Annotated in this window: 55 protein-coding genes and 4 pseudogenes; 43 read left to right on the forward strand and 16 right to left on the reverse strand. The window is 35.6% G+C overall.

Annotation, left to right across the window (positions count from 1 at the left end; all coding sequences use genetic code 11):
- Window positions 1-138 precede the first annotated feature (138 nt).
- Window positions 139-450: pseudogene (locus tag KHA94_RS10025) on the forward strand (MATE family efflux transporter); the annotation flags it as partial.
- Window positions 451-612: 162 nt separating this feature from the next.
- Here the strand turns inward: KHA94_RS10025 and KHA94_RS10030 are convergent.
- Together KHA94_RS10030 and KHA94_RS10035 are read right to left on the reverse strand one after the other, a co-directional pair.
- The gene (locus tag KHA94_RS10030) at window positions 613-1788 is read right to left on the reverse strand and encodes an MFS transporter (protein ID WP_213101965.1); all 1176 of its coding nucleotides are present in this window, start codon (window positions 1786-1788) and stop codon (window positions 613-615) included.
- A 333-nt stretch (window positions 1789-2121) separates the two neighbouring features.
- Window positions 2122-2433: an ArsR/SmtB family transcription factor gene (locus tag KHA94_RS10035; protein ID WP_213102274.1), complete on the reverse strand. Its 312-nt coding sequence runs from the start codon at window positions 2431-2433 to the stop codon at window positions 2122-2124.
- 251 nt (window positions 2434-2684) lie between these two features.
- On the opposite strand from KHA94_RS10035, the gene KHA94_RS10040 reads away from it, so the two are divergent.
- Window positions 2685-3089: a CatB-related O-acetyltransferase gene (locus tag KHA94_RS10040; protein WP_275950878.1), complete on the forward strand. Its 405-nt coding sequence runs from the start codon at window positions 2685-2687 to the stop codon at window positions 3087-3089.
- Between the two features lie 229 nt (window positions 3090-3318).
- Here KHA94_RS10040 and KHA94_RS10045 read toward each other — a convergent pair whose 3' ends face one another.
- On the reverse strand, window positions 3319-4182 hold the full coding sequence (locus KHA94_RS10045; protein WP_213101966.1) for a DMT family transporter: 864 nt from the start codon (window positions 4180-4182) through the stop codon (window positions 3319-3321).
- Window positions 4182-5090: a DMT family transporter gene (locus KHA94_RS10050; protein WP_213101967.1), complete on the reverse strand. Its 909-nt coding sequence runs from the start codon at window positions 5088-5090 to the stop codon at window positions 4182-4184. Before KHA94_RS10050 ends, KHA94_RS10045 begins: the two co-directional genes overlap by 1 nt.
- A gap of 116 nt (window positions 5091-5206) precedes the next feature.
- Here KHA94_RS10050 and KHA94_RS10055 point away from each other — a divergent pair, with 116 nt between their 5' ends.
- Together KHA94_RS10055 and KHA94_RS10060 are read left to right on the forward strand one after the other, a co-directional pair.
- The gene (locus KHA94_RS10055) at window positions 5207-6544 is read left to right on the forward strand and encodes an aminotransferase-like domain-containing protein (RefSeq protein ID WP_213101968.1); all 1338 of its coding nucleotides are present in this window, start codon (window positions 5207-5209) and stop codon (window positions 6542-6544) included.
- Between the two features lie 105 nt (window positions 6545-6649).
- Window positions 6650-7529, forward strand: a pseudogene (locus KHA94_RS10060) (IS4 family transposase); the annotation flags it as partial.
- Window positions 7530-7642: 113 nt separating this feature from the next.
- Here the strand turns inward: KHA94_RS10060 and KHA94_RS10065 are convergent.
- Window positions 7643-8802 (reverse strand): IS3 family transposase gene (locus KHA94_RS10065; RefSeq protein ID WP_249365325.1). Its coding sequence is split into 2 segments (ribosomal slippage): window positions 7643-8541 and window positions 8541-8802, totalling 1161 coding nucleotides; the frame shifts between segments, so codons are not numbered across the junction.
- Window positions 8803-8868: 66 nt separating this feature from the next.
- On the opposite strand from KHA94_RS10065, the pseudogene KHA94_RS10070 reads away from it, so the two are divergent.
- From KHA94_RS10070 to KHA94_RS10095, 7 genes and pseudogenes are all read left to right on the forward strand, one after another.
- Window positions 8869-9360 (forward strand): annotated as a pseudogene (locus tag KHA94_RS10070) (transposase); the annotation flags it as partial.
- A gap of 241 nt (window positions 9361-9601) precedes the next feature.
- Window positions 9602-9736, forward strand: a complete 135-nt coding sequence (locus KHA94_RS26265; protein WP_275950879.1) for an RAxF-45 family protein — start codon at window positions 9602-9604, stop codon at window positions 9734-9736.
- Between the two features lie 230 nt (window positions 9737-9966).
- Window positions 9967-11853 (forward strand): ribosomal protection-like ABC-F family protein, encoded by a 1887-nt coding sequence (gene abc-f, locus KHA94_RS10075; RefSeq protein ID WP_213101969.1) that lies wholly within the window; start codon window positions 9967-9969, stop codon window positions 11851-11853.
- A 671-nt stretch (window positions 11854-12524) separates the two neighbouring features.
- On the forward strand, window positions 12525-13673 hold the full coding sequence (locus tag KHA94_RS10080) for a DUF418 domain-containing protein (protein ID WP_213101970.1): 1149 nt from the start codon (window positions 12525-12527) through the stop codon (window positions 13671-13673).
- 67 nt (window positions 13674-13740) lie between these two features.
- Complete coding sequence (locus KHA94_RS10085) at window positions 13741-14910, forward strand: sensor histidine kinase (RefSeq protein WP_213101971.1); 1170 nt, start codon at window positions 13741-13743, stop codon at window positions 14908-14910.
- On the forward strand, window positions 14903-15511 hold the full coding sequence (locus KHA94_RS10090) for a response regulator (protein WP_213101972.1): 609 nt from the start codon (window positions 14903-14905) through the stop codon (window positions 15509-15511). Before KHA94_RS10085 ends, KHA94_RS10090 begins: the two co-directional genes overlap by 8 nt.
- A 303-nt stretch (window positions 15512-15814) precedes the next feature.
- Window positions 15815-16868, forward strand: a pseudogene (locus KHA94_RS10095) (radical SAM protein).
- A 117-nt stretch (window positions 16869-16985) separates the two neighbouring features.
- Here KHA94_RS10095 and KHA94_RS10100 read toward each other — a convergent pair.
- On the reverse strand, window positions 16986-17420 hold the full coding sequence (locus KHA94_RS10100) for an ImmA/IrrE family metallo-endopeptidase (RefSeq protein WP_213101973.1): 435 nt from the start codon (window positions 17418-17420) through the stop codon (window positions 16986-16988).
- An 18-nt stretch (window positions 17421-17438) separates the two neighbouring features.
- Window positions 17439-17882: a helix-turn-helix domain-containing protein gene (locus tag KHA94_RS10105; RefSeq protein ID WP_249365421.1), complete on the reverse strand. Its 444-nt coding sequence runs from the start codon at window positions 17880-17882 to the stop codon at window positions 17439-17441.
- A gap of 249 nt (window positions 17883-18131) precedes the next feature.
- Here KHA94_RS10105 and KHA94_RS10110 point away from each other — a divergent pair, with 249 nt between their 5' ends.
- The 4 genes from KHA94_RS10110 (at window position 18132) to KHA94_RS10125 (ending at window position 20099) form a co-directional block, all read left to right on the forward strand.
- A complete protein-coding gene (locus KHA94_RS10110) occupies window positions 18132-18590 on the forward strand; it encodes a helix-turn-helix domain-containing protein (protein WP_213101974.1) in 459 nt (152 codons plus the stop codon).
- A 327-nt stretch (window positions 18591-18917) separates the two neighbouring features.
- Window positions 18918-19172, forward strand: coding sequence for a hemolysin XhlA family protein (locus KHA94_RS10115; protein WP_213101975.1), 255 nt, complete (start codon window positions 18918-18920; stop codon window positions 19170-19172).
- Between the two features lie 14 nt (window positions 19173-19186).
- A complete protein-coding gene (locus KHA94_RS10120) occupies window positions 19187-19396 on the forward strand; it encodes a phage holin (protein WP_213101976.1) in 210 nt (69 codons plus the stop codon).
- Between the two features lie 13 nt (window positions 19397-19409).
- On the forward strand, window positions 19410-20099 hold the full coding sequence (locus KHA94_RS10125) for an N-acetylmuramoyl-L-alanine amidase (protein ID WP_213101977.1): 690 nt from the start codon (window positions 19410-19412) through the stop codon (window positions 20097-20099).
- 262 nt (window positions 20100-20361) lie between these two features.
- Here KHA94_RS10125 and KHA94_RS10130 read toward each other — a convergent pair whose 3' ends face one another.
- Window positions 20362-20598 carry a hypothetical protein gene (locus KHA94_RS10130; RefSeq protein WP_213101978.1) on the reverse strand — a complete coding sequence of 79 codons (237 nt, stop codon included), beginning with the start codon at window positions 20596-20598 and terminating at the stop codon, window positions 20362-20364.
- A 232-nt stretch (window positions 20599-20830) separates the two neighbouring features.
- Here KHA94_RS10130 and KHA94_RS10135 point away from each other — a divergent pair, with 232 nt between their 5' ends.
- Window positions 20831-21364: a YitT family protein gene (locus KHA94_RS10135; protein WP_249365422.1), complete on the forward strand. Its 534-nt coding sequence runs from the start codon at window positions 20831-20833 to the stop codon at window positions 21362-21364.
- Between the two features lie 225 nt (window positions 21365-21589).
- On the opposite strand, the gene KHA94_RS10140 is transcribed toward KHA94_RS10135, so the two are convergent.
- Window positions 21590-22141, reverse strand: coding sequence for a hypothetical protein (locus KHA94_RS10140; protein WP_213101979.1), 552 nt, complete (start codon window positions 22139-22141; stop codon window positions 21590-21592).
- 132 nt (window positions 22142-22273) lie between these two features.
- Complete coding sequence (locus tag KHA94_RS10145; protein ID WP_213101980.1) at window positions 22274-24019, reverse strand: methyl-accepting chemotaxis protein; 1746 nt, start codon at window positions 24017-24019, stop codon at window positions 22274-22276.
- A 116-nt stretch (window positions 24020-24135) separates the two neighbouring features.
- Between KHA94_RS10145 and KHA94_RS10150 the strand changes: the two genes are divergently transcribed.
- Both KHA94_RS10150 and KHA94_RS10155 read left to right on the forward strand, forming a co-directional pair.
- On the forward strand, window positions 24136-27198 hold the full coding sequence (locus tag KHA94_RS10150; protein WP_213101981.1) for a non-ribosomal peptide synthetase: 3063 nt from the start codon (window positions 24136-24138) through the stop codon (window positions 27196-27198).
- Window positions 27199-27286: 88 nt separating this feature from the next.
- The gene (locus KHA94_RS10155) at window positions 27287-27895 is read left to right on the forward strand and encodes a 4'-phosphopantetheinyl transferase family protein (protein WP_249365463.1); all 609 of its coding nucleotides are present in this window, start codon (window positions 27287-27289) and stop codon (window positions 27893-27895) included.
- Between the two features lie 165 nt (window positions 27896-28060).
- Here the strand turns inward: KHA94_RS10155 and KHA94_RS10160 are convergent, their stop codons facing one another.
- Window positions 28061-28942 (reverse strand): LysR family transcriptional regulator, encoded by an 882-nt coding sequence (locus KHA94_RS10160; protein ID WP_213101983.1) that lies wholly within the window; start codon window positions 28940-28942, stop codon window positions 28061-28063.
- Window positions 28943-29109: 167 nt separating this feature from the next.
- Between KHA94_RS10160 and KHA94_RS10165 the strand changes: the two genes are divergently transcribed.
- Window positions 29110-30156, forward strand: a complete 1047-nt coding sequence (locus tag KHA94_RS10165; protein ID WP_213101984.1) for a YeiH family protein — start codon at window positions 29110-29112, stop codon at window positions 30154-30156.
- 149 nt (window positions 30157-30305) lie between these two features.
- Here the strand turns inward: KHA94_RS10165 and KHA94_RS10170 are convergent, their stop codons facing one another.
- The gene (locus KHA94_RS10170) at window positions 30306-31019 is read right to left on the reverse strand and encodes a cytochrome c biogenesis CcdA family protein (RefSeq protein ID WP_213101985.1); all 714 of its coding nucleotides are present in this window, start codon (window positions 31017-31019) and stop codon (window positions 30306-30308) included.
- Between the two features lie 402 nt (window positions 31020-31421).
- Here KHA94_RS10170 and KHA94_RS10175 point away from each other — a divergent pair, with 402 nt between their 5' ends.
- Together KHA94_RS10175 and KHA94_RS10180 are read left to right on the forward strand one after the other, a co-directional pair.
- Window positions 31422-32123 carry a response regulator transcription factor gene (locus tag KHA94_RS10175; protein WP_213101986.1) on the forward strand — a complete coding sequence of 234 codons (702 nt, stop codon included), beginning with the start codon at window positions 31422-31424 and terminating at the stop codon, window positions 32121-32123.
- A 1-nt stretch (window position 32124) separates the two neighbouring features.
- Window positions 32125-33060 carry a sensor histidine kinase gene (locus KHA94_RS10180; protein ID WP_213101987.1) on the forward strand — a complete coding sequence of 312 codons (936 nt, stop codon included), beginning with the start codon at window positions 32125-32127 and terminating at the stop codon, window positions 33058-33060.
- 311 nt (window positions 33061-33371) lie between these two features.
- Here the strand turns inward: KHA94_RS10180 and KHA94_RS10185 are convergent, their stop codons facing one another.
- On the reverse strand, window positions 33372-34268 hold the full coding sequence (locus KHA94_RS10185) for an IS3 family transposase (RefSeq protein ID WP_338030763.1): 897 nt from the start codon (window positions 34266-34268) through the stop codon (window positions 33372-33374).
- 11 nt (window positions 34269-34279) lie between these two features.
- Window positions 34280-34588 (reverse strand): transposase, encoded by a 309-nt coding sequence (locus KHA94_RS10190; RefSeq protein WP_213101988.1) that lies wholly within the window; start codon window positions 34586-34588, stop codon window positions 34280-34282.
- A gap of 289 nt (window positions 34589-34877) precedes the next feature.
- Here KHA94_RS10190 and KHA94_RS10195 point away from each other — a divergent pair, with 289 nt between their 5' ends.
- From KHA94_RS10195 to KHA94_RS10255, 14 genes are all read left to right on the forward strand, one after another.
- Window positions 34878-35801 (forward strand): ABC transporter ATP-binding protein, encoded by a 924-nt coding sequence (locus KHA94_RS10195; protein ID WP_213101989.1) that lies wholly within the window; start codon window positions 34878-34880, stop codon window positions 35799-35801.
- On the forward strand, window positions 35794-36489 hold the full coding sequence (locus KHA94_RS10200; RefSeq protein WP_213101990.1) for an ABC transporter permease: 696 nt from the start codon (window positions 35794-35796) through the stop codon (window positions 36487-36489). Before KHA94_RS10195 ends, KHA94_RS10200 begins: the two co-directional genes overlap by 8 nt.
- A gap of 175 nt (window positions 36490-36664) precedes the next feature.
- Entirely contained in the window at window positions 36665-37345 is a 681-nt protein-coding gene (locus KHA94_RS10205) for an ABC transporter ATP-binding protein (protein WP_213101991.1), read from the forward strand.
- A 15-nt stretch (window positions 37346-37360) separates the two neighbouring features.
- Window positions 37361-39352: an ABC transporter permease gene (locus KHA94_RS10210; protein WP_213101992.1), complete on the forward strand. Its 1992-nt coding sequence runs from the start codon at window positions 37361-37363 to the stop codon at window positions 39350-39352.
- A 17-nt stretch (window positions 39353-39369) separates the two neighbouring features.
- The gene (locus KHA94_RS10215; protein WP_213101993.1) at window positions 39370-40062 is read left to right on the forward strand and encodes a response regulator transcription factor; all 693 of its coding nucleotides are present in this window, start codon (window positions 39370-39372) and stop codon (window positions 40060-40062) included.
- Window positions 40035-41309 carry a HAMP domain-containing sensor histidine kinase gene (locus KHA94_RS10220; RefSeq protein WP_213101994.1) on the forward strand — a complete coding sequence of 425 codons (1275 nt, stop codon included), beginning with the start codon at window positions 40035-40037 and terminating at the stop codon, window positions 41307-41309. The genes KHA94_RS10215 and KHA94_RS10220 overlap by 28 nt, the downstream gene beginning before the upstream one ends.
- A 172-nt stretch (window positions 41310-41481) precedes the next feature.
- Window positions 41482-43470, forward strand: a complete 1989-nt coding sequence (locus KHA94_RS10225) for a sigma-70 family RNA polymerase sigma factor (RefSeq protein WP_213101995.1) — start codon at window positions 41482-41484, stop codon at window positions 43468-43470.
- A gap of 194 nt (window positions 43471-43664) precedes the next feature.
- Window positions 43665-44192 carry a GNAT family N-acetyltransferase gene (locus KHA94_RS10230; protein ID WP_213101996.1) on the forward strand — a complete coding sequence of 176 codons (528 nt, stop codon included), beginning with the start codon at window positions 43665-43667 and terminating at the stop codon, window positions 44190-44192.
- A gap of 293 nt (window positions 44193-44485) precedes the next feature.
- Window positions 44486-45046, forward strand: coding sequence for a hypothetical protein (locus tag KHA94_RS10235; protein WP_213101997.1), 561 nt, complete (start codon window positions 44486-44488; stop codon window positions 45044-45046).
- 173 nt (window positions 45047-45219) lie between these two features.
- Window positions 45220-46545, forward strand: a complete 1326-nt coding sequence (locus KHA94_RS10240) for an MFS transporter (protein ID WP_213101998.1) — start codon at window positions 45220-45222, stop codon at window positions 46543-46545.
- Between the two features lie 207 nt (window positions 46546-46752).
- The gene (locus KHA94_RS10245; RefSeq protein ID WP_249365423.1) at window positions 46753-47286 is read left to right on the forward strand and encodes a DUF2785 domain-containing protein; all 534 of its coding nucleotides are present in this window, start codon (window positions 46753-46755) and stop codon (window positions 47284-47286) included.
- Window positions 47287-47303: 17 nt separating this feature from the next.
- A complete protein-coding gene (locus KHA94_RS10250) occupies window positions 47304-47777 on the forward strand; it encodes a GNAT family N-acetyltransferase (RefSeq protein WP_213101999.1) in 474 nt (157 codons plus the stop codon).
- Window positions 47774-47995, forward strand: a complete 222-nt coding sequence (locus KHA94_RS25915; RefSeq protein WP_249365480.1) for a hypothetical protein — start codon at window positions 47774-47776, stop codon at window positions 47993-47995. The genes KHA94_RS10250 and KHA94_RS25915 overlap by 4 nt, the downstream gene beginning before the upstream one ends.
- A complete protein-coding gene (locus KHA94_RS10255) occupies window positions 47938-48246 on the forward strand; it encodes a DinB family protein (protein WP_249365424.1) in 309 nt (102 codons plus the stop codon). The genes KHA94_RS25915 and KHA94_RS10255 overlap by 58 nt, the downstream gene beginning before the upstream one ends.
- 186 nt (window positions 48247-48432) lie before the next feature.
- Here KHA94_RS10255 and KHA94_RS10260 read toward each other — a convergent pair whose 3' ends face one another.
- Window positions 48433-48855: an exosporium protein C gene (locus tag KHA94_RS10260; RefSeq protein ID WP_213102000.1), complete on the reverse strand. Its 423-nt coding sequence runs from the start codon at window positions 48853-48855 to the stop codon at window positions 48433-48435.
- A 750-nt stretch (window positions 48856-49605) separates the two neighbouring features.
- On the opposite strand from KHA94_RS10260, the gene KHA94_RS10265 reads away from it, so the two are divergent.
- The 7 genes from KHA94_RS10265 (at window position 49606) to KHA94_RS10295 (ending at window position 55825) form a co-directional block, all read left to right on the forward strand.
- Window positions 49606-51576: a DNA/RNA non-specific endonuclease gene (locus KHA94_RS10265; protein WP_213102001.1), complete on the forward strand. Its 1971-nt coding sequence runs from the start codon at window positions 49606-49608 to the stop codon at window positions 51574-51576.
- Window positions 51577-51649: 73 nt separating this feature from the next.
- Window positions 51650-52348: a zinc ribbon domain-containing protein gene (locus KHA94_RS10270; protein ID WP_213102002.1), complete on the forward strand. Its 699-nt coding sequence runs from the start codon at window positions 51650-51652 to the stop codon at window positions 52346-52348.
- 51 nt (window positions 52349-52399) lie between these two features.
- Window positions 52400-53131 carry a helix-turn-helix transcriptional regulator gene (locus KHA94_RS10275; protein ID WP_213102003.1) on the forward strand — a complete coding sequence of 244 codons (732 nt, stop codon included), beginning with the start codon at window positions 52400-52402 and terminating at the stop codon, window positions 53129-53131.
- Between the two features lie 323 nt (window positions 53132-53454).
- Window positions 53455-54351: a DMT family transporter gene (locus KHA94_RS10280; protein WP_213102004.1), complete on the forward strand. Its 897-nt coding sequence runs from the start codon at window positions 53455-53457 to the stop codon at window positions 54349-54351.
- A 180-nt stretch (window positions 54352-54531) separates the two neighbouring features.
- Window positions 54532-54861, forward strand: coding sequence for a chaperone CsaA (gene csaA / locus KHA94_RS10285; RefSeq protein WP_213102005.1), 330 nt, complete (start codon window positions 54532-54534; stop codon window positions 54859-54861).
- 3 nt (window positions 54862-54864) lie between these two features.
- Complete coding sequence (locus KHA94_RS10290) at window positions 54865-55344, forward strand: GNAT family N-acetyltransferase (RefSeq protein ID WP_338030764.1); 480 nt, start codon at window positions 54865-54867, stop codon at window positions 55342-55344.
- 130 nt (window positions 55345-55474) lie between these two features.
- Window positions 55475-55825 carry a VOC family protein gene (locus KHA94_RS10295; protein WP_213102006.1) on the forward strand — a complete coding sequence of 117 codons (351 nt, stop codon included), beginning with the start codon at window positions 55475-55477 and terminating at the stop codon, window positions 55823-55825.
- Window positions 55826-56538: 713 nt separating this feature from the next.
- Here KHA94_RS10295 and KHA94_RS10300 read toward each other — a convergent pair.
- On the reverse strand, window positions 56539-57261 hold the full coding sequence (locus KHA94_RS10300; protein WP_213102007.1) for a toast rack family protein: 723 nt from the start codon (window positions 57259-57261) through the stop codon (window positions 56539-56541).
- Window positions 57262-57457: 196 nt separating this feature from the next.
- Between KHA94_RS10300 and KHA94_RS10305 the strand changes: the two genes are divergently transcribed.
- Entirely contained in the window at window positions 57458-57655 is a 198-nt protein-coding gene (locus tag KHA94_RS10305) for a hypothetical protein (protein ID WP_213102008.1), read from the forward strand.
- Window positions 57656-57671: the final 16 nt, after the last annotated feature.

Consider the following 57671-nt stretch of genomic DNA (forward strand, 5'->3'; position numbering starts at 1 on the left):
TTGGCTGTAGAAGTCTTGAGCAAACGCTTTGTAGTGTCTGTATGTTGTACCCTATTTGTATATTAAAGTAGGGGAGAGTATAGAAGAAACAAGCTAGTCGCTCAAGAACCCCATTGCTTTAGCTATGGGAGTTTCAGAAGCAAGGATACGATTGATATTGCCCAAAGCTTATTAAAGATTACGCTTTGGAGCTACTTAATTATTGGGCATTCGTATATCCTAACATCTACTATGCGTGCAAGCGGGACAGTCCTATGGCCAACTGTGTTAAGCATTATACCAATTTGGCTTGTTGAAGTACCTGTGGCATACTTGCTTTCAACCTACACTACACTTGGAATAAAAGGGATATGGATCGGCTATCCTGCTGCATTCATCGTAACCCTTGCTTTACAATACTCGTATTATCGATGGTCATGGAAGAAGAAGCGGATTGTAAGTCTTATTTAATAATAAGGTTGTGTTAAAGCTCAGTGTTGATAATGCAAATTTGTTGTGATCGGATCGGAAAGCAAGTGCCTGCAGCGGAAATCAACCAGGAAGTTTAACATATTCAATAATAAAAAAATCCTCCCTTTACTTTGAGAGATTTGAAGAGGGAGGGTTTTTTATTTATTGGGGTAGCACCACTTGGTTACTAGAGTTGAAAAATTTTAATTTTATGATGATCAATAAAAATGAAAGCAGTGTAAATATGAATCCGCTCCAGATAAGCTGGTGAATGCCTAATTGGGAAATGAACCAGCCGCCAATAGAGGTTCCTAAAGTAATTCCAAGGTTAGAGAATGAAACGAATAAGCTATTACCAAATTCAGGAGCTTCGTTCGCTTCACTGATTAACCATGCTTGACCGACGATTAGACCTCCGGAATGTACGATTCCCCAAATGAATACCATAAAAATCATCGGGATCAGATAAGGGCCTACATAATAAACCAATACATAAACGACAGAATATAAAATCGGGAACCATATGACGGTATGTACGATACTTTTTTGCAGAAGCGTTCCAAATATATGATTCCCTACAATCATAATGACACCAAATATAAATAGCATGATACTGATGAGAGCGCCATTCATGTTCGTTACTTTTGCAAGGTACTCAGCGAAGTAACTATATACCGAAAACATGGCTGCAAAAAGAAATGTAACGGTTGCGATATTTAACCATAATGTTGGTTTACGCAATATACGAACTTGCTTGCCGAAAGACATTTTTTCTTCGACGGGCATAGAAGGGAGCAAAATCAATATTCCAATAAAGGCAAGAGCATTTACAACCGCTCCAAATAGGAATGCAACTTCTAATGAAAACTGTTCTGCAAGGTAAGAAGTCAGTGGTACACCTAAGGCAAATCCAACAGTAATTCCCGTAAAAACTTTTGTAACTGCTTGGCCGCTTTTCTCTGGGGGGACAAGTTTCGCAGCGGTTACAAGAGCGATTGAAAAGAAGAGTGGGTGAAGTGCTGCTGGTAGAATACGGAAAATGAGCATAACATCAAATTGTGTTGTATAAGCGTAAACTATATTAGAGATTACAAAGATAGAGATGGATGTTAATAAAACTATTTTACGATTTATCCCCGATACGAGCAGGATTAAAAATGGTCCGGAAATTGCAACAGTGAGAGCAAATATACTCACTAATAATCCGGCTTGAGCAGTTGAAATTCCAAATTTTTGAGTGATTTGGGGTAATACACCAACAATGCTCATCTCAGTTGTAATAATTCCAAATACACCTACTGCTAGCATAATAATAAGTAGAGGGCTTACTTTTTTCATTTGTAAAAGTCTCCATTTCTATATTGATTTTGAAAGTGATAGGTTCTAATTCATTAACGTAAAAAATAGTTGCGTATTGCTTTGAGGAGAGCTCGTTAAAAATGTCATCATCATTTTGTTTATGTACAGATAATTAAAATATACAATAACAGATATCTATATAAATAGATATGAAATTCCGAAAAAAATCCTCCTTTCCATTTGTCTTGCATGAACGGGCAGTCAGTTCCACGTAAAAAATGGTGCGGTGGAGAGCAGACTGCCTGTAAAAGCAGAATTCGTGAAAGTAAATAATCAGGGGAGGTGAAAAAAACCGCTAATTCAAGTTTCACTTTATAATTTGTTTTGGACGTAATCGGAAAATTCTTGTATTATTTTTTCATTTCGACGATAATACGTCCATTTCCCAATTCGTTCGGATTCTAATAATCCGGCTTTTTTCATCGTTAATAAATAACTAGAAATAACTGATTGAGCTAATCCAGTTTTGAGCTGGATATCTCCTACACATACGCCAACTTGAAAACTAATGCCTTGTTCTAAATAAGGCTTTTCGTCAAAAAACTCTTCTGGATTCTTTAGCCATAATAAGATTTGACTCCTAGTATCATTTGATAATGCTTTATAGATTAATGAAGGTTCCATACCAACAATTATATCTACTTTTATAGATTTGTAAATAGGAGATGTTGAAAATGTAATTTCTATTAGGGGTTCGTTCACATAGCCGTCAAGCTAAGAAAAACAATTACCCCAAAACGATAAATAAGCTTTTTCGTTACAAGAAAGCCAAAAAATTTCGTTCTGGGGGTGTAATAAAACCCTAGCTTGATAGCGATGGGGATAAACTAAAAACCGGAAAGTTTTGTGCTATTGCATCCAACGTCAAATTTATTATGAATGGTGCAAATCATAATACAAATGCTTTTACAACCTATCTCTTTGGTGCATTTGGTGGAGATTGGAAAGTCGGTTTAGAGAATTTAAGTGGTAAATTCAAAGGTAATACAGTTATAGGTAATGACGTGTGGATAGGCTATAATGCTACAATTATGCCTGGGGTTAATATAGGTGATGGTGCTATAATCGCAACAAATGCTGTTGTGACCAAAGATGTTCCATCCTTTTCAATTGTAGGAGGGAATCCCGCTAAGTTAATACGTTATAGATTTGAAGAGAAAACGATCGATGTTCTCAATACTTTTAAGTGGTGGGACTGGGATATAGAAAAAATAACTGAATTAATTCCCGTTTTGACAAGCAATAATACAAATGCTTTAAACGAACTAATAAAGTTATAAAATTACCAAAAACCATTATTTTAGGATCTAATTTTTTAAGTATTTCTTCAGGGATTTTCCCACTATTTCTTCCATGATGAGGGGCATTTCCCCCTTTAGATATGATTATCTAAAGGTTACTGTATTTTTAGGAACAGAATTCAGTAACTTCTACAAATATTAACAACTTATCTCTTAAATGCTTAACATTTAAGAGATAAGTTGTTTTTGAGGTCTGACTAGCATCTGTCTAATCACTTTTGAAAGCCTGTTTATTCGACAACAAAAGCGCACAAAGAATTATACAAATTCCTATTAAATGTTGAAATGATAATGGTTCGTTTAAAATAAAATAACCTAACAATACACCTACTACAGGAACAATATAATTACTAAATGATGCAAATAAAGCACCCTCCTCTTTAATTAAAAGATTATATAGCATATAAACAATTCCTGCGTGGAAAATACCTAATGTAATAATCGAAGTTATTTGTAGAATGCTCACATCTACTTGTAAAGGGCGTTCAAAGATAAAGGCCAATGGTAGTAATAGAATAGTAGCGATCCATAAAACGTTTCGCATATGAATTACTGGTGAACCATCACCTAATTTTTCCATTAAAATTAATGATAGTGCAAAGCTAATGGCAGCCAATAGAATGAGCACATTCCCTAATACTGTTCCTGAACCATTCATTGCTTGTGTCGGCCATGATAGAATGACCATCCCTAAAAAGCCCAATAAAATGCCAACAAATTGAAACTGACTTACTTTCTTTTTAAAGAAAATAACGAAAAGAGCTAAAGTGATGATTGGTACCGTTGCGATGAGCATGGATGCAATACTGCTTGATACATACTTTTGACCTTGAGCAATAAGGATAAAGGGTAACACTACTTCAAAAAAAGCAATTGTAACATACAATTTTATATGGGTATGGCCAGTCTCCTTTTTTAAAAATAAGCTAATGAAGGATAAACAAATGGCACCGATAAGAGCTTTTAACAATGATAAGGTAATTGCTCCAACATCATCCGTTACTAAGGCTACGAAGAAAAATTGGGAGCCCCAAATAAAACTGATTAAAAGCAAGAGGCTATACTTTTTCATTATGATTCCCTCCGATATCCGAAATAGTTTGTCCCTATGACACCGATAATTATGATTATTCCTCCAATAAAGTGGTAAAAGTGAAAGGCTTCCTGTAAAAAGATTATGCCTGCAAGTATTGTGATGAGCGTGGAAAAGTTACTAAAAACACTCATTTTGGAAGCTTCTATTTTAGATAAAGCATAATTTGACAAGTAAGACGTACCGAGTGATGATAATATACCTAAATATAAAATTGATATGATAAAATCAACATTCATAAATGGCTTGAAAAATTGATTTAGTGTGCCATTTATTACGTGGTTTCCAATAGCTATTCCATTAAAAATTAAAAATCCACATACTGTCATAGCACATGTTAATGTCATTAATGGATATTGTTTGGTAAGCTTTCTTGCAAAAACATTATATAGTGATGCAGCAAGGGCTGAAAGTACAATAAACCCACAACCAATTAGATTTCCTGTATTGGCATTTTCCCCATTCATAAATAGCATATATATGACCCCAATTACCGATAAACTAATAAAAACAAGCTGTCCACGTGACACTTTTTCCTTTAAAAACATAATCGCAAGAACTAATGTAAAAATAGGGATTGTTGCTTGAATAATCCCTGCTTCTGACGAGGAAATTTTAGCAAGCCCAAGCACCTGAAAAGTAAAAAAAGCTATTGGGTATAATAATGCTAATGGTAAAATTTGCAGTACATCATGTTTTTTTATTATTACTTTATTTTTCGTAACAACTAGTAAAATGATGATGCCAATAAATGCAACGGTAAATCGATGCGCAAGTGTATCTATAGGACTTGTCACAGTCAATGTAACTTTGACAAACATAAATGAAAGTCCAATAATGAAAGCATAAATAATCGCTGCCAAATATGCTTTTCTTTTTGCAGTCATATGGTTAAACTCCTTCTCTTTATTCCAGCTGGTAAAGTTATCATAGTAAAAATTACGGATTTGTACGATATAAAAAATACACATCTGTACCGGTATAGATGTGCAGGAGGATGTATATGCTTAAATACGAGTTAATCTATTCTAAATTAATGAACAAAATACAAACTGGTACCCTACAGGCTGGTGCAAAGCTCCCTTCTATCCGTAATTTATCTCAAGCATTTTCATGTAATAAAAGCACCGTTATGACAGCTTTGAAAAAACTGGAAGATCAGCATCTTATATATGCCCTACCCAAAAGTGGTTATTACGTGGTTGACCATCAACTTCCCTATAAACCACAGGTAAACAATTGTATAGATTTTGCGACATCATCACCTAGTTGGCACGCATTTCCGTATAAAGATTTTCAGCATTGTATCAATAAAGCTATTGACACATATCAAGCAGACTTATTTCGATACGGTACAGCAAGAGGTTTACCTTCGTTAATTACAGAGGTAAAAAAATTGTTAGAAACGTATCAAATATTTACAAATGAAGATAATATTTTTATTACTTCTGGCGTTCAGCAGTCTTTGTTTTTGCTAAGTGTTATGCCATTTCCAAATAATCGGACAACCATTCTAGTAGAACAACCTAGCTACCATCTATACATGGATTATTTAAAAACATACCAACTACCAGTAAAGGGCATCAAAAGAACTATGGAGGGAATTGATCTGGCAGAATTAGAAAGCATTTTTAAAAAATATGACATTAAGTTTTTTTATACAATGCCACGGCTCCAGAATCCTCTGGGCACTTCCTTTAGTAAAAAAGAGAAGGATGACATCCGTAAGCTTGCCTATAAATATGATGTTTATATCGTTGAAGATGATTATTTAGCGGATTTTGATCAAAATACAAAGACTGATCCATTATTCACAGATGATACAGAGGAGCATGTGATCTATTTGAAAAGCTTCTCTAAAATTATGTTTCCTGGCTTACGTATTGGACTAGCTATTTTACCAAATGCATTTATTGATACTTTTCAGCAATATAAAAACACTACTGATATTGATAGCGCTATGATTTCACAGGCTGCGCTGGAACTATATTTGAAAAGTGGTATGTTTGAGCGTTACAAAAAGAAAGTTAGTGAAATATATACAATGCGTGCTAATACGCTTCAGCAATCGATCAAAACATATTTGTCAAAATATAAAGCAACTACAGAAATATGTATGCATAGTCATATCGAATTGCCAAGGGAAGTTAATGTTAATAGGCTAATACAGCATTTGGCACAGCAACATATTTATTTGGCTACAGCTGATCACAATTTCTTGAATGGATTTTACCGTGAACGAATTTTAAAACTAAATGTTTCAAATGTTGATAACCCAAAAATTGAAACGGGGATAAAAGAAATTGCCCACGCTCTCAATCAACCTAATCATTACTTTTAAGCGTACCGCCCCATACCCATCAAGCTAAAGCGAAATTGTATTCATAAAATGAAAAAAAATGCTATTCTTTTTGTAGAAATATACTGAAAGGATGGCGTTTTTGGTATGAATTTATCGATTTCTGATGAACTAGAATTGTTTTCTAAAGAATTGCAACGATATATGTCACCATATGCTTTAGAGCAATTAGCTAGAAAAATGGGATTTGTCCAACGAAGAAGTAAATATCGTGCACAAGATTTAGTGGCTCTATGTGTTTGGCTAAGTCAAAACATAGCTCATACTTCATTGACACAACTATGTAGTCGATTAGAAGCTAATACAGGTATTTCTATGAGTCCAGAAGGACTCAATCAACGCTTTAATTCTCAGGCTGTGCAGTTTTTACAACAACTCTTAGCGTATTTACTTCACCAACAATTTTGTTCTTCTAGCAAGATTCCAACTTTATATACAAACTATTTTCGTTGTATTCGTGTATTGGATTCTACACATTTTCAGATTCCATGCTGGCGTAAAAATTCAACTAGAGTATGATTTACTAAGTGGTCAGTTTCTACATGTTTACGTAGGATCAGGAAAGCACAATGATAAAACGTATGGTTCTACTTGTTTAACGTCTCTTCAACCGAACGATGTATGTATACGTGATTTAGGATACTTCGACTTAAAAGACTTCCATACTATAGAAGAATGTAATGCTTATTTTATTTCAAGATTAAAGCTCAATACATGTATATATAAAAAGAATAATGAGCCTGAATACTTTCAAAATGGAACAATAAAAAAGCGCTCTGAGTACATCCAATTAGATATGGAGCAATTCATTGACCAATTACAGTCCGGTGAAACATATGAAATTCCTGAGATTTATATTGGAATGTATCAAAAGCTTCCGGCAAGACTAATTCTGTATAAATTAACTGAAACGCAAATGAAACGTAGACAAAAGGATTTAGCATCTAAAGAACATAAGAAGCAAATTATGATACTATGTCAAGAAAATAGACACAGATTTTCTACCGCGCTATCGCTTGGTGGCCTGCACAAAAAAGTTTAAAAGAAAACCATTTTTAAACTTTTTTGTGCAGGAAAATTTTATGCCACTGTTTGAACATACATTTTCTCAAATTCATTAGGTGTGTGATAGTCAAGAGTTGAATGAATTCGCTTTGAATTATAGAAGAATTCGATATATTCAAAGATCGATTTTCTGGCTTCATTTCTTGTTCTGTATCTAGTTTGATAAACGAGTTCACGTTTAAGAATACCGTGAAAGGACTCGATACAAGCGTTGTCGTAACAGTTTCCTTTGCGGCTCATGCTGCCAATCATCTGATATTGTTTTAATAGTTTCTGATATTCAGTTGATGCATACTGGACGCCACGATCGGAGTGATGAATAAGCCCATTACCAGGCTTCTGGCGATGGTACGCCATTTTTAAAGCATTCATCACTAGCTCCTTTGTCATCGTTTTATCCATAGACCATCCGACAATTTTGCGGGAATACAAATCCATGACACTTGCCAAATAAAGCCACCCCTCATTTGTCGGGATGTACGTAATATCTGTAACCCACGACTGGTTGGGCTTGTCCGCCTTAAATTGTCTATTTAACACATTTTCACTTATTGGATGATGGTGCTTGGAATTGGTCGTAGCTTTATATTTTTTGGTTGTGCAAGATTTCCAATTATTCTTTGTCATGATGCGTGAAACTGTACGCTGGCTTACTTTTATTCCTCGCTTGTTTAGCATTTTTGTAATTTTTATGCTTCCATAGCGTTGCTTGAATTCAATGTGAGTTTTCAAGACCTGTTGAGACAGTTCCTCATGCTTTTTCTGTCGGCTACTCTTTGGTCGTTTTATCCATTTGAAATAGCCGCTTTTAGAAACTCCCAGGACTTTGCACATCTTCTCCACTCGGTATTGGGAGTGATGATGATGAATAAAATCATACTTTACCGAGGGCTTTTCGCGAAGTAGTGCATCGCCTTTTTTAAAATTTCGTTTTCCTCCTCCAGATCACGCAATTGTTTTTGTAATGCTTTTAGTTCGGCTTCTGGAGATGAAAATGTTTGTACAGCCTTTACCTCGGGCTGTTCACCATATTTCTTGACCCATCCATGTAAAGTATTTGTATTGATTCCAGTTTCTCTCGCCACTTGTGCGACTGGTTTATTGTTCTCAAGAATATACTTCACTGTTTCTTTTTTGAATGTTTCATCATAACGTTTACCAGTACCTTTGGTCATGTAGACACCCCATTATTGTTGTTTATTTTATTATAACAATCTGTGTCTACTTTTTAGTCTAGCATCATTACCTATAAAGAACGTAGTAAACGGCTTAGTGCGATTAACTTTTACATTACAAATATCCCTTCGGAATACCTACCAAAAGAACAAGTATACGATTTTTTCTCTTTACGGTGGCAAATTGAACTTTTATTTAAAACATGGAAATCATTTTTTCGTATTCATCACTGTAATTCTGTAAAATTAGAACGATTAGAGTGTCATTTATACGGACAGTTAATTAGTATCCTCCTTTGTTCCTCCACTATGTTTCAAATGCGCCAATTACTCCTCACTAAGAAGAAACGAGAGTTGAGTGAATATAAAGCGATTTATACCATCAAAGATTATTTTCCACTTTTTTATCAAACTTTACAAAAAGACACCCAAGTGATATCAAAGATACTACTTCGTTTGTTCAATCTTCTACAGAGAAATGGGCTAAAATCCCATAGGTATGAGAAGAAAACAGTCTTTGTATACAACCTTTCTATGTCTCACGAACATGTAGCATAATCCAAAAAAATGAAGCCCGATAGGGTTTATTTGGTATGCAAATCTTTAAAGAACTTACACTGGATCTTTAGAAAAAAGAAAAAATCTCACGTGAAATTAAACTTATATAATCTTAGCTTGATGGGCAAGTGGTAGGACCCTGGTGCTACCCCATTACATACAAATGTGTATTTTTACTTGAAAATTAATTTTGAACATATTAAAATATTAATAATTATTAGGAAATGGAGGTGGGGAAGTGATGAGTCAAACTGTTTTAATGCGCGGATTTTGGATGGAATTCATTTACATTTACCGTGCGATTTTTGCTGGAATCGCTGTTAACGGGATAAGTATGCCCTTTTTTAGCAATTTCATAGCAAAAATCAAGCAGTGAACTCATCTCTAACCCACATTTTATATGTACGGATGTAGGAGGGCTTATCATGCTCTCCTTTTTTATTGGAGAATAATGTGATTACAATTTGCAGTGGAAGTAAACACCTAATCCACTGAATTGGCATCATAATTATTCATTCGTGCAAGCCATGGGAAGAAGTGTCTTCCTATGGCTATTTTTATTTTTAAAAATTGAATTAGTCATGTTGACATATAAGGAGGAAAAAAATGATCGCATGCAGCGTTAATCATATTGGAAAAATGTACGGTGGAAACTTAATTTTTGAAAATATCTCATTTGAAATTCATGAAAAGGATCGAGTTGGATTAGTCGGGCGAAACGGCAGTGGAAAAACGACCTTATTTCGATTATTGGCGGGAGCGGAAGATCCAGACGCTGGGCAGGTTCATTGGAAGAAGGGAACGGAAATCGGGTATCTTGCCCAAATTCCAGACTATTCAAATGAAATGACTACAAAATTGGTATTACAAACAGCGTTTTCAAGCCTTTTAGAAATGGATAAAAAAATGAAGCAATTGGAAAGAGAAATGGGAAGAGAGCAGGCTTCGGATCAACTTCAAAAATTGATTGAACAGTATGGGGATCTTCAAGATCAATTTACTGTAAAAGGTGGGTATGAAATAGAAGCCAATATCGAACGGATTGTAAATGGGCTGCAAATTAGTGATTTTCTAGAAAAGCCATTTGGCCACTTGAGTGGAGGAGAAAAGACAAAGGTAGGTTTAGCTCTTATTTTATTGAAGAACCCTGACTTTCTATTATTAGATGAACCGACCAATCATTTGGATTTAATGGCAGTTGAATGGCTCGGGGGATTTTTGAAGGATTATAACGGCACGGTTGTGGTTGTTTCTCATGATCGCTATTTTTTAGACGAGGTCGTTAATAAAATATACGATTTAGAGGATGGAGAAATTCAATACTATCAAACGAACTTTACAGGATTTGTGAAGGAAAAAGAAGAAAGATTGCTTCGTGAGTTTCAGGCTTATGAAGAACAGCAGAAGAAAATTAAAAAAATGAAAGAAGCAATCAAACGCCTCAGAGAATGGGCCAATCGCGCAAATCCACCGAATGAAGGACTGCACAAACGAGCACGGAACATGGAAAGAGCGTTGGAAAGAATGGAAAAACTAAGCCGACCAAATTTGAATCGCAAGAAAATGGGACTAGAAATGGAATCAACTGATCGCAGCGGCAAAGATGTCGCCATTTTAAAGGGAGTATCTATGGCTTTTGGTGATCAACATTTATTCCATTCTGTTAACATGCATGTTACGTATCAGCAGCGTGTTGCAATCGTCGGGGAGAATGGTTCTGGCAAGTCGACACTGTTAAAAATCCTTCTTCAACAAATCCGAGCTAATGAAGGGGAAGTGAGGCTTGGGAGCAATGTGAAAATCGGCTACCTTACCCAGCATATTTTTTCAGATGCTGAAGAAGAAACCGTTATTGAAGCTTTTCGGAATGAAGTGAAGGTAACAGAAGGAGAAGCTAGACATATTCTGGCAAGGTTTTTATTTTACGGCTATATGGTTTTTCGAAAGGTTTCACAGCTGAGCGGGGGAGAGCGAATGCGGCTTCGCTTGGCTCAGCTCATGCATCAGGATATGAACCTATTAATTTTAGATGAACCAACGAATCATTTGGATATTGAATCAAGGGAAGTACTGGAGGAAGTGCTTGAGGATTATAATGGCACCATTATTGCTGTTTCCCATGATCGTTATTTCCTAAATCGATTATTCGAAAAAATCTATTGGATTGACTCGAAGCAAGTGCATTCCTTTGATGGAAATTATGATTGGGCAAAAGGAAGGCTGCAGCAGGTTCAGCAGAGAAAAATGCCACCTCAATCTGTTGAAAAAGAGAAGATTAAAGTCCAGAAAAAAGAGAGTAAAGATAGACCAAGGCTTGATTTTGCTCGGTTAGAAGCCAGGATAGCAGAGGTTGAATCGAATTTATTCTCCATTGAGAATCGACTTAACGAGCAACAAGATTTGCAAGAATTGCAGAAGCTATACCATGAAAAAGAAAAACTGGAAGCGGAGCGTGAGGTGCTTTATCATCAGCTAGAGGTATTGACTGAATAAGTGGATTCACAAATTTTCGACTATAATACTGATGAAACTAAGGAACATTACCTAAACCGGACTTGCTTATAAGGAGCAGGTCCGGTTTTTTTCCAATGCTTTGTTAAATAAAAATGTTGATATTTGATGAAAGTCCCAATGTTATCGTGAATTAATAAAAAGAGAAATAACGGTCACATAGAAAGCCCCCAATGATACGGTAAAAGCAATAAAGTCGAGGAAGCGGTCACATAGAGCCCCAATGATACCGTAAATCCAAAAAAGTCGAGGAAGCGGTCACATAGAAAGCCCCAATGATACCGTAAATCCAAAAAAGTCGAGGAAGCGGTCACATAGAAAGCCCCAATGATACCGTAAAAGCAATAAAGTCGAGGAAGCGGTCACATAGAGAGCCCCAATGATACCGTAAAAGCAATAAAGTCGAGGAAGCGGTCACATAGAGAGCCCCAATGATACCGTAAAAGCAATAAAGTCGAGGAAGCGGTCACATAGAAAGCCCCAATGATACCATAAAATCAAAAAAACCGAAAAAACAGTTACAAAGAAAGCCGAAAAGTCGTTTTTCATCATATGACACCTGTCATAAAAAACTGCTGATAAGTGTGAATATCGGTCGTTTATTTCCAACGCTAGAATAAAGGTATCTCATATGGAAAGGGAATGGATATTATATGAAAGGAAACAACGATCGAATTCGCTTGCTGGATATTTTAAGAGGATTTGCCGTCTTAGGGACACTTGGTACAAATATTTGGATATTTGCTCACTTAGGGGATCTGTCCTATATCTTCACTTATGATCATTATGCGTGGTGGGAGTCGTTTCAAGATTTCATCAGGATTATTGTATTATTCTTAGTGAATGGAAAGATGCTTGGTTTATTAACAATCATGTTTGGAGTGGGGCTTGAATTAAAGTATCAGCAAGCGCTAAGAAAAGGGAATGCTTGGCCAGGGGTTTATTTATGGACTTCCTTTATCTTAATGATGGAGGGCTTTATTCATTTCACCCTTGTCATGGAATACGATATATTAATGAGCTATGGGGTAACGGCGATCATTGTTTCCTTTATTGTAAAAGGCGGAGATCGCGCTATGGCAAGAGTGATGAAGATTATTGGCGGACTTCATGGCGGATTCATGCTCTTGCTTTTAGTGCTAGGAATTGTTCTTGGCTTCTCAGGTGTGAATCTATCATTAGGTGATATGAAAGAGGTTGTATTACTTTATCAAAATGGAAGCTGGATTGAGCAGGTACAATATCGTTTATTGAATTTTGTACTATTGCGGACAGAGGTCATTTTTGTGATCCCTATGAATATATTTCTCTTTTTACTCGGTATTCGTCTAATGAGATCGGGAGTTTTTTCTCCAGATGAAAACGGTAAGAAACAGCGGGAAAAATTGTTTAAATTAGGTTTATTCGTGGGTATTCCATTAAACTTGCTAATCTTTGTGCCAGGGGGCATCTTTGATTTTCCTGTCCGCTACCTATTTGCACCAATATTATCTTTAGGTTATTTAGCATTTATTGCTAAAATAGTAGAGAAAACTCAAGAGTTTTGGCTTTGGAGTAAGTTTGAAAATGTTGGAAAGATGTCACTCAGCTGTTATGTGTTTCAAAATTTTATCTCGACAATCATTTTTTATGGCTGGGGTTTTGGACTTGGTGGCAAAGTAGATTCCGTAACGATTGTTCTTATTTGGCTAGCCATTAGTGCATTCCAGATCGTATTTGCGAATTTTTGGCTAAAGCATAATCAGTTCGGTCCAATGGAAGCAGCAAGGAGATATACTTCTAGATTAGTAGGGAATAAATAATGATCAGGAAGTAAGAAAAGCGCAAGCACTTTTGGAATACTTTCTTTTGAAAAAGGGGTTCATCGTGATGCTAAAAAAGCTTTATCCTACTGATCAGATTCAAAAATATTTGCTGATCGATGTGATTGCCATTGTATTTTTAATTTATCAAGTTAGCATTACGGACGGAGTTATGGGGCTTCCATGGCTGCTTCTATTAGTCGTTTTGTATTTATTTTGCTTCTACGTCTGTTTATGGCACAGGGATTGGCGGCTTCCGGCTACTAGTGTCGTTGGCTGTATGGTTCTTGTGCTATTAGCTGTTTATGTAGATAAATGGATTTTACTTTACGGATTTATTTTCGCGGATTTGCTGGGAAGAGCAAGGCGGAAGGTATATATCGCGATTGGGATAATAGGAATTGCAGCAATGCATGTTTTAGTCAGCTTCATAACTGAAGGGAGTCCGTTCTCGTTTGTTAAAACGCTTCATTTTCCTTTTATGATTGTACAAATGCTAATGCCAATCGTTATTTTTATAAGAGAAAAGGCGAATGTTCTCCAAGAAGAACTTGATGTGGCAAACGCTCAGCTTACTTTGGAGAAGGAGAGACAGCGAATTTCCAGGGATTTACATGATACACTCGGGCAAACATTAACAATGATTAAACTAAAAAGCGAGTTAACGAAGAGGTTAATTGAAAAAGATGAAAACAAGGCGAAGCAGGAGTTAGATGATATATTAAATACTTCACGCTTTGCGTTAAAGCAAGTGCGGGAGCTCGTTTCAGATATGAAATTTGTCTCACTTGAAGAAGAAATCGAACAATCACAAAAAATTTTACAAACAGCTGGCATTATGATGATTCATAAGAAGCAGGAGCAGATGCCTTTATTATCGAATGTATCTGAAACAATGCTGGCACTTTCTGTTCGTGAGGCCATTACGAATATTGTAAAACATAGTAAGGCTAAGTATTGTACCCTTACACAATATCGTGAAAATGGCCTCTACTATATTCGAGTTAAGGATGATGGGAATGGGCAAGTACGGGAAGGAAGAGGAAATGGGCAAGTACGGGAAGGAAGAGGAAATGGGCAAGTACGGGAAGGAAGAGGAAATGGGATACAATCAATGAAGGAGCGGCTGGAAATGCTTCAAGGGGAGGTTGAAGTTAGTGGAAATCCTCAAAGTGGCAGTACGATCACGTTAAAGGCTCCAATTCATTTAAATGGGAGGAGAAAATTAAGTGATTAGAGTTGTGATCGCTGAAGATCAGAAAATGCTTCGTGGGGCATTGACTTCATTATTAAAACTGGAAGATGATATTGAAGTCGTAGCGGAAGCAGCAGACGGCAGGGCAGCATGGGATTCCATAGAGAAGTATCAGCCAGATGTGTGTCTATTAGATATTGAAATTCCTTTTATGTCAGGACTTGAAATTGCAGAGAAACTTAAACAAGTTAAGAATTCGAAGACTAGGGTAATCATTGTAACGACATTTGCTCGCCCAGGCTATTTACAAAAAGCAATCGACGCGAAGGTAGATGGCTATCTATTAAAGGATGAGCCAATTGATTTTTTAATTGAGGCCATTCGAAAAGTAATAAAGGGTGAACGCGTACTAAGTACGGATTTAGCGGCAGCTCTATTCTTAAAAGAGGAAAATCCATTAACAGAGCGGGAAATGGAAGTACTCCGTCTTGCAAAGGAAGGGATGACGACGAGAGAAATTGTCAAAGCCTTGTTTCTAACAGATGGTACTGTAAGAAACTATTTGTCTTCTGCCATCCAAAAGCTTGAAGTAACGACGAGACAGCAGGCTATTGAGAGGGCTAAAAATAAAGGATGGATTTAAAAATAAGCTGTGCAAAATGTTTATTTAATCATTGAAAAACAAAATAAATCTTCTTCAACTTAATTATTGTGTGTGTAGCTTTTCGATAAAAATATGAAACAAATTAAACAATAAGTTTCGCTAAGATACAAAATGTAAAGGAATCATCAACACTACAAGCCGAAATTTCGGATTTTTATTATTTTCACCGTACAAAGGTATGTGAGTAGAATTAGTGAACTCTATTAAAAGTTCAATTAAGATGCATTATATTACTTGTATAGGTATTTAATAGTAATTATTAAATAAAGTATGGTGATAAAAATGCATCCAATTATTGACTATAATGAAAATCCATTTATCGTCATTTGGGAAACGACGAGAGCGTGTCAGCTAAAGTGCGTACATTGTAGAGCTGAGGCGCAAACAACACCACATCCTGATGAGTTATCACATGAAGAGGGAGGATCTCTATAAGCTTGCTGACTATGCAGTGAAAAAAGGGATGCGAGTTTCGATGACTCCAAGTGCTACTCCTAATGTGACTAAGGAAAAAATGTTCATGGCTAAAGAAGTAGGATTATCAAGATGGGGATTTAGCCTCGATGGTCCAACACCTGAAATTCATGATTTCTTTCGCGGAACTCCAGGTTCATTTGATTTGACAGTTGAAAAGATTCAGTATTTAAACGAACTGAATATGTCTCATCAAATCAATACAGTCATTAATCGTTACAATTATGATCATCTTGAAGAAATGGCAGAGTTGGTGAAGGAACTAAAGGCGGTTGTGTGGTATGTATTCACACTTGTTCCGACTGGAAGAGGACAAATGAAGGATTGTATTACACCTGCTGAGCATGAAAGAGTTTTCCGCTGGCTGTATCAATTAAGCAAAACATCTCCTTATGATATTAAAACAACTGCTTCTCAGCATTATCGTCGAGTAGTTCTGCAAGAAAAGGTTCGTGAAAAGGCTTTAAGCAAAGAAAATATTCGCTACGAGGATACAATTACAAAAGACATGGCATTTATGGTGGATGGCTTAAAACGTGCTCCTCGAGGTGTGAATGATGGAAATGGCTTTGCTTTCGTTTCACATAAAGGTGATGTGTACCCAAGTGGGCTCCTTCCAATTAAAGCTGGAAATATTAAAGAAACACCATTAAAAGAGATTTACCGAGAGTCCAAAATATTTAAAGAATTACGTGATCCGAATAACTATAAAGGAAAGTGCGGAGTTTGTGAGTATCGCTTTGTCTGTGGTGGTTCTCGTTCAAGAGCTTATGCAGTAACTGGTGATTATTTAGAAAGTGAACCGTTCTGTGTCTATATTCCTGAAGCATTAAGGAATAAAAAGGAACAGATATTAAATTAAACATTAAACCATTTTAAAGAAATACCGTACGAAAAAGTCGTACGGTATTTCTTTATTGCTTAGTACCTTTTTTTTTTGCAAATTTAATTAACGTAAAAAGTTGTTCCATTGAAATATTTAATACTTTTTCAAATGCATGAGCTCTGATGGTACACCGTAGGCAGCAGAAGCATCGTAAATGGTAGTGGTATTGCTTATATTTTCATACAAAAGCTCGTCAGGGATTAATATTTCAACAGCAAAGATATCTGCCTCAACTTCAATCTTTTCTAATGAGAAAAGAGTATTTTTTCTTAAGAAAGGTGTATTCACTCTTGGATGCAGGATCGCGTGTCCTAATTCATGGGCACATATATATTTCTTCATTTCGTTGTCTAGATTGTTATTAATGAAAATATACTTATTTCTTTTATCATATTTATAAAAGCCCAAAATTTCTTCATGTAAGTTCCAAGGAATAATGTGTATATTCTTTAAAGATGCAATTTCGAATGGGTCAGAAGTTTTGTGCTTTTTCTTTATTTCATTCACTGATTTTTTGATCCATCCCAATGATATCGCCTCGCATCCCTACTTATTCTCTTTTCTGTATTTATGAGGAACGTATTTTTTGTTTATCCGTTGTGTTTGGCGAACAGCATATTCCATTGCCTCTAAAAGTGATTCAATGGCCTCTGGGCTCATAGGCTCTCCATTGAAACTTAAGCCGTCTTCATTTGTTAAGTCATTTTTTATTTTTTCCATTCGTTTTGCAATGTCTTTCTCGTCTTTTTCAGATAGTGGAGAGGAATTAGGAGAAACATACATTTTATCTTCAGATTGTCCGATCAGTTCACTCATTGGAATATTGAAAAAATCACAAATTTTATCTAGCATATCAAAACGTGGTTTCGCTATATCATTCTCCCAAGAGTTATAGCGTCCTCTTTTTATACCCAATTTGTCAGCAACCTCATATTGACTCAACCCTTTTTTATTGCGAAGACTTTTTAGACTTTGTCCAAGAGTCATCATTGTCCCACCTCGAATGAAAAATATTTTATCCATTTAGGATTGACGGATAATATAATTATCCAATATAATCATATTACTTAATGGAAAAACTCAATATATGGAAATGAGCAACTACTTTTATCTATTTAAATTAAAAAGATAATTTTATTATCCAATAATTAATTATAGGAATAATAAATTATCTAGTCAACGTAAAAGGTAATTTTTTTACCTTTTTGGATAAATAAATTATCAAAAGGAGGTCTACTGATGAGTCATGATGAAATCGAAAAACTAATTTATGATTATCATTGGTTACGGAAAGAGGTGAGCCGGTTAGAAAAAATTATTTTTGGATTCTCTGTCCCCATAAAAAGTTTAGGAGCTGCACAGTATGGAATAGAAGCAGCATTGCCAAAAGGAAGTCCACTGAAGAGTGCTGCTGAATTAGAAGCATTAGATTTAAGAGAGAAGCGATTATATAAACGATTAAATTTGTATAGAGTAAAAGTGTTTGCAATTGAAAAGATTGCAGAGCTTTATTTAGTAGATGATCAAGAGCTTATATTAATAGATTGTATGATGGAAGGAATGAGTTATCGAGCAATTGCTGCTCATTTAGGCGTTTCAAGAGAAAAGGTACGTAGCATAAAAAACGAAATGATCGACCATATATACCAAAATTGTCATTTTTTGCATGAGTTGAAACTAGATAAATCAGCAATGTAAAATGAGGTCAAGGCGATGCAGAAAATTATCCCTTAGTACTAGACAACTAATCAATTAAACTATCTAAGAGTAGAAAAAATACTAACTGAATGTAAAGAGCACTTACTTATTTTTAAGAGTAGGTGCTTTTTTATTTGCCGTTTTGGTATTGTCGGCGTTAAAGAACAAGACATTACTGGCAGTGACCAGGGTGAAAAAGTAAACTTGAGGGAGGTGAAATAATGAACAAACCATAAAAAATCGACTCATATATTTGAGTTGATGATTCATACTCTGAGGCATATCTTTGCAACGCTAAATTTAAAATACTGTGAAAGGTGGTATAGGATGGATGAGATAAATCTTGTAAAGACTGATGTAGTGTCAATTAAAACATCCGTGGAAGACATGAAGCAGGATATTCGCAAGCTTCAGGATAAGATACTGATTCATGATCGGGAGATTCGTGAAATTAATTCGGATTTAAAGGAAATAAAAGAGGATACGAAATGGCTACGGAGGGCGATTACGAATGCATTTATTACTGCGTCAATCGTGGGCGCTGTAGCTATTTTTTATACGGCAATAAATTTTAATCAGTAAGAGGCGAGATTATTATGAATAAGGATATGGCTACACTAATTAGGGGCTTTCTAACAGCCCTTTTATTATATTTCGGAACGATCGGTGTTTCATTTGAATGGTTTACACAAGAGAGTATCAATGCATTTGTCGTTTTGATTTCAGCTGCTATTGCTTTAGGCATCAATCTATATGCTGTTTATAAAAATACGTATGTATTGACTTTAGTTTTAAAAATAAAATAAGAGGTGATTTATAATGGTAAAAGTATTTATTGATCCAGGTCATGGGGGAACAGATTCGGGTGCAGTTGGAAACGGCATTCAGGAAAAAAACATTACTTTACAAATTTCTACAAGAATTAGAGACATTCTTTTAAATGAATATGACAATGTATCCATTAACATGAGTCGAACAAGTGATCAAACCGTTTCTTTAACTGAGCGAACGAATGCTGCGAATGCTTGGGGAGCTGATTTTTTATTGTCAGTTCATATTAATTCTGGCGGGGGGACAGGCTATGAAGACTATATTTATCCGGGTGTAGGAACGCCGACCACCACCTATCAGAATAATATTCACTCCGAAGTAATGAATCTTGTTAATTTTTCTGATCGAGGTAAAAAGACTGCCAATTTCCATATGCTTCGTGAATCAAATATGCCAGCATTGTTAACGGAAAATGGATTTATCGATAATGCTAATGATGCTGCTAAATTAAAAACAAGCTCATTTATCGAAAGCATTGCTCGTGGTCATGTAAATGGCATTGTGAAAAGCTTTAATCTGCCAAAGAAAGCAACCGCCGTTTACCATATTGTTGTACAGGGCGATACCGTTTATTCTTTAAGTCAAAGATATGGCAGTACCATTCAGCAAATTAAAGTTTGGAATGGACTCGACGCGAATTACACTATTTATATTGGTCAAAAACTTCGAGTAAAATAAAGCAATTTGTGAATCACAAAAGAGGAATTCATATTGTCAACAAAAGGGTTTCGGAATGTTTTTATTCCGAAACCCTTTTGAGCTTTTCTATGAATATGATTCAAAAATAACGAGAGTAGTTTCTTCAAATCTAAATTGTATGGTCATTTCTGTTCCACGCAAAGTCAGTTGGCCATTGGCCATTTTCTTCTATTACTATAGGCAGAGCAGATAAAATGTATAATCATTTATTGGTTTTTTGTCGTTTTTATTTATTGTTTGATTAAAATTTTTCGTTTACTTCCCATGATTCAACCATTTTATAAGCAGTTTTCGGGTCATATCCTTTACCAAGTAAATAGGCGATTGCTGCTACTTCTGTCATAGCATGAGAATACGAAGTAAATGCTGCTTCTATTAAACCATAATCAACGAATGGCTTTACGGCACTTAATGTTTCGCTTTTTATATCCCTGTAGGGCGTATAAACAGGGGTATAAGGCGGTTGATAATAATACATATGATTGCCTCCTCAACCTTCCACAAATATTCTTCGAGTATGATGTATTATATGAATGGCCTGGATATTCGATTTTGTCCTTTCAAAAATTCCGCATTTTAACTAGAGCCAGCAGTAATTATTTATAATTCTAAAATTTCAGCATGGACATATATTAGAATGTAAATTCATTATAAAAAGGTGATCCTATATTCTTCAGAAACTAGTGGTAATTTTCATAGGGAGTTTGTTGTTGGGGATTGGTATAAATGGATTTTTAGTTCCTCATCAATTGTTGGATGGAGGAATTACTGGGATTGCCCTGATTATGCATTATTATTTAGACTTTCCGACAGGTCTTTGTATGTTCTTAATAAGTCTTCCTCTTAGTTTTTATGCTTGGTATCGGGAACGAATTTACTTTTATAATAGCTTTCTTGGTTTAATTGTGGCGGCGGCATTTATTGATTGGTTAGCGCCTATTAGAACACAATTTATGCTTCCTATTATTCCTAGTGTCATATTAGGAGGCACTCTCATTGGGTGTGGGGGTGGGATTATGCTTCGATATCAGACTAGCACTGGAGGAACAGACTTGTTGGCGCAATTTATTTCAAATGCATTGTCTATCAATATTGGAGTAATCATTTTACTCATTGATGGAGTAATTACTGCCGCAGCATATGGGATACTGGGAGTCCAAGTCTTCCTTTTTTCTTGTTTAACAATTGCTGTTATTGGGTTAGTCACTTCCTTGATAACAAGACCTATTGGTAGGGGAACATAGTTATATGAAAAAAAGTATCGTTGATTATTGTATGAAAAGAATTAATTTGAGACTATAGCACTCTATTTTTGTTGAAATAGAAGTTGCAAAATGAAGTGAATAAGACCAACCTCAGCTGTTTTTTAGTAGAGAAGTGGTCAGAAAAGCAGAGAATAAGACCAGCACAAGTTATTTTTCCAAATAAAATGGTCTCAATCCAATGAGACGACCATTTCTTTAAATCTATCAACCGAATGGTTTCTTTTTTTCTTTCGTTGGCCAAATGAAATTTGAAATGGCAATGATCAAATCAAATCCTAATACCAGTGTCCAAATTTTTAATATCCCACTCAAAGCTTCTGTTCGTGATGAATCATTTATGAGATAAATCATTCCAGCTAGTAGACCTGCTCCAATGAGATAAGCAAGGACATGTCTTCCCCATCCCTTTAAATAATGCTTCGCGTAAGCCAATCCAAATCTTTTTTCAGGTTTTGGTCCTTGTCTCGTCACGTAGTATTGGAAGCGTTCGTCTGCCCATTGGATCATGCTTTTACCAAAGGCTATCGATACACCAATATAGACAGCAGCAATACCGTGTATAGTAGTTGCTTTTGCCCCATTGTATAAATCGATACTAGTTGTGATTAATAAAATTAAGTCTATGACTGGGGTTAAAGCTAAGAAAAATAATCCAAGCTTGTTTCGTTTAAACACATAACGTGTGACTAAGCCCAATGCAATAACAACCCAAAAACCAATTTCACTGGCGACGATCATCCATGCAAGAAAGTTCATTTTTGCACCTCTTTTTAATACAGATGTATTATTTACCATTTTATTCTATCATGTGTTTAGTGATGAGAACAAAAAAGAAAAGCCGATAATTTGCTGAAACTACAGCAGCTTATCGGCTTTTCTCCTTGAAGTTTACGAAACGGTAAAATCCTTAACTAGCATTTCTAATTCACTAGCTAATCTATTTAAGCTATCGGAAGAATCAATTAAGCTGGAAACACTGTCTTGGTGCTGTCTTGCATTTTCTGAAATATGGTTGGAAAATGAGGTATTGCTCTGGGCAATATTTTTAAGCTCTTCAGCTGTTGCTGCAATTTCTTCAGCACTTGCAGATATTTCTTGAGCTGAACCAGAAACTTGAATAATTGTTGTAGAAACATCATTGGAGTAATCCTTTATTCGGTTGAATATTTCCCCAGTATTCTCTACAAGCTCAGTTCCCTTTTGAATTTCAATATTGCCTTTTTCCATAAGTGAAAATGCTTCTTCTGTTTCAGATTGAATTTCACTGATTAAGCTTGCAATCGAATTGGCTGATTGATTAGACTCTTCTGCTAGCTTTCTAACTTCCTCTGCTACCACCGAGAAACCTTTCCCGGCTTCTCCTGCACGTGCAGCCTCTATAGCAGCATTAAGTGCCAGAAGATTCGTTTGTTCAGCTATTCCTGTAATGATATCGAGAAGCTTTCCAATTTCCATTGAGCGACTTTTTAACGATTGAATTGAATTCGTTGTTAATTCAAATCGCTTTCCTATCACGTTTATCTGCTCTTCAAGATGTTGTACGGATAAATTTCCTTTTCCGGTTACTTCATCCATATTTTGAGAAACAGTGCTCACTTGTGTTGAACTGGTTGCAATATACTGAATAGCTCTTGTTACTTCATCGATTGCAACCGCAGTATCTGAAATTGAATTTTCTTGGCTGGTTATGGCCATAGACATTTCTTCCGTAACTTGTGTAATTTCTGAAGAATGTTTATCAGTTGATAACGCAGTTTTGTTTAAAAGATCTGATGATACTTTAATCCTTTCAGCAGATTCTTTTACTTTTAGAATCATTTTGCTTACATCTTTAACCATTTGATTAAAGGATTGATTTAGAATTCCTAATTCATCAGAACCCGTCTTTTTTAATTGAATCGTAAAGTTACCGCTACTTACTTGTTTTAGTCCATTCATTAATTCATGCAGAGGTTGGAACCCTCTTTTTGTAAAGATGATTTGTAATATAACCGCAATAATTAATCCTGGAAGGAGAATCGAAATACTGACCAAAATTAGCCTTTTCTGAGCGGCCTTGATCGCACTAGCGTCAAAATCGAGCCCGAAATAAGCAAAAATTTCTCCTTCTGAGTTTTTCAAGGGATATAGTTCAGTAACCCAAGTTCCTATATCATCCGAATAAATATCAGTTGATACTAATTTTTGAGTAGTTAATAGATCCTTAACCCCTTGAACAATTCGATCTGGCTGAGGAAGAGGGTCTCCTACACCTAATCCATCTGCAGTTGTAAATTCTATTATATGAGTAGGTGATGCAAGAATAGGCGTTTTACTTCCGTCAACTAACTCTGTCGTAAAGAGATAGGCTTGAGCGACCTTCGGATTATTCATTGAAATTGAGTCTAAAAACTCTGTTAGTTCCTTTTGAGAATCAGAGGTAAAATCCTCTGCATCCTTCGCGTCCAATACGACATCAACATCTAATTTTTCACCCCATGTGGTAGCCAGGGTTTTGGCTTCATCAAGAATGGTGGCCTTCATTGTACCGGTTAAGACAAAAAAACATGAAGCCGTAATTAATATCCCGATACAAATAATCATGGTAATTGAAAAAAACAGATTTTTAAAAATAAATGATTTTTTATTAAACATTTGATTATATCTCCCGATTAATAAATTGAGTAATAATAACTATGTTAACCTTAATGATAATTAGTAAAAATGTCAATATTTGATGAAAAATGTAGAAAATTCTAAGGAGTGCAGCTATGGGATTTAGTCAGAATGGTTTAGATCTTTCATATAGTCCTGAGAATAAAGACCTTTATTTGCAAATGAAAAACAGTGATAAAGTATTCTCTGGTCATACTATTATTGGAAAATTTTGTGATCAAGTGTCAAAATACCCATCTAGAGTCGCGTTGTCGAGTCAGAATCGTAGATTAGCTTATGAAGAACTGAACCAATATGCCAATGGAATGGCTTTAGAGTTAGTAAACACTGGTGTAAAGAAGGGCGATTTTGTAGGCGTTTTTATTAACAGAAGTATAGAAGCAGTGATTGGGTTATTAGGAATTTTAAAGATTGGTGCTGTTTATGTTCCGATTGATCCAAATTACCCGCCAGAGCGTATTGAATATATGATCAGTGATACGAATTGCTCAGTTATTATAACTAATTCGGAAGCTCGTACGAAGCTACCAATCTTGAAAAATAATCCAGCAATAATCGATGTTAATCGTATCGATCGTGTTCAAGAAAATATTCTGTGCAAGGAATTATTACCGGAAGATATTGCTTATGTTATCTATACATCTGGTTCTACTGGAATGCCAAAAGGAACACTGCTAAAGCATGTTGGCGTACCCAACTTAGTTGAATGGATAGCAGATCATTATCATTTCCATGCACATACCGTAATAGCTGAATTTGCCTCCTTTAGTTTTGATGCTTCCATTAGTGATATATTTCAAGCCTTACTAAACGGTGTTCAACTACATCTCTTTTCTGAAGAGGCAAGAATGGATCATAAAATACTTTTAGAAGAGGTTCATGAACATAAAGTAACAAACATGGTATTGCCTACTGCCTTTTTTAATAGTATGGTCCCAATGATTACTGAAAACGAAAAGGAAAAGCTCTCATCTTTAGAAGTTTTCGCGGTAGCTGGAGAAGCATTAACAGGAGAAATGGTTCGAATTTGGCAAGAAAAATTTGGACTGACTCCGATGTTAAGTAATTTTTATGGACCTACTGAAGCGACTGTGATGGCGAGTTATTACGATTTAGACTTCCAACTGCCAAAAAACGTGGCGAATGTTCCGATTGGGATTCCTATTCAAAATGTAAAACTTTATGTAGTAAATGAAAAAGGACAGCTGTGCCAGCCGAATGAACCAGGTGAATTGATTATTGAAGGTCCTGGGATTTCGATCGGGTACCATAATCAGCCTGAAAAGACTGAAGCGGTCTTTATCAAGCAAAATGAAACTTGTTTTCTATATAAAACAGGAGACATTGTTAAATTACTGCCAGAAGGAACAATTGAATTTGTTGGAAGAAAAGATGATCAAGTAAAAATTAGAGGTCACCGAGTAGAGATTGGTGAAATTGAAAATTTCCTGCAAGGATTAGACTATGTGCATGAAGTAGCAGTAGTTGCAAGAGCAAACAATGGAATTAAGGAGCTGTATGGCTTTTATAAGCTGAAGGAAAATGTGGATGTTCCAAAGCAATTATTAGAAAACGAAATGAAAAAAGTTTTGCCTGATTATATGATTCCAGCCTATTTAATTAAATTAGAGGAAATGCCTATTGCTCCTACGGGTAAAATCGATCGTAAGAAATTAGAGAATATTGACATCCAGCCATTCTTTATGCAAGATATCGTAGGCCCACGTAATGAAACGGAAGAAATTTTAGTAAGAGAATTGGGGAAAGAGTTCTTATTAGAGAAATTTGATGTAAGAGAAGATATTTTTACGATTGGTGCAAGTTCATTAAAAATATTAAATGCTCTAGCTAAATTAAAACCCCACTTCCCAATGCTAAGTATCCAAGATTTCTATAAAAATAGGACGGTCGAAAACCTCGCTCAATATATAAATGCAACAAAAAAATCAGAAAAGAAACAAGCGATACAGATAGCCCAAAGCTTAAAAGAGCATCCGATTTATATTGGACCAAAGAATGAGTATTCCTCTAGCAAGCTTGAAAAGGGTACTGAACAAATCTTGCTAACTGGTTCGACAGGCTTTTTAGGAATACATATCTTACTTGATTTACTGAAAGAAACAAATGCAAATATAGTCTGTCTAGTAAGAGGGAAAAGTGAAATAGAAGCGAGAACGCGCCTTTTAGATAGCTTATTTTATTTTGCTAATGAACAGCTTGATACAACAAGAATCCAAATCATCGTAGGTGATTTAGGAACAGAACAGCTAGGACTTTCTCAAGAAATGCATACTAAACTAGCAAATTCATTAGATAGGATCATTCATAGTGCAGCGGATGTGCGCCACTTTGGTGATGAAGAGCATTTCCATAATGTCAACGTGAAAGGAACTCAAAGGTTATTAGACCTTGCATATCATAATAAACATATTCAGTTTACATATATATCAACGATTGGTATTCCTGAAGGGCTTGCGGAAGAAGGGCTGTGGGACGATTATTGTGAAATGCTGCCATCTGAGTTTTCTAGTAGTCTGAATAATGTTTATACAAATAGTAAATTTGAAGCGGAAAAACTGATTCATCAAGCAATGGAAGATGGCATTCAAGCAAGTGTATTCCGAATTGGCAATTTAACTGGACAGTCAACATCAGGGGTATTTCAAAAAAATATTGATAGTAATGCGTTTTATCGGATGATTAAAGGCTTGATTCTTCTTGGGAAAATCAAAAAGTCAGAAGCAATCGTTGATTTGACTCCTGTAGATATTGCAAGTCGTGCTATTATCGATATTTCTTTTAATGCTCAATCATACGGAAAGACTTTCCATATCGTCGACCCGAATCCGATGAAATTTAATGAGTTTATGCAATCATTGAAAAAACTGGGATACTTTATAGAACAAGTCAATAAAGAAGACTTTTCAGATTGGATATTTAAAGCAGATTTGCCACAGGAATCAAAACAATTAGCCATTTCAATCATAGAAGGTGAAGGACTTAAAGAATCCTTATGGGAATGGGACTGTGAACAAACAAGACTTTTTGTTCGTTCTTATGATTCTTCCTTTACACATCGCGATGAGTATATCAAGAGCATCATAAAACATGGACAAGAGGTTGGCTACTTCCCGCTTCCTAGCCTAGTTCTTGCTTAGTTAAATGTCGAATAATATAGTAAGCCAATTTAAGCTGCACACAAGCTGTTTATTCATAAAAAATTTATCTTATGGACGATTTTCATTGATGTTAAAGGAAATGTCTCCATTTGAACGTGATGAAGTTTATAAGTATAAATATTTTCCGGATCAGTTTGCGGCGCTTCTCGCGTATTATGAAGTAAAAAAGTGTGTGCGAGACCATTTTTTAAATACCTCGAATCTTTATCTGAAAAAGGATTATTTAGGCAGGCCGAGATTGGAAGGATGGTCAGGAGATATTAGCCTTTCACATACGGATGGCTGTGTATTAATAGGAACAGTAAATTATGGGAATATAGGCGTTGATATCCAACGAATTGAGCCTTTAAATGAAGGTGTCGAGCACTTATTCTTATCTGAAAAAGAAAAGGCTCATTTCTATTCTCTGCCGAACGATGAAAAGACGAATTATCTATTCACAATCTGGACTTTAAAAGAAGCACTTCTTAAATGTCAAGGATCAGGATTTTTGGCTAAAAGCCCGACAGATGTCTCCTTTTCTTTAGATCACACTTTTAAGAAGGTAATTGCCGTAGAGGGAACAGAAATAATTAATATGAAATTTAAATTGTTTAAGCTTTTTAATTGTTATCAAGCGGCCGTTTGCTATAGCAATTCGGAGGATCATTTTCAAAGTAGAATGGAGTATCAATAAGTAAAGCCGGTAAACAACTTCAATTGTTTACCGGCTTTTTTCTATAAAGCTGTCCTTAACTAGAAGGCTAACTTCAAAGAGACTAGGGTTAACTCCTCGGAAATAAGAGATTTTTTTAGTAAAGATAAGCAGGAGCATGCCCCACAAAAATGAAGTGTCATTTTATCAATTTTGATTTTCTTGAATGATTTCTAGGAAAACCTTCAATGCTTTTGTCTGAAATGGGGAGCTTAATACTGTTGAAAATTTGCGTTTAATGATTAGATCCTTTGCTTTGATGATGTGTAGTGTTCCAAGTGACAATTCTTTATGAATGGCCCAATCGGATAGTAAGCTTATCCCTAAACCTGCCTCAACTGCTTCCTTAATGAGTTGCGTACTGCCAAATTCCAAGCATTTCTTAGGGGATATACGATATTGACTAAACATTTTATCAACGGCTTCTCTCGTTCCAGAACCGTTTTCACGGACGATCCACGTTTCCTTTTCTAGTTCTGAAATCGGCACCTCACCATCCATTTGTGCTAACCTATTTTGAGGAGAAGCAACAACACTCATAGAATCGTTTGCAAAAGGCTCAATAAGCAATCTTTTATTATCATAATGGCCTTCCACAATGCCAACATCTAATTGTTTCGCTAGAATCAATTCCGCTATTTCCTTCGTGTTCCCAATTGTAATCTTGGGACTAACTAAAGGGTATTTTTTTTGCATTTTTGCAATCAGATGAGGAAGTACATATTCCCCGAAAGTATAGCTTGCTCCGATTGAAAGTGGGCCGCTTGCTTTGTTTGTAAGATCATCAATTAAATCATTCATTCTCGAATAAAGTCCCAAAATTTCTTTTGCATGATGATAAACGATTTCTCCTGCTTTATTTAAGCGCACATATTTATTGCTTCGTTCTAATAAAGTCGTTCCCATTGTACGTTCTAAAGCTTGTATATATTGGCTGACTGCTGGCTGAGTCATATGCAGCTCCTCGGCAGCACGAGAGAAATTCTGTTTTTCAGCGACTTTTACAAAGACAGCTAATTGCTGATCCATTTTCATCCCTCCCTCCTTCTTCTTATTTCTATTATAACCAATTACTTATAATAGTTATTCAAAATTATTATTTTGCTTATCGTATAAAAAGCAGTATGCTGAATATACGATAAAGCTTTGTTCAATAATGATGAACATAGCTTATGATAATAATTGGTGGTGATTAAATGACATCTCATGCAAATGCAATATCTTCAGGCAAGGAGCCCGTTCAGCCTGAGAAAAAATCAGATTCCTTTGGGAAATGGATTGGTGGAATTGCTTTTACCTTTTTCATTGCCTTACTAGGCTTTTTATTAGCGAAATTGCCAGGCTTTGACCATGTTGGGCAGCTAGCATCGGCCATTGTAATCGCGGTTTTGTACCGCAATATTTTAGGATATCCAGAACTGCTGCGAGCAGGAATTGCATTTTCCTCGAAAAAGCTTTTACGATTTGCCATTATTCTATACGGAATAAAGCTTAATATTGGCACGGTGTTAACCGATGGTCTTGGATTGCTGATTATGGATGCTGGTGTTATCGTCTTTGCGATATTACTGACAGTCTGGTTAGCCCGTTTGCTAAAAGCAGATAAAAATATTTCCCTGCTTGTTGGAGTAGGTACTGGTGTATGCGGTGCCGCAGCGATTGCAGCCATTGCTCCTATCATTAAATCGAAGGATGAGGATACGGCCATTGGGGTTGGGATCATTGCCCTTGTTGGAACAATATTTGCCATTATTTATACCATTTTACGACCTATTTTACCGATGACAGACATACAGTATGGCATTTGGTCAGGAATTAGCTTGCATGAAATTGCCCACGTAGCCTTGGCGGCAGAGCCTGGAGGACAAGATGCTCTCGCTATTGGCTTATTAGCAAAATTAGGCCGAGTATTCCTGCTCGTTCCTCTCTGCTTTGTTTTTATGTATTTGATGAAAAATAAAAACACTGATGATCAAAAAACGAAAATTGAATTTCCGTGGTTCTTAATTGGGTTTATTATCATGAGTGTGATTGGCAGCTATGTACTAGGTCCTGTCATTCCCGTTTCAGAGGGCTTTATGAATGGGATAGCAAATGTGACAACCTGGTGTTTAACAGCTGCTATGGTCGGACTTGGATTAAACGTCAGTCTGCGTGATCTGCGCACGAAGGCATTAAAGCCGTTAATCGCAATGGGAATTACATCAATTGTACTTTCTGTAGTAACCTATTTTATCGTTTAAGGGATATTATCAATCCTTTTTTACACGTTAAGTATAAATTGCCCGCGGAGAAGATGATTCGACGTAGTTGCCAATTTTAGGAATTAAGTGTAAGTGCAACTACGCCTCTGTCTTCGCCTTTCCAAGGCTCGCCAATCGGCGAGTTTTCTTTATAGTTGAAAAAAACTATAAGCTGATAGCCAAGCACTAATTTTCTGCATTTGCCCGCTTAATACAAGAAATCCAAGCATAACCATGACCATCCCATTAATAAATGCGAGTTTGGATAAGTATTTATTAATCTTTCTCATTGTTTTTAATGAATAGCTAATAACGATGGATATGATAAAAAATGGGATGGCCATTCCTAGAGAATAAGCACTTAACAGGACAATTCCTTGGGTTAAAGTCTCAGAGGAGCCTGCTAATAATAGTATAGAAGAAAGGGCAAGTCCAACACAGGGAGTCCACCCACTTGCAAAAGCCATTCCCAATACAACAGAACTGAAAATATTTTTAATTTTACGTTCTGAATGAATTCTTTTTTCCTTCATTAGAAATTTGAAATTTAGCAAACCTGCCATCTGTAACCCCAAAATAATAATCAGCAACCCAGCAATTTGCATAATTATGTCCTGATAATCCAACAATAATTTTCCAATAAGGCTTGCTGAAGCTCCCAATGCAACAAAAATAATACTAAAACCGATGATGAATCCGATGGAACGTAAATAAAGTTTCGTTTGATTCACTTCTAGTTTAGAATCTTCTATCTTACCCCCAGTTAAGTGTGTAATGTATGCTGGCAATAGAGGAAATACACATGGAGAGAAAAAAGATAACACTCCAGCTGTTAGTGCAAACACTATTCCGACATCATTCATATTCACTCACTCCCTTTCTATTCATTATGGAAGTAATTTGTTAAAGTTTTATTAAGGAAAATGTAACAATTATTTACAATTCATTTCTGTATAAAAAAGCACGGGGCTGTAAAGCCATAAACAAAAAAAGTTCTTATGTTAATGCTTCCAAATTATAAATTACGCAAAATAAAAAAACTAAAAATAGGAAAATAGGTTAAATAGCTGTACTATGAAAATTAGGAGTATTTAAAGTTATAAGAAAAATATTTGAGTAAAAGTTATTTAGAATACTAGATAATAAATCAATGTTCAAACTGCATGGATAAACTATGCGATGCATTGTTCTAGCTTCGGAATGAATTTACAGAAATGAAGTAGAAGATTAATAGATAAAATGAATGCAAAAAGGGAGAATAGGTTATGCAGCCTCGGCTATTACTTGTTGATGATGATCCTTCGATTAGTGAAATGGTTAAAAACTATTTAACGAAGGAAGGCTTTGTTGTTTCAGTAGCGCTTAATGGAGAAGATGGGATATCCATGTTTATAAGAGAAGAATTTGATCTTATCTTAATTGACATCATGATGCCAAAGTTAGATGGGATAGAAGCAATCAAGATCATTCGAGAAAAAAGTTCGATACCGATCTTAATTATGTCTGCGAAAGATAGTGATGTTGATAAAGCTATAGGTTTGGGCTTTGGTGCTGACGATTATATTGCGAAACCATTTTCGCTGCTTGAGCTTTCGGCAAGAATAAAAGCGGCAATTCGACGTGCAACGAAGTATGCTGATCACTATGAACAAACAGATCAAAAGAATGTCCTTACGTTTGATCAATTAAAGATTGATTTAGATAGCTACTCTGTTTTCAAAGCACATCAAGAGATGAAACTTACGTCTAAAGAGTTCGAGCTATTAAAACTATTTATTACAAATCAAAACCGTGTGTTTACAAAAGAACAGCTTTACAATCTCGTTTGGAATGATGATTATTTTGGGGATGAAAATGTTATTAACGTCCATATTCGAAGATTACGAGAAAAAATAGAAGACGATCCGTCCGATCCGAAATATATAAAGACATTATGGGGGATTGGCTATAAGTGGGTTGGTCATTAACATGGTCACTTTTTTATGCATTATCATTTTACTATTAATAGGGATTATTAGTTTTCAATATCAATTTAATAGATCGAGAAGTAAGAATTTAAAGTATATCCAAAGAAGGTTAAATGAAATTATTTCCAATCCGACAAATCAGAAATTATTGCTTTTTACAGATGATAAAGAACTAATTTCCATTTTAGTCGAAGTGAATCATTTGTTAGACGTTCATCAAAAAGCATTAGCACAATATATGAATACAGAAACGTCGATGAAAAGAATGATCTCAAATATTTCGCATGATTTGAAAACCCCGCTTACCGTAATATTAGGTTATATGGAAATGATCCAGCTTGACAGCAATATGAGTCATGAGGAACTAACGGTCTTTCAGTCTAAAGTTTACAATAAAACAATGGTGGTTAAGGAACTTATCCATAAATTTTTCGATTTAGCAAAATTGGAGTCTGGGGATAATGATATTTCGATTACGAGTGTACATATGAATGAGATTTGCAGAAAGAATATCTTAGAATATTACGATGTTTTAACTGTAAAAGGCTTTTCAGTTCAAATCGATATTCCCGACAGTCCAATTCATGCTTTAGGCAATGCAGAAGCGCTTGATCGTATATTAAACAATCTTATTTCAAATGCCATCCAACATGGTGGAGACGGGAAAATGATTGGCATAACATTGAGAAATGATAATGAATATGTTCATGTGGACGTTTGGGATAAAGGAAAGGGAATTAAGGAGCTACACAAAAATCAAGTGTTTGAAAGACTGTACACACTTGAAGACTCAAGGAATAAATCGTATCAAGGAAGCGGGTTAGGTCTAACGATTACAAAGCGGCTTGTTGAGAAATTGGGTGGAACTATTCTTCTGTCTAGTAAACCTTGGGAGAAAACAGTGTTTTCATTCACGTTAAAAAGAATTAATTATTGAAAGAGCTTATAATGGAATTTTTCCTTTATAGGCTTTATTTAGCTAATTGGAAAGTTTAAGTTAAAGTGTGTTTTTAATTAAATATCCGCTAATAGAGAAATGTCTAGCCTTTCGGTCGTGCGATGGCTTTCTGCAGCAGCTTTCCAAGTGGAAGTGACCGATATATTTGAAAAAGTGACCGATATTGGACTTCTGTCAAGAAAAAAGATATTTATTAACCAAGTAGTGGCGTATTTTTTTCTTCCGCGCTTCGTTCTCACTTCGCTTGGAGGCCTCCGCCTAAAGGAACAATTTGAAAAACAATTGTTCCTTCAGGCAGAGGACAGTTGGCTATTACCGGCGTTTTGTCGTTGTGCCTTTTCATACGCCAATTCATGCTCTACTGGAGTGGCGTAACCAAGTGTGGAGTGTGTCCGCTTCCGGTTATAAAATTGTATATAGTATTTAACAGCTGCGATGGCTTCAGCCTTCGTATGGAACACAAATTTATACAGATACTCTTTCTTTAACGATGCAAAAAACGATTCAACACAGGCATTATCATAAGGCGTTGCTTTACGGCTCATACTTATTGTAGCTTTGGCAGCTTTTAGTTCATCTATATAACTATTCGAACAATACTGGGATCCCCGATCGGAATGGTGAATCCAACCTTCCCCTGGGTTACGCAATGTGATCGCTTCTTTTAGAGCACGAAGTGGTAACTTTTTGTCCATACAGTCATCTATGGCATAACTAATAACACGACGAGAAAACAGGTCTATGACAGGATTGAGATAGACGAAACCTTCACCCGTGTGGATGTAGGTGATATCGGTAGCCCAAGCTCGATTAGGAGCATCAGGTTTAAATTCCCGATCTAGTTCATTTGGATAAACCTGCTTGTCATGGTTAGAATCAGTCGTATTGATATACTTCTTTGGTTTGGTTGCGAATAGACCTAATGCCCTCATTCGGTTGGCAACAGTCTTTTGAGAAACTTTCATATGATCTTGATTGATAAGTCTTTCATGAATTCTTGGGCTGCCAAAAGTCGTTAGGTTATCATAAAAATGAAACTTAATACGCTCATCAAGTTGGCTATTCCATTTTTCTTTTTCGGTTTCATTCCGGTTTTGGCGTTTCTCCCATGCGTAATAGCCAGATGTTGAAACACCCAATACTTTGCACATCTTCACGATGGAATGTTCCCCCTTGTGGGACTGAATAAACGCAAATCTTACTTCTTTTCTTGCGTGAAGATGTGCATGGCCTTTTTTAAGATGGCGTTCTCTTCCTCCATCTCAAGACGTTTTAATCTTTCTGCCTCATACAGTTCCTTGAATTCAGAGGCAGTCAGTAGCTGATTCTGTCTTGCTTTTTCAGCTTCTTGTTGCTTTTTGCGGAAACTGCGTACCCATTTTTGCAAGGTATCATAGGGGATATCAAGCTCTCTACTAACATCAACTTGTTTTCTGCCATCAAGAACAATCATTTTAGTAACATATTCTTTAAATTCAGTAGGGTATTTTCTTAGTTCTCTCGTCATGTTAAACACGTCCTTATTAATGTTGATTATGATTTAAACATGACGCCACTGCCTGTGTCCACTTTTTATACTAGCTTCAATATAATGTTAAAACTGACCGACATATTAGCGAAACTGACCGATATCTCCATTAATAAAACTTGAGGACTTGGTTTATGCCAAGTTTTTCTAATTGATTATCGTAACTTAAGAATTTCTTAAGAATTGTATAAGGAAAAAGCAATTTTTACCCCATAAACTTAGGATGGAAAAAATTTGACATATTGAAGTGTTGAGAGGAGAAGTTGATATGACTTACATTTTGAGGACAACGCAATTAACAAAATCGTATATGGGGAATGAAGTTGTTTCGAATGTTAATATGAAGATTAAAAAAGGTGAAATTTATGGTTTTCTAGGACCAAATGGTGCAGGGAAAACAACGATTATGAAGATGATAACCAACTTGGTGAAACCTACCAGCGGTGAGATTGAATTGTTCGGTGAAAAACTTATGAACCAATCCTATCATCTCTTAGGCAGAATGGGTTCAATTATTGAAAATCCAATTTTTTATGACAAGCTTACGGCTAGAAAAAATTTAGAGCTGCACTGTGAGTATATGGGATTTCATAATAAGCAAGCGATTGATGAAGCGCTAGTGCTTGTTCATTTGAAAAATATTGATGAAAAGCCAGTGAAGGATTTTTCACTTGGTATGAAACAGAGACTTGGCATCGCAAGGGCAATTGTAACGAAACCAGAGTTTCTTATTTTGGATGAACCGATAAATGGGCTAGATCCAGTCGGAATTAAGGAAATTCGGGACTTATTTAAAATGTTAAGTAAGGAATATGGCATAACGATTTTAGTATCTAGCCATATTTTAGGGGAAATTGAGAAAGTTGCCGATACAATTGCGGTAATTAATCAAGGAAAGCTAATCGAAGAAGTGACAATGGAACATATTCGTGAAAAGAATTCCGAGTATATTGAATTAGCGACAAATGATTATAAAAAAACAGCGTATCTATTAGAACATCAATTAAAAATTGTGAACTTTAGAGTGATTGATAATTATTTTATAAGAGTATATGAATCGGATGTATCTCTGGGTGAATTATCGAAAATGTTAATTTTGAATGATGTTGTCATTGAATCCATTCATAAGAAAGAAAGTTCGTTAGAAGATTATTTCTTATCTTTATTAAATAGAGGTGGCATAAGTGCATAAGCTGATAAGATTAGAGTTAGAAAAGTTTAAATTAAGTGGATATGTTTGGAGAGCGCTTATTGCAAACTTCGTCATTTTTGGTTTAATATGCGTCATCAGTTTTATTGAAAAAATCGAAGGGGCAGAAGTCTTTCAAGACCGTTATATGGCATTACAAATTATTGAGACCATGATAAGGGCGACGTTTATCATATTTGCTGGGGTTCTTTTATCACGAATTGTCATTAGTGAATTTAAAAACAAATCGATCTCAGTTCTCTTTATGTATCCGATAAACCGCAAGAAACTAATTGTAGCCAAATTATTGATTGTTGTAGCCTTTACGTTTATATGTATTATTTTATCTTACTTTCTAGTGGGAAGCTCATTTTACGTGTTCGATCGTTTCGCACATGTCGTTCCAGATTCATTACCGTTTGCAGATGTCTTGAGTTATTTTAGTATTGTCTTAATGAATGCACTAGCGGCTAGCTGTATGAGCCTTATTCCTCTTTATTTTGGAATGAAGAAATTTTCGGGATCGACAACGATTGTAGCTTCAATAATCACTGTCTTAATTGTCTGTCAAAATGTTGGAGGATTTACATTGAATTCTATTATTTTTATACCCATTTCTCTCTCTCTACTTGGAGTTTTCATCGCCTATTCCGCAATAAAAAATATCGAAAATATAGATGTGATTAATTAATAATTATTCGTATTAAAGCCCAAGCATGGGCTTTTTCTATGCAGAAAATCTATCTTACAAAACTGTAAGACAGGTGTCACTTAGATAGTTCCTATTTTCCTATATAATCAGGATAGAATGATGTTGCGTTATAGTATACTAAATCTAATTAAAGTACAGGAAAGCAGGGAGTTAATTGGAGGTTATCCGCTTAGAGAATGTCAGCAAGGTTTTTGGGAAAGGAGATAGAGCTGTTCCCGCCTTGAAATCTATTAATTTGACGATTCATGAAGAGGAGTTTATTGCCATTGTAGGTCCTTCAGGTTCTGGGAAAAGCACACTGCTCCATACGATTGGAGGGTTGGATTCTCCAACAGAAGGAATGGTTGAAGTAGAGGGGGAGCCTATTTATTCTTTATCAGATGAAGCCTTATCGATTTTGCGGCGCAGAAAAATTGGCTTTATCTTTCAATCCTTTAATCTTGTTCCTATATTGAATGTTGAAGAAAATATCCAGCTTCCTGTATTGCTTGATCACCAAAAGGTGGATGAAGCTTATTACAACGATATTATTGAATATCTGGGCATAAAACACAAAGTTCATGCGATCCCCTCGGAATTATCTGGCGGACAGCAGCAAAGAGTTGCGATCGCTCGTGCTTTAATACATAAGCCTTCCTATATATTAGCCGATGAGCCGACAGGTAATTTAGATAGCAAGATGAGTAATGAAGTGATTAATCTTCTACAATTAACCGCAAAAAGATATAAACAAACATTAATTATCATTACTCATGATATGAAAATAGCTGAAAAAGCAGGCAGGGTTATTCAAATAGAGGATGGTACGATTCAAAAGGATGTAGCCTATCATTAAAGGAGTACGATCAAGATGTCAATTCATCGGAAATTGACGAAAAAATATTTAATACATAATAAAAAAAGAACGATTTTTACGATATTAGGTATCATGATGTCGATTGCACTTACGACTTCAATCGGAACCTTTTTATTCAGCCTGCAGAATTATACAATTGAACAGACGAAAAGTGATTATGGCTCCTATCATTTAAAAATAAAAAACGCTGATTCGCAAACGAAGAAACGTCTGCAAGCAAATCCTCAAATTGATAAAATTGGTGTTTTATCAAAAGAGACATTCTTTATAGATAGTGGAAGACAGATTGAGATGAATTACATCAATCAGGACACCTATACCTTACTGCCTTTCAACCCTGTAAGCAATCGAAAGCAGCAGGGGCTAATAATAGAAGAATGGGTAGCAGCTGATCTTGAGAAAATGGATTATATGAATCTACCGCTAATGCTCAATGATGCTTCTGGAATGAAGCATTCCTTTCATGTGCAAAAGATAGTAGAAAATAAGAAAGCCCTTCGAGATGGGCAAACATTACAAGCATTCCTCGTTCAAAAAGCTGTTAAAAAGGACAGGGATATTGATCTATATATTGAATTAGCTCAGGAAGCAAATTTCCAAGTGGTGTACGACCAAATTCAGGCTTATATACCCAAAGAAAATATCGAAATAAATCACCCATTGGTTGGGGTGGAGTATTCGATAAATAATAGTTTATTCACTATCATTTACATTTTTCCCATTTTCATTGTCGTACTGGCGACTGTTGCATTCATATTTAATACCTTTCAAATAAGCATCGCTGAGCGTATCCGAGATATTACATTATTGAGAACAGTCGGCGCAACAAAAAATCAGATCAAAAAAATGATTGCGTATGAAATGTGGATTTTCGGAGGTATTGGTATACCGCTCGGCTTGCTTCTAGGCTTTTTTGGCTATTGGATTGTTTTAGTCTTATACCAATTAATTTTTGAGGAAACAGAATTCTCTTTATTTTATTTCCCAATCATTTTTTCTCCGGTTATTATGCTTCTAAGCTCGTTAATTGGTGTCATTTCTCTTATTATTTCTGGATGGGTGCCACTGAAAATGGCTAATCGAATTGAACCATTAGATTCTATTAGAAGAAGCAATCGTACTGTTTTTAAAGTAAAAAGGTTCTTTCGCTTCATAGAAAGAGTTTTGAGTATCGAAACGATTATGGCACTCCGAAATATACGGAGGAATAAGCTGAAATCTATTATTGTTATTTTTTCCTTATCCATCAGCATTTTTCTATTCACTGCTTTCTCTAATATCGTTTTGATGCTATTTCAATCCGATATGGATAATAGTAATGGAGATTTCACAATTATTTTTTATCAGTCAGAGGAAATCCCGGCTACATTCTGGAAGGATTTAAACCAAATTCCCGAAATAAGAGAAAAGCAAATTCATTATGCGGGCGAATCAGCTCCATCACAATCATCAATAAGTAATATATCCATTTATTTAAAGGATGAAAATGAAGTGGACAAGGTTCAAAAAAAGCTGGATCAAATAACCGCACACTATCCAAATTTGGAAGTAGTCAATGTGCATGAGAATATGAAAGATCAATCTTCCTTGCAAGTACAAATTCTCATTTACTTATATGGCTTTGTCATCGCAATTGCTATTATTGGCGTTTTAAATATTATTAACACATCCTCAATGAATGTCATTTTACGTAAAAAGGAATACGCAACCCTTAAAGCCATCGGGATGTCTTTAAAGAACTTGCGAAAAATGATTATTAGAGAGGGTTTGCTGTACGCATTTATTAGTGGATTCATCGGAATATCGTTAGCGGTGTCAATTGAATTCTTACTTTATCTCAGTTCTGGAATATCAAATTGGGAAAGAAGCTTCATACAAAATATCGCTGCTTTTATGTCACTCATCATCATTTGTTATCTATCAGCAAGAGTTTCTGCACGGACGCTGACGAATAAGGATTGGAATGATGCATTAAGAGATGAGTAGGAAACGGAGGATTTGAGATGGTACGGATCTTATTATTGGAAGATGACGCTTCACTTGCGCTGGGGCTTAAGTTTTCCTTGAAAGAGGAAGGGTATGATGTCACACATGTAAGCTTAGTGGAAGAATGTAAAGAAGCTATTCATCAAGAATCATTTGATTTAGCTCTTTTGGATGTAACCCTCCCAGATGGAAATGGATATGACATGTGTAAATATATTCGCGAAAGCTCAGATATCCCGATTATCTTCTTAACCGCTATGGATGATGAAGTGAATGTAGTGTTAGGCCTAGATATTGGAGCGGATGATTATATGACGAAGCCATTTCGAGTACGCGAGCTTCTTTCCAGGATTCGGGCTGTGTTAAGGAGAAAGGGGAAAGCGAATTCAGGCCATCTATTAAGAAGTGGCTCTATCATTCTTGATGTCGATCGAGCTGTGTTAAAAAAGGATCGGGAAGAGATTCCGCTTTCTGCTCAAGAATATAAGCTAATGCTGATTTTTATGAATCATCCTGAAAAAATTTTAAGCAGGGATGAAATCTTTGATTTGCTTTTAGAAGGTGGCGGCGGATTTTTTGAGGATAATACCTTATCCGTTTATATAAAAAGATTACGGGAAAAAATTGAAACAGATTTTTCAGACCCAGAATATATATTGACACATCGGGGGTTGGGGTATAAATGGAACAAACGAGTAGTAAGAGAATAGGTTTCTTCGATTTATGGCAAAACCCTGAGGTGAAAATGACGGGAAGGCTTATTTTTCTATTATTCCTTCTATTTCTTATTATGATTAGCACTGGAATCCATTATTTTGGCGAGCAGTTTAAAAAGGAATATATTGAATCGAATGCTGCAATGATGGGAGTTATAGTAAAAGAACATCCAGAGCTTCAAGATGATTTGGCGGTACTGCTTTCAAAGGATTTTAGCAATGAAGAGAAGAAACAGGGAATGGATATATTAATGGAGTATGGAATATCCCCAACTCTATCTATGAATTTTTTTCCGGAAATATCGGACCTTTTTTATTCGCTTATTGTATTAATGACAATAAGCTTATTGCTATTTTTCATAGGTTCCTTCGGATTGTATTCTTTTTTTACAAATAGGATATATAAAAGAATTCGTGAGTTAACAGGCTATGCCGATCAAATATTGGAGGGTGGAGATATTTCCCCTTTAAAAGAAATGCGTGAAGGTGATTTTTCCAAACTAACACATAGCTTTAATCGAATGCGCTTTGTGATCCAAAAAAATATTGAGGAATTGCAAAAGGAAAAACAATTTCTTGTCGATTTAATGTCCGATATTTCGCATCAATTGAAGACACCTTTAGCAGCGTTAACGATGTACAACGATATTTTGACGGAGAAGGAACTTTCGAAAGAGCAGCAATCGATGTTTTTAGATCAGGGTAGGCAACAGCTGGAACGAATGAACTGGCTGATTCAGAGTTTATTAAAGCTGGCAAAGCTGGATGTTGGTGCCATTCAGTTTCAGAAAAAGAATTCCTCACTTTCAAGGACTATTCAAGGGAGTGTGGAAATATTAAAAGACTTTGCGGCACAAAAAGGTGTAGAAGTGAAGGTAACCACGGATAAGGAATGTATTATGAAGCATGACACGGATTGGTTGACCGAGGCACTCCTAAATGTAATCAAAAATGCGATTGAGCATACACCCTCTGGTGGAATTGTTTCGGTCATGTTAGAAAAGAGTGAAACCTTATATCGAATTCAAATTCGTGATGAAGGGGAAGGAATCGAAGCAGAAGAAATCCACAATATATTCAAACGGTTTTATAAAGGAAAGAAGAACAAAAAGACCGGCTCTGTAGGTATTGGTCTCTCATTAAGTAAGGCCATCGTTGAGGGGCATAATGGGATGATTCAAGTGGAAAGCAGTATTGGTGAAGGAACTACTTTTTTATTTTTATTTCCGGTTGGAGTATAAGGTGACTAATTCTTTGTCTCTTTCTCGTTTTAATAAATGTATTTCTGATTGTAAAAGCCAACGAAATAATACAAATAAAATTAACGGCCAAATCATCGTTTATTGGCAGTTTTAAATTTTTTCAAAACCAAATTAGCTTGTTCATATGTCTAATAAGTAAGGAGGTTGGAAGTTGAAGACGTTAGAGCTAGTCCAACAGGCGATAAATGGAGACAAGCAGGCTTTTCAGCAGCTGATTAGAGAGGTTCGGCCGAAGCTTGTAAGAATAGCAGGCTATTATGTGAAAAATGAATATGATATGGCTGATATTGTTCAAGAGGCCACTTTCAAGGCATATATGGCTATCCATAAATTAAAGAATCCAAACTACTTTTTAACTTGGATAACAAGGATTGTTATCAACTGCGCATTTGATTTTTTGAAAAAGCAAAAACAGCACAATCCCTTAAGTCAAAAAGAGGAGCCGAGTGTAGATCCCGCATTTGATATACAGTTATACATGAAAGAAGCCGTTGCAAAGCTCACAGAAAAACAAAGGCAGGTAATTGTCCTAAAGTATTTTGAAGACTTAACCATTCAAGAGATAGCAAAATTATTAGATGCACCACTAGGAACTGTTAAAACCTATTTGCATAAGGGGCTAGCACAGCTGCGGAAAGAGCTTCATGTCGTACAAGAAAAATCGCCAAAAGTTACGGAGCCGAAATTAACGATTGAGGAGGCAATAAAAATGGTAAAAGATGAATTGAAAAATCGTGCCTTATCGATACTCGAAATACCTAAACATTTTAGCCCTGTGATTGAAGATTATATTAAACATGAAAAAGAGAAAGGGGAAGCTTTTTTTACTTGGTCAACGGAGGATGAGGAAGAGAATATTGAAATTACATTAAATGAAGATGGAGATCTTCTCAGTTTGACGATCGATATGAAAGAAATGACAGAAGAGCAAGTTGAGATGACTTTAGAAGAAAAGCGAAATCGAGCAGAGGCTTTCTTAACTGACCATTACCCTGATGCCCTTAGAACATTGCGCTTATTTCAAGAGAAAAAGCTTGAAAATGGCGTTACTCGTTTTAACTATGAGCAGATCGTTTTCAATTTACCTTTAAATTTAGCGGGCTGCTATATTGATGTAAATAATAAAGGGATAATTGTCAATTTCCGTTATCATGGCATTAAACCCGTCCCAAATATTCCAAAAGAATTAGTAGCAAAAGAAGCGCTAGTTGATAAATTAAAAGAGCAATTATCATTTAAATTACAGCTTGTTTATTTTCCTGAGGGTGTTTACGATAAATACGCTAAAAAGCTGAGACTTGTTTATGAGCATACACCTTCTTATTTAAAATTTAGGGCAGGAGATCTGGAACCTAATTTGCTAGTGGATATAGAAGAAGAAGGGGGAAAATATATACCACTCGCTCCTTCTAATAAAAAAATCATTCAAAGACGATCGATTGAAGAAATAGTCGGAGTTACGAGTGAGATGGAAATAATCCGAGAAGTGGATTGGGGAAGTGAGATAGGAAAGGTTTGGCGTGAACGTGACTGGCAAGAGGATCATGAGGATCTTTCTTTAAACGGCTATTTCGAAAGACGAAACGAAGAGACTGTAAAGGCATTTATTAACAAAGAAACAGGAAAAGTAGCGAAGTTTATGTGGTTTAAAGAACGTAAGGGAGAACTTCAGCTAACAAGAGAGGAATGTCTGGAAAAGGCAGTCGATTTTTTACAGATAATGATTCCAGACTACCATTTATATTTGGACCTTCTTGATCGGGAGTTTGATAAGGACGATGAGGATAACAGTCAAAAGGAAGTTTTTACTTTCAAAGTAAAAAGTCAAAGTGGTTACCCTGTCTTCTTAGAAATCATTCACATTGCTGTTAATTGTACAACTGGAGAAATTGATCATTACAGTGGCTTAAGCTTTGATGTTGGCCTTTTGAGTAAAGTTCCATCAAAACCTAGCATTTCGGAAGAAGAAGCCCGGAGAATCTATTTTGATCATCTTGATTTTCAATTATCTTGGCAAACGGATTATGAATCAAATGAAGAAAAGCGATATTTAGAGTATGAAGTTTGTGCAAAGGATTCAAAAAAGAAAATTCGTTATATTGATGCGCTGACAGGTGAGTTATTATGCTCGGAGATATAAAGAGTTAATTATTTCCGAGCCAGAGTATTTCTTCATGAAGGAGAAGTGCTCTTCTTTTTTGGGACAACATGGGTGCATTCTAAAATGTCCCCACTCGATTTTTTGTAGTAATAGGTAGGTCTGTTTAAGAAATAGGGGGGATTTCCACAAATAATGAAGAATAATTAATAGAAAAGAAAAAAAGGAGAGATTAAATGTTTCCAATTTTAGAGACGGAAAGGCTTATATTAAGAGAAATAACGAAAGAGGATGCTGAAGATATTTTTGCCTGTTTTTCTAACAATGATGTAACACGTTATTATGGACAAGAGACATTAGATAGTATAGATCAAGCAGAAAAAATTATTGAGTTCTTTTCCAATAATTATAATGAAAAAAGGGGCATTCGGTGGGGGATTGAAAGAAAAGGTTCCAAAGGAATAATTGGAACAATTGGTTTTAATGCCTGGATACCTAAACATAAACGAGCAGAAATAGGTTACGAAATCTATCCAGAGCATTGGAGAAAAGGGTATTCTTCGGAAGCTGTATCTAAAGTTCTTTCCTATGGTTTTGAGGATATGGATTTAACTCGTATAGGGGCTGTTGTCTTTATTGAAAATGAAGCATCTAATAATCTATTAACTAAAATGGGTTTTGAAAAAGAGGGTGTATTGAGGAAGTATATGTATCAAAACGGTATAGCATATGATACAAATGTTTACTCACTACTAAAAAAATAAACTTTCTTCAACTATTGGGAGCAAGAGTTGGAGAAAAAGGTTGTTGAATCAATGGGCTGTTCTTACAGCTCATTTTTTTGCTAATAGGAGAGTTTAGGTTTATTAAAGTACTAAAGTAAAGTGTGTTTTTAATAAAATATCTGCTAATAAGATCGCATAAGAAGAACTAAGACATTCGCCAAAAAGGACTTGGCGAACGCCAAGTTTTTCTAATCGTAATAAGGAAAAGGGTATATATAAAGCTTTAATTCAAAAAATACCAAGGAAAAAACAAAGAGAAGGTTGTGGAATCCTTGGGTCAAAAAAGTCTTCTTATATTTTTCATTATTTCTTTTCTCTTTTCATCCATAACAGTTTTTGCAGAGGCAAATGAGAACACCATATCAGCATTATTAACTGCTAAAGTAAAAAGTACTTTTGATGATAGTGATACACCCATTCGTAACGCTCGAATAGTTGTAATCAATTCTTTAGGGGAGATTATTGGAACAGCATTAACTAATTCTAATGGTGAAGTAAAAATACCTGTTTCAGTCTTTAAGGACCCTAGATTTCCGATGAAGAATATGGGAGAAGTTACCGTCCTAGCGTTTGCAAATGGTTATAACGAACATATTAATTTTAGTGTTCCAGTTAATGAATTTAATGATCATACTGCAAGTGTTTTTATTCCTCTAAAGAAGATAGATCCCAACAGACGAAATGAACCGCAATTTCTTAACGGTAGTTTTCATCGTTTTACTGTCTTTGAAATGCTTGATTATTTTGCTGGGAAATTAGGATTACAGAGACAAAATGTAAATGATCCTACTATAAGTCCTGCTCCATGGGGACCTGAAATAATTTATCAGTAATTTAAGCTTCTTATAAAACCCGTCCAAGCAAGCACATTTCTTCAAGAAAAAGTGTTCTTTTTATTAAACTAAAGTGAAAGGTTTATAGGAAGAAGGAAAGTTTCATTTGCAAATTGAATAGTAAATATAATATGGGCATTAAATATTTTTTTGGGAATAGGTGGTTCGAAGGGATGTTACCTAAATTGGATGATTCAGGTGCTATACAAAGTCAATCTTCTAGGTTGCAGAGTTACATTGATGATCCGGAAAAGCAGCGGCGACTCTATAAACGGACATTGATTATCGTTGTTATTTCACAAATTTTCGGTGGTGCAGGACTTGCAGCAGGAATAACGGTCGGTGCGCTTCTTGCACAAGATATGCTTGGAACGGAGGGCTTTGCGGGTGTTCCTACTGCCTTGTTTACATTAGGTTCTGCCATAGCGGCTTTACTTGTCGGGAATTTATCCCAACGTTTCGGGCGCCGCTTTGGACTAGGACTAGGTTTTTTGCTTGGTGGTATTGGTGCGGTCGGGGTAGTCCTAGCAGCAGTGACGAATAATATTCTATTTCTGTTTGCCTCATTGCTCATTTATGGTTCTGGAACAGCGACAAACTTACAAGCACGCTATGCAGGCACTGACTTAGCAAAGCCAACTCAGCGAGCAACAGCAGTCAGTATTGCGTTGGTTTCAACCACATTCGGTGCTGTTGCAGGTCCTAACTTGGTTGAAGTGATGGGACACTTCGCTGCCTCAATTGGTGTACCTGCTCTAGCAGGTCCATTTATTTTAGCAGCTTGTGCTTATATTCTTGCTGGGTTCGTTTTTCTTATTTTTCTTCGTCCAGACCCTCTTGTTGTTGCAAAAGCAATTGCTAGCTCACAGACAATGGATGAGTCAAATTTTGCAGATAAGAAACGAAAGGGGCTTTCCATTAATAAACGGGGAATCGTTGCGGGTGCGACTGTTATGATTGTTTCTCAAATTGTCATGGTCGCGATTATGACGATGACGCCTATACATATGGGGCATCATGGACATGGCTTAAATGCGGTTGGAATGGTAATAGGAATTCATGTAGCAGCAATGTACTTTCCGTCTCTAGTGACGGGTATACTCGTTGATAAAATTGGGCGCGCGGCGATGGCAATTGCTTCAGGAGTTACCCTGCTTCTTGCGGGTGTGTTTGCAGCTTTTACTACTACAGGTTCCATGCCAATGCTTATCACTGCTCTTACTTTACTTGGTCTGGGCTGGAATTTCGGTCTAATTAGCGGTACCGCGCTCATTGTAGATGGAACTTCTTTTTCCAATCGAGCGAAGGTTCAAGGAACTGTAGATGTCTTTATTGCATTAGCTGGTGCAGCGGGAGGAATATTATCAGGAGTCATTGCAGCTTATTTCAGTTACACTACACTTTCGTTTGTAGGAGGAATTCTCTCACTGCTGCTAATCCCAGTCGTTTTATGGTCACGAAGTAATTCTCACCAGGAATATCATAGATTAGAGGAATGATAGGGTTTTAATGGATGTGTATATTAAATAATAAAATTCGGTTTCCTATTTAAAATAAATGATTTGCTTACTTAGAGAAGGATGTATGGTTATGGATTTAAAAAGCCTGCTGATTGAACTTAAAGATATGTCTGAAGAACAAATAAAAAAATCAATAGCGATTCCGTATTTACTCGTTCTTTTTCTTCATTAGTCATTGCGGTTATTTTGAATAAAGATAAGGATGTTCGATTTCTTTCAACTGACATTTTGTTAAGAGCATTTGAAAGCAGTATTTCTTACTTACGGCAAGAAAAGGATACAAGGGGTTATGTAGAAGAAAAAGGGTGGGCTCACAGTATTGCACATGGGGCCGATTTATTGGCATCAGCAATAGACCATCCGAGCTATAATACTGATATGTCTAAAGATTTTCTTGATACAGTGCATAATTGTTTATTTAAAGGTCCAGTTTACACAGATGATGAAGATGAAAGACTAATATTTGTTATTGAGTCCCTGGTGGATAAAGATTTGTCGGAAACAGAATTAGAAGAATGGGTTATTAATATATTTGATGAATTGGAAGTTGTGTTTGAGAAAGAGAGTTCTTATATAAGCTTTTATCGGATTAAGACAAATGTAAAGAACTTTGTAAAAACACTCTATTTTAGATTAGGGTATAAAAATATAGGCTACCATGCAAGAGGTACAATAAAAGAGAATTTAGAAAGTTGGTTTAAAAAGTTTTATATTAAATAATTGAATGAGGGATGTCTTTGATAAAAGAAATTGATATTCGTAATCGAGAACTTGCTGAAGAAGTATTGAATGTTCAAATACCTTCTTATATGGTAGAGGCAGAAATAATTGGCTTTTCCGACATCCCCCCATTGAAAGATACAGTTGATACATTGCAGCAATGTGGAGAAACTTTCTTTGGTTATTATATTGAGGAAGAGCTTTGCGGAGCCATATCATTAAAAGTAGAAAAGGGTGAAATCGATATACATCGGTTAATCGTACACCCAGAACATTTTCGAAAAGGAATTGCCCAAAGTCTATTGGATTTCATTGAATGTAAGGAAGAAATTGAAACAATAAAAGTGTCAACTGGCTCTAAAAATACTCCAGCCGTTAGTCTTTATATAAAGAACGGATTTCACAAAGTTGATGAAGTCAGAGTAAATGAACAGCTATCTCTTACCTTTTTTGAAAAGAAAAAAATTAATAATGGGAGTGATGAATTATGATTCACAACATTAATGAATATGTAGAGTATTTGGATAGTGTTCGAAAGCGTACTATGCAATATGTGAAAGCTACTCCAAGTTTTACTTTAGAATGGAAACCAGCAGAAAATAAATTTTCAACGGGAGATTTACTCAGACATTTAGGTTCTTCTAAAATATATTGGAGCAAAAGGGGTGGACCTATCCTGGGCATGAAAGAAGTAAAGGGGAAACGATAGAGGAAATTACTTATTATTTAGAAGCGTGTCATGACAAATTTATAAAAGGCTTATTAATTCTAGGCAATGATCTATTAACCAAAAGAATTCCGACTATGCATGGTCATGAGGTAAGTTCATGGAGGATTATGATGGCATTCATAGAACATGAAATACATCACCGTGGGCAGTTATCTTCTTATTTACAAAACAACAATGTTGAACCACCGCAAATTTTCGGATTAAAGATTGAACAAGTTAAAAGAGTATAAACTGCAACATTACTTTAAGTCGTTAGGCTTCTTTAATAGCCCATTTATTAAACTGAGGGAGTAGAAGAAGGAATAATGATTTTTTGTTCCATTATCCAATACCCCACAACAATAAGGGGTATTGGATAACCTTAGGATTATCAGCAATCTACTATCCGTTTGAATCTATTATTCGTGATTCTGCCATTAACATTTTATGGCTAAACCACTAAATGAAATTGGCCCGACAATTGCTGCTTCTGTGTCACAAGTAATATTTTCAGCAGTCACTTTATATCGATGTGTTCCCTTTCTCACATTCTTATCTATAGCTTGGAATGTCACAATATAATTTACCTCTGATGTAGGATCCGATTCTATTCCATTTTGAGCTCTAAAAATTTCTTTTCCATCACGAAAGATCTTAAATAAAATTTGAGATGTTTCATTTATCCCTCGAAGGCCCGCTGTTGCAATTAATTCTACATGATTTTTCTTTGCATTCTTTGGTATAGTTATACGGATTGAGGCTAGTACAATATTATCTGGAGAATGAGGAATAGGAGTTGGCTTATTATTGTTAACTTTACTAATAGGCTGCTTTGCTTGATAATCAATAACACGAACCATTTTGTCACCCCCTTAATTTTTATGTTATAAAGTATGCAATTAAGTGAAACCTAGCTTGGACAAACATTTAATATTATAAAAAAGGTTCTATTGCCTTATAGAGCAAAAAAAGCTTCTTTTTCCAGAGAGTTTTTGGCTAATAGGAAGGTTTAAGTTTATTAACGTACTAAAGTGAAGTGTGTTTTTAATTAAATATCTGCTAATAAGATCGCATACAAGAAACTAAGGCATTCGCCAAAAAGGACTTGGTGAATGCCAAGTTTTTCTAATCGGTGCTGCAAAAAAGATAAACCTGATTATTAAATGTAAATAAAGAAGACACTTGATCAATTACCATGAAAATAACTTCTCAAATTCTGAAAAAAACAATACTAAAGAATCCCCGCCTCATTCGTTAAAAAATGGAGAGAGCTACAATTTATTAATTTATGGATTGGATCGACTGGATTAAGAACTAGTCATTCTCTGTGTTGAAACGCTGTTTTTTTGCGCTTCTCAGATTGCGAACGGGAACAAGAGTTGAAGAAAAAGCTGCCATCTTGGCGGCTTTTTCTTATTGAATGAGGCTGTTTAATTGAATAAAGGGTTATCTTATGGAAAAACGATTTGAATTTGGAAAATTAGACCTATTCAAAAAAATGGCGTTATAAGATATAGTATGTAACCGTAAGCAATGAAACCAGTATTAAACATTCGCCTGAAATCTAAGAATATAATGCTCTTCTAAACTCGTGCATGGGAGTGAGAGGAATGACAAGTAGGATTGAAAGCATTAGATTAACAATAAGGACGAAGCTGGAGTCTTTCTATCATTTTTGGAAAGAATGGATCCGTAAACATCCGTCGCTTTTTCGAATTTATGCCATTTTCTCTTGGATTTCTTTGATTGCCTTCGTTCTCAGTTTGTTTTTCATGGAAGACTCACGAAAAATACTCGTGCAATTTTTTTGGTCGTTTTATGTGATTTTACAATTTTGGCTTTTATGCCGAAGTAAAACGCTATCATGGAAACAATATACCTATTTCTTTCTTGCAGGAGCATGGATGATCGTGCCACTGAATTCAGTTTTAGTAGGATCGATTACCGCGGTTTTCGGCGGCGAGGCTTCTGATGTATGGAGCCAAGCTGTTTTAACACCCATTGCTGAAGAAGTGTTGAAATTGATCCCCCTTGGTGTCTATCTTTTTTTGTCACGCCGTGCCTCATCCTTAAGTTTATCCGATTTTGCCCTTATTGGAGCTGCATCGGGAGCCGGTTTTCAATTTGTAGAGGAAACAACTCGCCGTTTAATAACTGGAGATCAATATGGGGTTAGCTTTCTTGCAGGGAAAGTGCTTCATTGGGACTTGTTCACATTGTTTCCAGGGTATTTTGAGAAAAGTTTTTTGCCCGATAAAATGTCCGCTGGGCATTCGTTGCTCACCGCTATGGTTGCATTGGGAATCGGGTTAGCTGTAAGATATCAAAATCGATTTAAGCATTATACCTTCATTTTTCCCTTCTTCCTTTTGGTTTGTTCCATTTTAGATCATGCCATTTGGAACGCCGATTATCATACTCCGAAATGGCTCGCTGGAATACATAGTTTGTTTGGAAGCGGCTATGCCTCAAAACCAGTATTTTTGCTGATGCTTGTTGCAGCTTTACTCATAGATTATTGGCAATTGAACCAAGTGAAGGAGAAAATTCCGAAACTTGAAGGCGAAAAAACCATTAATCCTGTATCCGAATTATGGACCTTGTCGAATTCTCTCATAAATGATAGACAGCGCTTTGGTTCATTACTCTACTTCTACCGAGAACGAAGAGAACTTGGTTTTACATTAATATATGGAAATGCAGAAGCAAAGAAACGTTTGCCTGTGCTAATGGCAAACGTTCAGAAGTATCATCAAGCGTTAACTTTAATTGCAGCAGCGGTCTTATTTTTTGTACTTGTCCTCGTCAATTGGGAAAGTTCATATGGTGGCATGGATGCTTGTTTTGCTTGTTTATTTGATAATCTACAAAACTGGTGGGACAGCTTGTCCGGATGGGAAAAAGGAATCATTATTGCTGGAGCATTTGCCTTATCGGTACCTTTTCTAGGAGTCTGGTCGGCCCTTGGCGCCGTTTCAGCCGGGGTTGGCTTTGCAGCCAGCGGCCAACAGATAGCAGACATCATACGGAATCCAAGAAAATTACTTACACCTGAATATGCAGCTGCAGCTATTTTTACTTTGGGGATAAGTCGTTTTCCATTCGGTAAGATGGCTGCAGCAAAAGTATTAAAAACTGCAAAAGGATTTACAAGACATGAAATAACGACTAACGCAGGGCTAACTTATCGAACAATCCACGGAAGTAATGGAGAACTACGATCCGTTTTCGCGAAAATCGAAAAGCATCATATTAAAAAGGGAACAAGCACTAATGATGCTTCTAGGGAATATGCAAGAGCACTTGGAAGACAGACTGACGATGCTGGTCATGGAATTGGTTCCCAACTTGGTGGTCTTGGTTCAAAGAATTCCGGAAATATTTTCCCGCAAAACCTGTCTGTTAACAGAGGGAGATTTAATCAATTTGAAAAAATGGTAGCAAATGAAGTTAAAGCGGGGAAAACTGTTTTTGTTCGTGTCGTACCTAAATATACTGTCGGTTCTACAAGACCATATGAGGTTCTATATCAAGTAAGGATCAATGGAAAAACGATCTCGAGGATTTTTCCCAACCCATAATGATCACAATGATTAGTTTTAGCAGACGATATAAGATAAACTAAATTTATACTGAAACGGGAGATGAAAGGAAATGGAGTCTAGTTATATATTAAAGGTGGACCCATCCAATCAGCAACAAAACGAAAGCGATCGATCATTTATTGGAGGCTATCCTTCCATACCGGCTTCAATGGAAATACCGGTCTGCCAATTATGCGGTGCCGAGGAAACCTTCTTTTTTCAAGCAGCCTTTCCAGAAAGTCATGAATGGCATGATTTATCAATGGCTGTGTTTGCGTGCACTTCTTGTGCTCATGAAGAGTATCTTATCCCGGAAATGCTTCAAGATACCCTGCCAGGTGTAGATATCCCAAAAGGCTTTCTGGAATCCTACCAGCGGAACTTTAAAATCAATATATTTAAAACAAAAGAAGGTATAATGAGAAAGGGTTACAAAGAAAAAGTTCAATTTAAACGATGGAATCTTACACCTGTTTCTGAAAATGCCATCAGTGAAAATAAAATAGGGGGACAACCGAACTGGTTACTGGAAGATGAATCACCCACTTCCTACAATGCTACTGTTCCGATGTTTTTTTTGCTGCAACTTATGGAGGATTTTAAATTCGATATCGTACCTGATGCTCATCCGCAAATAATAATCAGCTTAAGAGGTAACCCAGAGCCTTCGGAACATCGTTATTACGAACTTTTCCTTGCCAACCAATTATATTTTTTTGGAACGAATGACCGTTCAGAACCGCTCGTTTATATTCTTACACAGGTATAAAGCAGTTTAAGCATCTTTAGAGATTCAGATGTCATACGGGAGGAATCCTACATGGAAAAAATGAAAGAAATTGTGGCAGAGCGAAGAACTTATACAGCTCATCAAGACACTCATTCACATTCATACGCCCAGTTAATCTTACCTCTTCAAGGGGAACTTAATATAAAGGCGGGGGAACAGAACATTAAACTAGATCAGCAAACATTATTTTTTGTTCCTCCAAAATGCAATCATACTTTTCATTCAGTCGTACGTAACGAGTTTTTGGTTTTAGATATCCCTGATTTTATGCTCACCTGGAATGAGTTAAAGCTACAAAATAAGGGAGTTTCTTATAAGTTAAATAATCGATGGAAAGGGATTCGAAATCTTATTCTAGATGAGATTAATGAGTATTCTGTGCATTCCTCTGCTCTTAAGGAGCTTTATCCTTACATTTCACATTATTTACTTCAAAAACAACAACCAAAATCGATTCGCTATATTCATGAACATTATGATCAAAACATAACCGTACAACAATTAGCTTCAATTGAACATTATCATCGTTCTTATTATTCAGATTGGTTTTTAAAAGAAACCGGTAGATCACCTTCAGCATATATACAAGAAGTACGTTTGAATAAAGCAAAAGAATTACTCCGTAACACGGATTTACCAATCTTACACATTGCTATTCAAGTTGGTTTAGAACATCAATCGTCACTAACACGTTTATTTCAAAAACATGACGAGCTAACACCTAGTCAATTTAGAAAAAAATACACAATTTTAGCGAAATAACACCCATCAATGAGTAATAATTTAAGTTTCAAATTCGGTTACAAGGAATGATTCCGATGTAATGGGTGCCATGAGTATTAATATCGTTTTATTTTAGGATGGTTTAGCGTATTTTATCATTAAGGCTTTAAAGAATCGTTCTAAAAATTAGCTAAATAACGATATTTGGATAAAATAATCTGACTTTCGGTAAAAAACAATAACTCAATATAAGTAAAATTTAAATATAGACTTGGTTAGAACCCAAGTTGCTCAAGATAACTGTGCTCACCATTGAACACAGTTATTTTTTTGATAAACCACCTTTGAAAAGGGGCTAATAGATGAAAACAGCATTAGGATTATTTTTTACATTATTATGGTCATCTGCAGCAATAGCAACAAAATTTGGGTTGCATTCAACTACTCCTCTCGTATTAGCTACCACTCGCTTTCTTATCGCTGGAGGTTTGTTATTCCTTTATGTATATGTAATTAGAAGAAAATATCCTTGGCCTAAATTACAGGAGTGGAGATCTCTAATTATATTAGGTTTATTAAATACAACCATTTATTTAGGAGCAACATTTTGGGCATTAAATTATGTTTCAGCGGGTTTATTTAATTTATTTGTAACAACCAATCCTTTCATTGTCGCTTTTCTTTCCTATTTATGGTTAGAGCGAAGAATTACTTTAAAAGAATGGATAGGTATGATCATTGCAGCTGCTGGATTACTGATTGCTTCATGGCCATCTCTAACAAATAGTGATGCAACTGTAACTGGGTTAATTATTTTAGGGTTGGGGATGGTTTCAATGGCTATTGGGAGTGTTTACTTTACAAAATGCAATTTAAATCTGCCAAGTATTGTTATTAATACATGGCAAGTAACTATAGGTGGATTGGTCTTAATTCCAATAACCTATGTTTTAGAAAAAGAAATTTATTTTTTAAAACTGGATTTGTATCTTATTGGATCGTTAACCTGGTTAGTGTTCATTATTTCAATTGGTACAATGCTGCTTTGGTTTTACCTATTGAAACAGGATACGGTAAGGGCTAATAATTGGTTATTTACGACTCCAATCTTTGGTTATGTATTAGCTGTTATTTTTTTGAATGAATCCATAACTATATTTGATATTGCCGCAACTGTATTAATCATAATTGGTTTATTATTTTCAGGTAATATAGTCATTCATCCTATCAAAAAAACACAGTATTCGAAGAGTCTGTAGGAGTAAAGATATGAAATAAGTTCTACAACTTTCATGAAAATACTTTTACAAGAGGTGATGTATTGTGACAACTCAGTTGTGAACTATAAACGTGAAAATCAATTTACCATAAGAAAATCAATATTAATCTTTCATTTATTTAAGTAAAATCAAAATAAGTAAAAAAGGGAGGTAATATTAGTGGCAACAATTGAGGATTTTTTGAAATTGGATATACGTGTTGGTACAGTAATTAAAGCAGAGGCATTTCCAGAAGCAAGACAACCAGCAATAAAATTAGAAATTGATTTTGGTGAGATCGGTATTAAACATTCTTCAGCCCAAATTACACGTAGATATGAACCAAAACAACTTATTGGAAGTCAAGTGGTTGCAGTAGTAAATTTCCCTCCTAGACGTATCGCAGGTTTTAAATCTGAGGTTTTAGTAATTGGTGGCGTTCCACAAGAAGGTGACGTTGTACTCTTAAAACCAGATGAACCTGTTAAAAATGGGACACCAGTTGCTTAAAATATTTTGAGACAGTTTAAAGATGATGATATGCCTTCTCTTCATTCTGTATTTTCAGATTCTGAAACAATGGAATATTACCCAGCCCCATTTAGCTTTGAACACACTCAAAACTGGATTAAAAGAAATCAAGAAAGATACAAAGAATGTGGCTATGGATTATGGGGAATATGTTTAAAGGAAACTAACGAATTAATAGGTGATTATGGACTTGTTAATCAAAAAGTGGATGGAAAAACTGAGGTGGAAATTGGATACCATATTAATAAAAAGTATTGGTCAAAAGGGTATGCATCTGAAGCAGCAAAAGCTTGCAAGGAATATGGGTTTTATCAATTAGGGATTAATAAGTTGATAAGTATAATTGACCCAAGAAATCTTCCATCGATTCGTGTAGCAGAGAAAATGGGTTTCACTAAAGAAAAAGAATCCTTTATTTTTGACAAAAACCATTATATATATTCAGGGTCTAAAGATACATAAGTAACACTTATTAAGCTAAAGGGCGTTATTATTAAAGAAGGATTGCAGCAACCTTTTTCTTATTTAAGTAACGCTGCAGAATTTCTTAGTAATAAAATTATTTGAATACATTTAATTGGAGGTCACGACTATGAAAATTAAAGGTTTTGGTGGGGTTTTTTGGAGATCAAAAGATGTTGTTTCATTAAAAAATTGGTATAAAGAAACACTAGGAATTTCGATGGGAGATTGGAATGGTACTGTCATCAAGCCAGATGCTGACAACGAAACGATCTTTACTTTCTTTAAAGAAGATAGTGATTATTTTCCAGAAGAACAATCAGTGATGCTAAATTTTCAAGTAGAAAATATCGAAGCTTGGATGGAGCATTTTAACAAAATTGGAATACCACTTTTAAATGGACCTGAAAAAAGTGAGTTTGGAACATTTATTTGGATTTCTGATCCAGAAGGAAGATGGATTGAAATTTGGGAGAAATAATCTTGAATTAACTTCTTATTAAAGAAACGTGGGCTAGAGCCGGAAGCAAAATATCAGTTTGTTGAGGGAGATAAGTAAATCAGTAAAGCTATACGGATGGTTGAAAATGATCCTGATATGAGTGGGGGGCAAAAACGTCAGGAAATCGATAAATTAAACAAATTACAAAACTATCTTGCTTATGAGGTCAGAAAACAAATGGAAGCACAAAAATAGTGTTATGGGGTAAAGTAGCGGTTTTTCCTGCTCCTTTACCCCGTCTTTTTGAATAACACGTTTTGGATAGAATTTTATAGCTAAAACAAGTACTGTGATACTAAGATATGGGCTGGGGTTAATGCTGGAGGCTTAGTCCAAATAGATATGTTGACCTTTTGGGAATTAATACTAATTTTTTTGTTTTTAATAACATTATTGGGGAGTTACAGAATTTGGTTATGGATAAAACAAAGGGAAATGTAAGGATCCTTATTAAAGTAATGGGTACTTTTATTAAAAAAAGGTTGATACGTCAACTTTTTTCTTATTAGGTGAGAGGAAAAATATAGTAGCAGTTTAGAAGCCACTATATATCTTTTTATTTTGTTTATAGCTGACCTGATTTATTTACCATTCTATTTTCTGCTTTCCCAAAAAAACAAAGCCTCGATCCGAATATCGAGGCCATTCATAAAATATGGGAAGTGATAGCGAGTTTAATGTATCGACAGCATTTATTTTTCCAATTCAAAGTTAGCTTCACCAACGCCAAGCTCAGTATTCACAACAATTTTCACATCTGCATTTTCGAAGGCTTCGTTTACATAGACGCCGTTTCCTTCAGAAATAAATCCATTGAAGTTCGATTGACCAATTCCTTTAGACGATATGATTTTTACCCCTACGTCTTTCGGAAGGATAATAGTTGATCGGCCAACACCCATTTCTAAATCAACATCAAAACTTTCCTGCCAATCCCCACTTAAATCTACAGTAATGTCCCCGACCCCTCCGTCAATATCAAGTTTACTAAGCTTCAATCCTTGTAAATCAAGGTCTGTTTCCGTTGCTCCTGTTTTCACTTTCAGATTAATCGGAACATCATTTGTAAGCTGTAGGTCCCAAGTATTTTTTATTCTGCCCTTTTTAATACCTAATACTTTTCCATCAGATTGCTCAATGGTCATTTTGCCAGTATTGCCAGTATGTTTGTATTTAACTTTAGGCTTAAGATCATCGATATTGTATTCAATTACTCCTTCAGCCCAATCCTTCGCTTCACCCGAAACATTTATTTCTCCGATGCCAGCATCCAAGGTGATATCTAATTTTTCCGCTTTATCTTTCTGAACATGAATTTCAAAATCCTTTTCCTTTCCATTAACACTCGAGCTGCACCCTGTTATCCATAATAAATTAGCAGCAATAATAATTCCCAATACTAATTTCCTTGTCATTTTAATACTCCTCTGTTTTTTTATGTTAATCAAATTATAAGATAATAACGAGAAGGTTTGAATCGGTCTTGGAATGAATTTCCACTAAGACTCGAGACCTAGGGGGATTTGAATGTTCTTCGTATTGGCTCTTAACTTATAACTTTTGAAGTTTGGGAGAGTGATTGCGAAAAAATAATTTCAATTATTGAAGAAAGTGAGGGTTTTAAAAAAATTCATCATGATATTGCTTTGCGGTATAGCTGGAATCGAAAACAGTACATTAGATAAATCAGCAAGCTATATTAAATCTTGGTTAAACGTCTTGAAAAATGCTACTTCATTCATTAATAGTGCTTCACAACAAGCGCAAAAAGCAGTTGATTATATACAAGGAATCTCATTTAAAAACTAAAAATCGCCCCTTGCAT

The organism is Cytobacillus citreus, assembly GCF_018343665.1.
Taxonomy (GTDB): domain Bacteria; phylum Bacillota; class Bacilli; order Bacillales; family Cytobacillaceae; genus Cytobacillus; species Cytobacillus citreus.

Bases quoted from the DNA above. Each gene is read 5' to 3' on its own strand.
- KHA94_RS10030 (WP_213101965.1), bottom strand. From the start codon at position 1,788: ATGAAAAAAGTAAGCCCTCTACTTATTATTATGCTAGCAGTAGGTGTA.
- KHA94_RS10035 (WP_213102274.1), bottom strand. From the start codon at position 2,433: ATGGAACCTTCATTAATCTATAAAGCATTATCAAATGATACTAGGAGT.
- KHA94_RS10040 (WP_275950878.1), top strand. From the start codon at position 2,685: ATGAATGGTGCAAATCATAATACAAATGCTTTTACAACCTATCTCTTT.
- KHA94_RS10045 (WP_213101966.1), bottom strand. From the start codon at position 4,182: ATGAAAAAGTATAGCCTCTTGCTTTTAATCAGTTTTATTTGGGGCTCC.
- KHA94_RS10050 (WP_213101967.1), bottom strand. From the start codon at position 5,090: ATGACTGCAAAAAGAAAAGCATATTTGGCAGCGATTATTTATGCTTTC.
- KHA94_RS10055 (WP_213101968.1), top strand. From the start codon at position 5,207: ATGCTTAAATACGAGTTAATCTATTCTAAATTAATGAACAAAATACAA.
- KHA94_RS26265 (WP_275950879.1), top strand. From the start codon at position 9,602: ATGAGTCAAACTGTTTTAATGCGCGGATTTTGGATGGAATTCATTTAC.
- abc-f (WP_213101969.1), top strand. From the start codon at position 9,967: ATGATCGCATGCAGCGTTAATCATATTGGAAAAATGTACGGTGGAAAC.
- KHA94_RS10080 (WP_213101970.1), top strand. From the start codon at position 12,525: ATGAAAGGAAACAACGATCGAATTCGCTTGCTGGATATTTTAAGAGGA.
- KHA94_RS10085 (WP_213101971.1), top strand. From the start codon at position 13,741: ATGCTAAAAAAGCTTTATCCTACTGATCAGATTCAAAAATATTTGCTG.
- KHA94_RS10105 (WP_249365421.1), bottom strand. From the start codon at position 17,882: ATGATGACTCTTGGACAAAGTCTAAAAAGTCTTCGCAATAAAAAAGGG.
- KHA94_RS10110 (WP_213101974.1), top strand. From the start codon at position 18,132: ATGAGTCATGATGAAATCGAAAAACTAATTTATGATTATCATTGGTTA.
- KHA94_RS10115 (WP_213101975.1), top strand. From the start codon at position 18,918: ATGGATGAGATAAATCTTGTAAAGACTGATGTAGTGTCAATTAAAACA.
- KHA94_RS10120 (WP_213101976.1), top strand. From the start codon at position 19,187: ATGAATAAGGATATGGCTACACTAATTAGGGGCTTTCTAACAGCCCTT.
- KHA94_RS10125 (WP_213101977.1), top strand. From the start codon at position 19,410: ATGGTAAAAGTATTTATTGATCCAGGTCATGGGGGAACAGATTCGGGT.
- KHA94_RS10130 (WP_213101978.1), bottom strand. From the start codon at position 20,598: ATGTATTATTATCAACCGCCTTATACCCCTGTTTATACGCCCTACAGG.
- KHA94_RS10140 (WP_213101979.1), bottom strand. From the start codon at position 22,141: ATGAACTTTCTTGCATGGATGATCGTCGCCAGTGAAATTGGTTTTTGG.
- KHA94_RS10145 (WP_213101980.1), bottom strand. From the start codon at position 24,019: ATGTTTAATAAAAAATCATTTATTTTTAAAAATCTGTTTTTTTCAATT.
- KHA94_RS10150 (WP_213101981.1), top strand. From the start codon at position 24,136: ATGGGATTTAGTCAGAATGGTTTAGATCTTTCATATAGTCCTGAGAAT.
- KHA94_RS10155 (WP_249365463.1), top strand. From the start codon at position 27,287: ATGTTAAAGGAAATGTCTCCATTTGAACGTGATGAAGTTTATAAGTAT.
- KHA94_RS10160 (WP_213101983.1), bottom strand. From the start codon at position 28,942: ATGGATCAGCAATTAGCTGTCTTTGTAAAAGTCGCTGAAAAACAGAAT.
- KHA94_RS10165 (WP_213101984.1), top strand. From the start codon at position 29,110: ATGACATCTCATGCAAATGCAATATCTTCAGGCAAGGAGCCCGTTCAG.
- KHA94_RS10170 (WP_213101985.1), bottom strand. From the start codon at position 31,019: ATGAATGATGTCGGAATAGTGTTTGCACTAACAGCTGGAGTGTTATCT.
- KHA94_RS10175 (WP_213101986.1), top strand. From the start codon at position 31,422: ATGCAGCCTCGGCTATTACTTGTTGATGATGATCCTTCGATTAGTGAA.
- KHA94_RS10180 (WP_213101987.1), top strand. From the start codon at position 32,125: ATGGTCACTTTTTTATGCATTATCATTTTACTATTAATAGGGATTATT.
- KHA94_RS10190 (WP_213101988.1), bottom strand. From the start codon at position 34,588: ATGACGAGAGAACTAAGAAAATACCCTACTGAATTTAAAGAATATGTT.
- KHA94_RS10195 (WP_213101989.1), top strand. From the start codon at position 34,878: ATGACTTACATTTTGAGGACAACGCAATTAACAAAATCGTATATGGGG.
- KHA94_RS10210 (WP_213101992.1), top strand. From the start codon at position 37,361: ATGTCAATTCATCGGAAATTGACGAAAAAATATTTAATACATAATAAA.
- KHA94_RS10215 (WP_213101993.1), top strand. From the start codon at position 39,370: ATGGTACGGATCTTATTATTGGAAGATGACGCTTCACTTGCGCTGGGG.
- KHA94_RS10220 (WP_213101994.1), top strand. From the start codon at position 40,035: ATGGAACAAACGAGTAGTAAGAGAATAGGTTTCTTCGATTTATGGCAA.
- KHA94_RS10230 (WP_213101996.1), top strand. From the start codon at position 43,665: ATGTTTCCAATTTTAGAGACGGAAAGGCTTATATTAAGAGAAATAACG.
- KHA94_RS10240 (WP_213101998.1), top strand. From the start codon at position 45,220: ATGTTACCTAAATTGGATGATTCAGGTGCTATACAAAGTCAATCTTCT.
- KHA94_RS25915 (WP_249365480.1), top strand. From the start codon at position 47,774: ATGATTCACAACATTAATGAATATGTAGAGTATTTGGATAGTGTTCGA.
- KHA94_RS10260 (WP_213102000.1), bottom strand. From the start codon at position 48,855: ATGGTTCGTGTTATTGATTATCAAGCAAAGCAGCCTATTAGTAAAGTT.
- KHA94_RS10265 (WP_213102001.1), top strand. From the start codon at position 49,606: ATGACAAGTAGGATTGAAAGCATTAGATTAACAATAAGGACGAAGCTG.
- KHA94_RS10270 (WP_213102002.1), top strand. From the start codon at position 51,650: ATGGAGTCTAGTTATATATTAAAGGTGGACCCATCCAATCAGCAACAA.
- KHA94_RS10275 (WP_213102003.1), top strand. From the start codon at position 52,400: ATGGAAAAAATGAAAGAAATTGTGGCAGAGCGAAGAACTTATACAGCT.
- KHA94_RS10280 (WP_213102004.1), top strand. From the start codon at position 53,455: ATGAAAACAGCATTAGGATTATTTTTTACATTATTATGGTCATCTGCA.
- KHA94_RS10295 (WP_213102006.1), top strand. From the start codon at position 55,475: ATGAAAATTAAAGGTTTTGGTGGGGTTTTTTGGAGATCAAAAGATGTT.
- KHA94_RS10300 (WP_213102007.1), bottom strand. From the start codon at position 57,261: ATGACAAGGAAATTAGTATTGGGAATTATTATTGCTGCTAATTTATTA.